Consider the following 54,311-nt stretch of genomic DNA (forward strand, 5'->3'; position numbering starts at 1 on the left):
ATGCCCTCGAAGTACGGGGGCTTCCGCACATACGTGGACTCGGGGTCCCACTCGAAGACCTCGCTGTTCGGCGTCGGCAGGGAGCGCCAGCGCTCGTCGCCCTCGAAGACGCCGCCGTACTGCTTCGTGAACATGGCGGTGTCGATCGAGCTGTCGATCGTGGCCTGCACCTCGGCGGAGTCAGGCCAGATGTCCTTGAGGAACACCTCGTTGCCGTCTGAACCGGTGCCGAGGGAATCCGTCTCGAAGTCGAAGTTCATCGAACCCGCGAGGGCGTAGGCGATGACCAGCGGCGGGCTCGCCAGGTAGTTCATCTTGACGTCGGGGCTGATCCGGCCCTCGAAGTTGCGGTTGCCCGAGAGCACCGCGGTGACGGCGAGATCGTTCTCGTTGATCGCGGCCGTGACCTCGTCAATCAGCGGACCGGTGTTGCCGATGCAGACCGTGCAGCCGTAGCCGACGGTGTAGAAGCCGAGGGCCTCCAGGTCGCCGGTGAGGCCGGCCTTCTCGTAGTAGTCGGTGACGACCTTCGACCCCGGAGCCAGAGTGGTCTTGACCCACGGCTTGCTGGTCAGGCCCTTCTTGACCGCGTTGCGGGCGAGCAGGCCCGCGGCGAGCATGACGCTCGGGTTGGACGTGTTCGTGCACGACGTGATGGCCGCGACGGCGACCGCTCCGTGGTCGAGCGTGTAGCTCGCGCCGGCCTCCGTGGTGATGGCGACGGGGCGCGACACGCTGACCGGGGCGTGGCTCACGTGGCTGTGCGAGACCACGTGGTCGAGGTTCTCGTCCTCGGCGGTGAAACCGATCGGGTCCGAGGCCGGGAACGACGCTTCGACGGCAGCGTCCACCACGGTCAGATCCTGGGTCGCGTAGCTCTGGAGGTCCAGTTCGAACTGCGACTTCGCCTCACTGAGGATGACGCGGTCCTGCGGGCGCTTCGGGCCGGCGATCGACGGGACGACGGTGCCGAGGTCGAGCTCGAGGTACTCGCTGAAGGCGGGCTCCTTGTCGGCGTCGTGCCAGAGGCCCTGCAGCTTCGAGTAGGCCTCGACCAGCGCGACCTGCTCTTCGCTGCGACCGGTGAGGCGCAGGTAGTCCAGGGTGACGTCGTCGATCGGGAACATGGCGGCCGTCGAGCCGAACTCGGGGCTCATGTTTCCGATGGTGGCGCGGTTGGCCAGGGGCACCTGGGCGACGCCCGCACCGTAGAACTCGACGAACTTGCCGACGACGCCGTGCTTGCGCAGGATCTGGGTGATGGTGAGCACGACGTCCGTCGCGGTCACGCCGGTCGGGATGGAGCCGTTGAGCTTGAAACCGACCACCTTGGGGATGAGCATGGAGATCGACTGGCCGAGCATGGCGGCCTCGGCCTCGATGCCGCCCACGCCCCAGGCGAGCACGCCCAGGCCGTTGACCATGGTCGTGTGCGAGTCGGTGCCGACGCAGGTGTCGGGGTAGGCCTGCAGCACCTCGGTGCCTGCGGCATCCGTGACCGTGCGGGTCATGGTGACCCGGGCCAGGTACTCTAGGTTGACCTGGTGCACGATGCCGGTTCCCGGGGGCACGACCTTGAAGTCGTTGAACGCGGTCTGACCCCAGCGCAGGAACTGGTAGCGCTCGCCGTTGCGCTCGTACTCGATCTCGACGTTGCGCTCGAGGGCGTCGGCGGTGCCGAACAGGTCCGCGATGACGGAGTGGTCGATGACGAGCTCGGCCGGAGCGAGCGGGTTGATCTTCTTCGGGTCGCCGCCGAGTTCGGCGACGGCCTCACGCATGGTGGCGAGGTCGACGATGCAGGGAACACCGGTGAAGTCCTGCATCACCACGCGTCCGGGCGTGAACTGGATCTCGGTGTCGGGCTCCGCCGTGGGGACCCACTCGCCCAGGGCGCGGATATGCGCCTCGGTGATGTTGGCGCCGTCCTCGGTGCGGAGAAGATTCTCCAGAAGCACCTTCAGGCTGAACGGCAACTTCTCGTAGCCCTTGACCGCGTCGAGACGAAAGACCTCATAGTCCGTCGAACCGACACGCAGGGTGTCCTTGGCTCCAAAACTGTTCACTACCGCGTTATTCAGTGCAGACACGATGCCCTCTCCTTCGTGGAAACCGACGGAAAACCGCCCGCAATCCCCAATCCTGACGACCGGACGCCTGCCGCTGCCAGTAAGGGTTACCTAACCGGCAGTCCGCGCCCGGGCGATGCTCATCACCAAACTATCTTGACGTAGAGATAACTCTAGCGTCGTATCCGTCACGTGCGTGCCGTTTACCCCCGCGTGGCGTCACTTTTTCGCGTCGTCGTCCGCCGCGCGGTAGACCGATCGCACCATCAGCCACGAGATCACCAGAAGGGGCGCATACAGAGGGATGCCCATCAGGAGCTTCGCCGCGCCGAGCCACTCCACATTCCCGGAGAAGTACAGGGGAAGCTGCACAGCCAGGCGCACGGCGAAGAGTCCGGCCCAGCACAGGGTGAGGATCGTCAGGACACGGCGTTTGGACGCGTGGGCCCGCCACGACACCCCGTCCCCCATCAGGAACCCGACCGCCAGTCCCACCAGGGGCCAGCCGACCAGCGCCGAGATCAGCAGGGCCGCCCCGTAGGCGCCGTTGGTCCAGAAACCCGGAAGGTAGAAGTCCTCCGCTTTGCCGGTGAAGAGTGCCAGTACGGCGCTGACGATCAGGCCGACCAGTCCGCCGACGGCGGGCGTCACCGTCTGCCGCACGAGTCGCCGGGCAACGATGAAGGCCGCCCCGATCGCGACCGGGGCGATCAGTGCGGGGATGAGCTGACGGATGAAGGTGTAGGTGATCAGGAAGACGAGCCCGGGAATAACCGCTTCCACCAGCCCACGGATGCCGCCCATCGCCGCGAGCAGGGCGCGACCGCTGATCGGCTCGCCCTCGGCGGCCGGAGTGAAACCGGCCCGCCGCGCGGCCGCGGCCATGCCCTCGGCGAAGACAGCGGATGCCTCGGAACCGCCGGACGTGCCGTCGTTCCGCGCGGCGGGGGCGTCGGGTGCGGGGGTGTCCGGCGCAGGGGCCTCGGGTGCAGGGGCGTCGGGTTGTTCCGGTGCGTCCGTCATACGAGCGTCCCTCAGGCGTTGCCCGGCTCGGGCGCGCCAGCCGGGGTGGCCGGCATCCGCAGCGGAATGAGGTCACGGGGCGGCATCGGCGCCGACCCGCGCACGACGACGATGCTGCGGAACAGGTCTTCGATCTGGCTCGCGGCTTCGGCATTGACGGCGCCTTCCCCGGCGATCACGCCGCGGAGGAACCAGCGTGGGCCGTCGACGCCGATGAACCGGGCCAGCCGGCTCGTCTCGCCGGTGCCCAGTCCGGCGGCAACCGGGATCTCGGCCACGAGTTCGGGGCCGAACGGTCCCTCGCGCAGCGTCGTGGTGCCGCCCTGCTTGCCGATCTGGTCGGCGATCTGGTCGCGGATCTCGTTCCACAGGCCGCTGGAGCGCGGGGCGGCGAACGGCTGCACCTGCAGGGTGGACCCGGCGTAGTCGAGCCCGATGGCCACCACGCGCTTGCTGCCCTCTTCGATTTCGAGCCGGAGGTGGAGTCCCTCCCGGGGCAGGATCTTGACGCCACCGAGGTCGACGTAGGGCCGGACCGGGTTGGCCTCCACCTCGTCGAGCGGGCCCTCGGTCGCGCGGTCCTCCGGAGCTGACTTGGCCGTGGCTCCGGGGAATTCGTCCGAGTTCGCTATGTCGCTCACTGGTTGTCTCCTGACGTATCGGTTCCAGTGATGTGCTGGGTGAGGCCGGTCGAGCCGAATCCGCCTTCGCCGCGCTGACTGCCCGGAAGGCGGTCGACCGGGATGAAAGTGGCCCGGGATACCGGCACGACGATGAGCTGGGCGATGCGGTCGCCGACCGCGATCGTGTGCGGCTCGGCCAGATCGGTGTTCAGCAGCGCGACCTTGATCTCGCCGCGATAGCCGGCATCCACCGTGCCCGGCGCGTTGACGATGGTGATGCCGTGCTTGACGGCGAGTCCGCTGCGGGGAACGACGAAGGCCGCGTAGCCGTCGGGAAGGGCGATCGAGACGCCCGTGCCGACCAGGGCACGCTGACCGGGAGCCAGGACCAGGGCCTGGGAGGAATGAAGATCCGCTCCCGCATCACCCGGATGCGCGTAACTCGGGAGGACGGACGCGGTAATCAGGACTTCGACGCTTTCTGCCACGTGTCGAGGCTAGTGCAGAAGTCTGATCGAATAGAGCCATGCCTGAATATCGCGAAAAACTGTGGGCCCCTCCCGCGCCGTACCTTGCCACCGCACTGATCATCCCCGCGAGCATCCTCGTCTTCGCGCCGATATCCATGCTCGCCGGAATCCTCATCGCCATCGGTTTGTATGCCGCCTGCGTGGCCGGGTTGCTTCTCTCGGCGCCGGTGGTCGAAGTGCGCCAGGGCGAACTGTCCGCCGGCCGCGCGCGCATCTCGACCGATCTCCTCGGCGAGGCGCAGGCCTTCGACGGAGACGACGCCGTCCTGGAGCGCGGGCGCAACCTCAATGCGCGCGCCTGGCTGCTCATCCGCGGCTGGATCCGCCCCGTCGTGCGCATCCCCATCGTGGATGCCACCGATCCGGCGCCGTACTGGCTCGTGTCGACCCGCCACCCACAGAAATTGGCCGCCGCGATCAATGGATCACGACGGCCAGCGTCCAGCATCTAAGCGCGTTTAGGAGTCGCACTCCAGGCAAACCGGGCCGAGCTTGGTCTCGTGCGACATCTGCGAACGGTGCTTCACGAGGAAGCACTCGACGCAGGTGAACTCGTCGGCCTGCGGGGGCAGGACAACGACATCGAGGTCGAGGTCGGACAGATCGGCGCCGGGAAGGTCGAACCCACCGGGGTTGTCCGAGTCGTCGACATCTACGACACCGGACATCTTGTCGGGTACGCGCTCCTTGAGGGCCTCAATCGACTCAGAGTCGTCTTCGGTCTTCCGTGGTGCGTCGTAATCGGTTGCCATACCCATCCATTTCAGTTACGCCGAGAAACGATTTCGGCGGCCATAGTTTCCAACAATCCGGGCGGAATAGCAAACTACGCGCCGAGTCTTTTCTTCGGCACAGTTGTCAACTTGCGGCACGCCCGGCGTATTCCCCGAATATTCGGGTTTTACATGGCAGTCTTGGCTGCACTAGTGATCGCGAGAGGGCTTTCAACATGCAGGAATTGAAAGTTATTGGAGTCGAGAACGGTGCGCTGCTCGCAGCGTCAGAGGAGGGCGACCGTTTTCGGATCCCCATCGATGAAGTTCTCCAGTCCAGGCTTCGCCAAACCCAGACGGAATCCACGGCCGGCACGAAGCTGAGCCCGCGGGAAGTGCAGGCCCACATCAGGGCCGGCATGTCCGCGGAGGACGTGGCCACCGTGACGGGCGCCTCCATCGACTTCGTGCGCCGTTTCGAGGGCCCGGTCGTCGCCGAACGCGAGTACATCGTGTCCTGCGCGCTCGGAGTGCCCGTGCACACGGCCATCGACCCGGACCCGATCGAGGGCGGGGCGAATTTCGGCACCGTCATCCGGGAGCGCCTCGCGTCGCTCGGCGCCACGAATGAGCGCTGGGCCAGCTGGAAAGAGCCCGGCGCCGGCTGGATCGTGAAACTCGCGTTCACCGCCGACGACATCGACCACGACGCCCGCTGGGGCTTCGAACCGAAGAAGAACTCCCTCTCCCCCGTCGGCAACGAGGCCATCGCGCTCTCCCAGCAGGGCGAACTCAAGGGTGCCTTGATTCCCCGCCTGCGCGCGGTCGGCGCCGAGACGAGCCTGGCCGATGTGTCACGGTTCGACAGCGGCGCCTTCACCTTCAAGGAATCACTGGCCGACGAACTGCTCAACGACACCGCACCGCTCCTGGACCCGATTCCGTACTCCCGATCGGCCGGCACGACGGATGCCGTCTCCCGGGCGGCCATCAAGCGCGCCGACGAACCACCCCAGAGCATGAGCGAGACCGCGGACCTGTTGGAGTCCCTGCGCCGCCGCCGCGGCGAACGCGAAGCCGCGGCTTTCGAAAGCACCAACACCGAGAGCACGCTCAGCAACGGCGTGGGACAGGCCTCCGCCGCGGGGATCCATCTCGTGGACCAGACCGTCGACCGAACCGTCACCCCCGCCGCGGACTCGCCCGCTGCCGGCAACCGGTCCGCGTCTGCGCGCAACCTCTGGTCGACCCAGGCGGCCGCCGGCCAGGCGGCCACGAACCAGACCTCCCCCGGGGCGGCCTCGTCCGGATCGGCGCCGGCCGGAGTGACCCCCGCCGGATTGACCCCTGCCGGATTGACACCTGCCGGATTGAGCCCCGCCCGTTCGACCCCTGCCACACCGCCGGCCCGCTCCACCGGGGCCGCCGGAAAACGTGGACGCGCCTCCATGCCCAGCTGGGACGAGATCGTCTTCGGCGCCCGCACGGACGACGACCTGCCCTAACCGGCAGTCGCGGGGCATCCGTCGCATACTGGGCTCATGGCGACGCGAGCCTCCCGCACCGATGTCATCCGGATGCGTTTGGGATGCCACGGGCTCTCCGGGCCCGCACTCTCGAACCCCGGGGCGGTCGCTGGACGGATGCTGGCCGTGCAGGCCCAGGACTATCGGGCCGGCCTGTGGGCGATCGGTGTTCGGGTGCCCGGATCGACGGTCTCCGACGTCGCGCGGGCGATCGACACGGCGGTGCTCGTGCGCTCCTGGCCCCTGCGCGGCACCCTTCATTTCGTCCCCGCTCCTGACCTGCACTGGATGCTGGGCCTCAGCGCGCCCCGGGTGCTCGCCGGAATGCGCACGCGGCGAGCACAGCTCGGCCTCGACGACTCCGCGATCGAAGGCGCACGCACCGTTGCCCTCGACTCGCTCTCCGGCGGTCGCGAGTTGACGCGAGCGGGCTTCCTCGCGGCACTCGAAGCGCAGGGGATCTCCACCGGAGGCCAGCGCGGCTACCACCTGGTGGCGAACCTCGCCCTCACCGGGACTCTCTGCTGGGGCAGGCACACCGGTACGGCGCAAACACTCGTGCTCCTGGACGAGTGGGTGCCCTCACCCCGTCGGCTCGAGCACGACGAAGCCCTGGGAGAACTCACGACCCGCTACTTCCGTGGGCATGGCCCGGCCACGGCGAAGGATCTGGCCTGGTGGTCCCAGCTGACCCTGGCCGACATCCGGATCGGACTCGGGGTGGCGAGGAAGGACCTGATCGAAATCGATCTGGGCGGCGTGACCCATTTTCTGGCGGCCTCGGCCGAGGCCGGCCTTCCCGGTTCCGCGCCGCAGCGGCGCTCGACCGTGTTCGCCCTGCCCGGCTTCGACGAGTATCTGCTCGGGTACCGCGGTCGCAGTGTCGTTGTCCCCGACGACCGTTTTCCGCTCCTGGTTCCCGGTCGCAATGGCATCTTCCTGCCGCTGATCCTCTCCGACGGCCGGGTGGTCGGAACCTGGCGCACCGAGACCACGCCGCGAGGAGTCTGGGTCGAGGCTGCACCCTTCGAGACCATGACGCCGCGGCAATGGGCCGGCTTCGAGCGGGCGATCGATGACTATGCTCGGTTCTCCGGGCGGCCGGTGACCATCCGGCCCGGTCGCGGCGCCCCGGACCCGGTGGTTCCGCTAACCTGAGCACGTGAGGATTACTGCCCGGTTGCGATCCGAAAGCCGGATTCCCCTTCTCCAGGCCGTGAAGACATCCGTCGCCGTTGCGCTCGGCTGGATCCTGTCGCAGGCTCTCCTGCAGACCGAGTTGCCGATCTTCGCCGCGATCGCGGCCCTGCTGGTGGTGCAACCGAACATCAACCAGACCCTCGGCCGCGCGGTCGAACGCAGTCTCGGCGTCATCGGCGGAGTGCTCATCGCCTACGCCGTCGGCATCGCCTTTGGGGAGTCCAGCTGGATCGTGCTGGCGGCGATTATCTTCTGCATCATGCTCGCCTGGGCGCTGCGCCTGGCTCCGAGCTCGGCGAGCCAGATCCCGATCAGTGCCATGCTGGTGCTCTCGCTCGGGGCTTCCACGCCCGAGTACGCGCGGGACCGGATCATCGAGACCATCATCGGGGCCGCGGCCGCACTGGTCGTCAACGCCCTGATCGTGCCGCCCGTGCTCCTGAGCCCGGCACACGATGCCGTCGTGCGGCTGGGCCGCGAAGTCGCCGACACGCTCGACCGGATCGTGGACGCCCTTCGTTTTCCGCAGCAGGCCGGCCAGATCGAAGAGATGATGATCAAGGCCCGCCTGCTCCGCCCCATGCTGGAGAAGGCGGAGAAGGCGATCAAGCAGGCCGAGGAGAGCCTCACCCTCAATCCGCGGCACGGGGTGCACCGGCGGCTGCTGGACGTCGACGAGGAGTTCTACAACCGCTTGATGGCGCTGGTCACGCGCACCATCGGGATGACGCGCGCGCTCCGTGACCACTACGACCATTCGCTGCACCTGGAACCGACCGTGCTGGCGATCACCGTCGAACTCAGCCGGGCCGCCCACGACCTCCGGCTACTGGCCGAGCACGTCGACCACCCGGGTCAGACGCCGGTGAACCCGGTCGTGGAGCCGCCGGCCCTGACGGAGCCCCTGGTCATCTTCACGCCGCATCCGCAGCACTGGATCCTGATCGGGTCACTGATGGAGGACCTGCGCCGCGTGCGCGAGGAGATCAAGGGCGAGTAGCGGGCGCAACACCAGCCGCTGCCCCGGCCCGATCACCTATCGAATCCGCCTCACTGTCGCTAGGGTGACATCGCTACGGCGACACGGTCGGACCGTCGATCCGGTCGGCTGGCGCGAAGGGGGTCCCGGGCATGGTCGCGGAGCAGCAGCGCCGGGGCAGAGGCCGCGCCTTCAGCCTGATCCTCGCGAGCAAACTGAGGCCTCCCGCGGTCGCCGCCGGCTCGCTCCAGCGACCGCGGCTCCTCGAACAGCTGAACGGCGGCACCCCACTGACCGCAACGATCCTCGCCGCCCCGGCCGGCTACGGCAAAACCGTCCTGGCCTGCCAGTGGCTGGAGCAGACCCGGATGCCCTCCGCCTGGCTGTCCCTCGAGCCCGGCGACGGTGAACTCCCCCTCTTCCTGGGCTATCTCACCGCGGCCGTGCGGGCCGTCTTCCCCCGCGCATTGCCCCAAACCGAGAGCCGGGCGCCGCAGAGACTGACGGAGCGGGAGCTGACGACGCTCCTGCTCAATGAGCTGGAGGTGCTCCCGGCCCGCCTGGCGCTGGTCCTGGACGACTACCACCTGGTCGCGTCAGCGCCGGTGAACCGCCTCTTCGAGTCGATTCTGCGGCATCCGCCCCGCGGCCTTCATCCGGTCTTCCTGACCCGCTTCGATCCCCTCCTGTCCCTCGACGAGCTGCGACCGCACGGGGAACTGTCCGAAATCAGGGAGCGCGATCTGCGATTCACCCGGGAGGAGATCGAAGAGATGGTGACTCGCGAGCTGGGCGCGCCCGTGGACGCGGAACTCGCCGCGGCGGTCGAGGAGAAGACGGAGGGCTGGCCGGTCGGCCTGCGGCTCGGTCTCGCCGCCCGGCGGAACCGGGGTGACCCGGCCGCCCTGGCCTCGAGCGCGACCGGTCACTTCGATGACGAGCACATCCACCGCTTCCTGGCCTCAGAGGTGCTCACCGCCCAGCCCGCCCAGCTACGCCGGCCCCTCCTCATGATCTCGGTCGTCGACCGTTTCTGCGCCCCTCTGTGCGACGCGCTGCTCGCGGATGGGGACCCGGACGCCGTGCACCCCACGGGACGGGAGGTGCTCGACTGGCTGTCACGGCACAATCTGTTCATCTCCCGCCTGGGCGGCGCAGGCGAGTGGTACCGCTATCACCATTTCTTCCGGGGCCTCCTCCGCGCGCAACTCGAGCAGAGCCGGGCAACGGATGTGGCCGCGCTGCGCAGGCGGGCCGGGGCCTGGCTGGCGGGCAACGGGTTTCCCGACGAGGCGCTGGACCAGCTGCTCGCCGCCGATGACCTGCGCGGCGCGGCCGAGATCGTCGTGTCCCGCGGACAGCGCCTCCTCGACGAGGGCGACTGGCCCCGGCTCGGACGGCTGCTCACCCGGTTCCCCCGCGAGCAGGCCGACCGGGACCCTCGCATCCTCAGCCTGGAAACCTGGGCGCTGATGGGAGCGGGCGGCCAGGGCCGGGTCCTGGCTAGCGCGGTCGACCGAATCGACCAACTGCTCGCGTCCGGGCCCGCTGCCACGTTCCCCGGGCAGGAGGACTCGGACCTCGGCGGAAGTCAGGACGTGCTCCGGGGCTGCCTGGCTCTCGCTGCCGGTGACGCCCGCGACGCGCTTCGGCTGGCCGAACGGGGCCTGGCCTCGCTGCCGCGGACCCGGGAACGACAAACCGCCTTCGGCCGCGCGCTCCGCATCGTGTCTCTGCAGGCCACGGGAGATTACCCCGCCGCACTCACCGCGGCCGAAGACAGCAGCCTCGATCCCGTCCTCGGCGCCAATCGGTCAAGACCGTGGGAGTTGGGTCGTGCGCACGCCGCCTGGCTCGAGGTCGATCTCCGCACCGTGCGCGCGGGGGCCGAGAACCTCCTCACCCACGGGGAGGAGGACGGGCTGCCCGACCTGGCGGCCGCCGGGCGGTACCTGCTCGGGATCGAGCGTTACGCCCGGAACGATCTGGCCGGGGCGGAGGAGATTTTGGGTCCCCTCGTGGACGACCGTGCCGGCAGCGCGTCCATCCACTTCGTGCACGGCCTGGTCGCGCTCTGTTTCACCCGGCAGGCGCTCGGGCGATCGGCTGAGGCCTGGGTCCTGGCTGAGCGGCTCGCCGGTCTGGCCGCCGAACGGGGTGAGCCGTTCCTGCTCGGCTTCGCTCAGACCGCTCAGGCGGAATTGGATCTGCACCACGGCCGTGAGCCATCTTGCGTTCGTGGGGACGTACCGGGACGTGTCGTCCGCCGAAGGCGACTTCCAGGCCGTCAGAGACTTCTACGGCGCGGGGCCGGTCGACAGGGGACCCGTCGGCGTGGGCGACCGAATCCGCTCGTTCGATGCCGCCGTGATCGCCAAGAAGGGCGACGGCACCGCGAAGCTGTACATCAGGTCCGACACCGTTCCCGCTCGGGGCAGGTCGGTCGGCACGGGATGGGGTCTGGCCACCGGACTGGCCGTTGTCCTGCTGCCCGCGATCGGCATCGGCGCCGCCGGCTGGACTGCCTATTCCGGAGCCGGACTGTCCGCCATCGCCGGCCGGGTCGCGCGGGGAATGACTCGCGCCGATCTGCAGGACCTGGGTGAGCTCCTGGATTCCGGCTTCGCCGCCCTGATCGTCGTCGCCGCAGCCGGACTACGCGGGGCCATCGAACGGGCCATCGGGCACGCCGCCACCATCGCCGTCAGACCGGTGGCGGCCGACGAGGAACGCCCGGTCCGGGCCCTGGACGAGGTCAGGGCCGCGATCACGGCCACCGGCTGATCCCGCCGTGGCTACTCCCTCGAAGAACCCTTTGGGAGGTTCACAATCCGCCGCCCCCGGCCGAAGGTGAGAGCGCAATTCTCGACGCCGAACACTTCCGTTGGGCATGAACAAGGAGGGTACTCATGAGCAGATCAGACGCATATAAGAAGAGGCAACTGGGTGGGCAATCGGAGCGGCCGCCTTCGCGGCCTTCATGATGCTCATGCTGGGCAGCTGGTGGATCATCGGCGGAATCGTCGCCCTGGTGGACGACACTTTCTACGTGGCCACGGCGAACTACATCCTCCAGTTCGACACGACGTCCTGGGGCTGGATTCACCTGATCCTGGGCATCCTGACACTGCTCGCCGGGTTCGCCATCTTCACCGGAGCCGTCTGGGCTCGCACGATCGGCGTGATCCTGGCCTTAATCGGAACGCTGGAGGCATTCGCCTGGCTGCCGCATTAGCCGTACTGGGCGATTCTGCTGATCGTCGCGAGCGTCTCCGCAATCTGGGCCCTGACCGTTCACGGTCGTGACATCGCCGTCTAGGACCCCCGCCGAACCGCACCAGTTTGCACAACTGCAGAAGGAGGAGGTCTCCCATGACTGAACAAGAGCCCAGCGGATGGACGGTCGGTGCGGCGGCCTTCGCCGCCTTCATGATGCTCATGCTGGGGTGCTGGTGGCTGATCGCCGGGATCGCCGCCCTGGCGCAGGACGGGTTCTACGTCGCAACGGAGAACTACGTGCTCCAGTTCGACACGACGACCTGGGGCTGGGTGCACCTGATTCTGGGCATCCTGACGATCATCGCCGGCGGCACGCTCTTCACCGGCAAGGTGTGGGCGCGCACGTTCGGGGTGATCCTGGCCTTCATCGGAACGCTGGTGGCATTCGCCTGGCTGCCGTACTACCCGTTCTGGGCCATGCTCTTCATCGTCGCGGGCGTCGCCGTAATCTGGGCGCTGACCGTGCACGGGCGTGAACTCGCCAGATAGTGCCCATGAAAGCACGAAAGGAGGGACCCCCCGTGGCGGGGTCCCTCCTTTGTTCCGGTCGGGAAGCGCTCCGGTCTGGACGCGCTCCCGTCAGGGAGTAAGCCCTGTGATCAGGCCTGCAGTGCCGCCTGGAGCTCGAGCGTGATGGTGACCTTGTCACCGAGCAGGAAGCCGCCGGTCTCGAGGGCCGCGTTGTAGGTGAGACCGAAGTCTTCGCGGTTGACCTCGGCCTTGGCCGTTGCGCCGGCCTTCTGGTTGCCGTACGGGTCCGTGGCGAAGCCGCCGAACTCGAAGTCGAAGGTGACGGGCTTGGTGACGCCCTTGATCGTGAGGTCGCCGTCGACGAGGAAGTCGCCCTTGGCCGCACGCACGCCGGTGGAGACGAAGCTGATGGTCGGGTACGTCTCGGCGTCGAAGAAGTCGCCGGTGCGCAGGTGGCCGTCGCGGTTCGGTTCGTTGGTGTTGATCGAGGCGACCTGGGCGGTGGCCGTGACGCTGGATTCGAGCGGGTTCTCACCGGTGACGATGGTGGCGTCGAAGATCTCGAACTTGCCCTTGACCTTGCTGATCATGATGTGACGGATGCTGAAGCCAACCTCGCTGTGGGTCGGGTCGATCGTCCAGGTTCCGGCCTTGTAGCCGGGGATGCTCACTGCGGTGGTCTCAGTCATGGGTGCTCCTTCAATCCGTGGGACGGTGGATTCTCGCCGTCGGTTATATGCAAGTGCATACGACTGCGCATTATTCCCATCCATTTCTGCTGTCGCCGCTTTACACTCGGATTTCAGCCGGGAGGAGCACCATGAAGCTGCGAGACCAGAACCTCAGCGACATTGCCGGCGAGGCCGTCCTGATCGCCGCCGGCGGACGCTCCATCCTGCTGCAGATCGCCAATCCGGCTATCGGCCACGGGGTGGCCCACCACAGCGACTTCGTCGCCCATCCGCTGAACCGCCTGAACGGCACCCTGAGCTACGTCTACGCCGTGGTGTTCGGCACACCCGAGGAGGCCGCCGGCGCGACCCGCCGCGTCAATCTCGCCCACGGGCCCGTCAACGCACCCGCAGCACCCGGCCGGCCGGCCTACAGCGCCTTCACCCCGGAGTTGCAGCTCTGGGTGGCCGCGACCCTCTACGACTCCGCGATCAGGATGCGGGAACTCGTCTTCGGCCCGCTGGACGAGGCCACGGCCGACGCGGTGTACCAGGAGTACGCCGTGCTGGGTACCTCGCTGCAGATGCCGGCCGCCCTCTGGCCCCGCGACCGGGCCGCCTTCGCCCGCTACTGGAGCGAGCAGGTCGCGGGATTGCAGACGGATGCCACCACGCGAGCCGTCGCCCGCCAGCTGCTGCACCCGCGGACCGGCCCGCTCTGGCTGCGGGTGCTGATGCCGGCAGGCCGGTTCGTGACCGTTGGACTGCTCCCCGCCTCCGTTCGCGGCCTGTTCGACCTGTCCTGGTCACCGCGGTCCCAGCGCCGCTTCGATCGCCTGCTGAGGTTCACCGCCGTGGTCTATCCGCGACTGCCGCGGCGGCTGCGGTACTGGCCGAAGAACCACTACCTGCGGGCCGTGCGCGCCTCCCTGGAGCTGGCAGTAGTCTGAAACTCCGCCGACAGAACTCCGCCGACAGAACAGCGACGACTCCCCCGCCTGAGCCGCCCGAGCCCGAGGAATACCATGACGCAGCACCCGGCGCCCGCGGCCTCCGCCGGGCTCGACCCGATCGACCGACGGATCGTGGCCGAACTCAGCCGGGACGCCCGGCTGTCGACGAGGCAGCTCGCCGCCCTGGTGCACGTCTCCCGCACGGCCGCGCACACGCGGTTGCACAACCTGGTCGAGCGGGGAGTCATCACCGGGTTCGGCGCTCAGATCGACCGCACGGCCCTGGGCCTGAAGGTCACGGCCCTCGTGATCGTGAAGATCGCCGACGTGTCCTGGGCCGACATCGCCGCCCGGCTGAGCGAACTCCCCTTCGTCGAGAAGGCGATGGCGGTGAGCGGTGACATCGACATCATCCTGACCGTCAGCGCGCCGGACCACGAACAGCTGAGCCAGGCCATCCTGCGAGACATCCACAGTATGCCGGGCGTGGTCTCGACCCGCTCGCACCTGATCCTCGAGGAAATCGCGGGTCACGCGCCGGCCCTGGCGCCGGACATCTGGCGCTGACGACCTGATTTCACCGGTCGAATGGTTCGGCGCGGATCCGCTTCGGGCCATTCGTTCACAACCGTCACGGCGATATCGTCGCCGGGCGACGGATGCCGCACCATTGCGTCATGAGCCTCAATGTCGAGCACCTTCCGGAGAGCACGCTCTCGGTGCCGCAACCCCTCCGACTGATCGATGACGCCGGCCGGGCGGTGGCCCCTGACGAGACCGGGGGGCTCACCCTGCCCGACCCGGCCACCCTGCTGAGTCTGTACCGGCGGATGGTCGTCGCCCGGCGATTCGACGTGCAGGTCACCGCGCTGACCCGGCAGGGCCGCCTGGCCACCTACCCGTCCGCGCTCGGCCAGGAAGCCTGCGAAATCGCCGCGGTCGCCGCCCTCGACAGCGGGGACTGGCTGTTCCCGACCTACCGGGATAGCATCGCGCTGCTCACCCGCGGAGTGAAGCCCGAGCAGATCCTGGCGTCGTTCCGCGGCGACTGGCACAGCGGCTACGACGCCTACGAGCACAAGATCGCCCCGCAGGCCACCCCGCTGGCCACCCAGGCCCTGCACGCCGTGGGGCTGGCCACGGCCGCCAAACTCAAGCGCGACAGCACGGTGGCGCTCACCCTGCTCGGCGACGGCGCCACCAGCGAGGGCGACACCCACGAGGCCCTCAACTTCGCCGCCGTCTGGCAGGCCCCCGTGGTGTTCCTGGTGCAGAACAACCAGTTCGCGATCAGCGTGCCGCTCGACAAGCAGATGCGCTGCCGCACCATCGCCGACAAGGCCATCGGGTACGGCATGCCCGGCTACTACGTCGACGGCAACGACGTCGCCGCGATGTACGCGGTCACCTCGGCGGCGGTGCAGAACGCCCGGGCCGGCCAGGGTCCCACCCTGATCGAGGGCCTCACCTACCGGATGGAGGCGCACACCAACTCGGACGACCCGAGCCGCTACCGCGATGCCGGCGACCTGGAGATCTGGCGACGGCGCGATCCGATCGCACGCCTGGACACCTTCCTCTCCGAGTCTGGCGCCCTGTCGGACCGGGAGCGCGCGGACATCCTGCTGGAGGCCGAAGATCTGGCCGCCTCGACGAGGGACTGCATGACGCGCACGGCTCCGGTGGATCCGCTCGAGCTGTTCGACCACCTGTATGCCACCCCCCGCACGGCGCTCCGGGAACAGCGGGACTTCCTGGCCACCGAGCTCGCCGACTACGCCGACCACGCCGCGCACGCCGCGGACGCAACCCAGTCAGGTGCAACCCGATGACGCTCCCCGCTCTCGCAGAGACACGCCCCCCGGCCAGCCTCACCATGGCGGCCGCCCTCAACGCGGCCATCCAGGACGCGATGCGCGACGACCCCACGGTGGTTCTGTTCGGTGAGGACGTCGGGCCGCTCGGCGGCGTCTTCCGAGTGACCGACGGCCTGTACGCCGAGTTCGGCGAGACCCGCGTCAGCGATTCCCCGCTGGCCGAGTCGGGGATCGTGGGAACGGCGATCGGCATGGCCATCTACGGTCTGCGGCCGGTGGTGGAGATGCAGTTCGACGCCTTCAGTTACCCGGCGTTCCAGCAGATCGTGTCGCATGTGGCGAAGATGCGCAACCGCACCCGCGGCCGCATCTCGCTGCCGATCGTGATCCGGATTCCCTACGCCGGCGACATCGGCGGGGTGGAGCACCACTCCGACTCGTCCGAGGCCTACTGGACGGCGACTCCCGGCCTGACCGTGGTCTCGCCGTCGAACCCGGCCGACGCGTACTCGATGTTGCGCGAGGCGATCCGGAGCGACGACCCGGTGATCTTCATGGAGCCCAAGAGCCGCTATTGGTCCAAGGCCGAGCTCAGCCTGCCGGTGCAGACCGCTCCGATGAACACCGCCCTCGTGCTGCGGGAGGGCACCGACGTGACGCTGATCGCGTACGGTCCGACCGTGAAGACCGCCCTGGCGACCGCGGAGCTGGCCGAAGCCGAGGGTCTCTCGATCGAGGTGATCGACCTGCGCAGCCTGTCCCCGTTCGACGACGAGACCGTGGGCGCGTCCCTGCGGAAGACCTCGCGCGCCGCCGTCGTGCACGAGGCCGCCCAGTTCGGCGGGTACGGCGCTGAAGTGGCCGCCCGGCTCACCGAACGCAACTTCTTCCATCTCGCCGCGCCGATCCTGCGGATCACCGGCTTCGACATCCCGTATCCGTCGCCCAAACTCGAGGAGTACTTCCTGCCCACCCCCGACCGCATCCTGGCCGCCCTCGGCAGTTGGGAGTGGTCCTGATGGGACAGAATTTCATCCTCCCCGACCTCGGCGAGGGACTCACCGAGGCCGAAATCGTCTCGTGGCTGGTCGCTGTGGGCGACACCATCGCGATCGACCAGCCCGTGATCGAGGTCGAATCGTCCAAATCCATCGTCGAGCTGCCCTCCCCCTACGGCGGCGTGGTCGAAGCCCTGATCGGCGACGTCGGCCAGGTCGTCCACGCCGGGCAGGTGATCCTGACGGTGACGGATACCGTCGCCCCCTCGGCCGGGACGCCCACCCCACCGCCGTCCCCGGCGCCCCCTGCTCCCGACTCGGGGGCCGATTCGGGCGCCGACTCGGGGGCCGATTCGTCCGTCGCGCCCGCGGGCTCGGCATCCGGCGCCGTGCTGGTCGGCTACGGCACGAGTGAGAACACCCGCCCGGTGCGCCGCCCCGCCCAGGGGCGCTTCGGCATCCGTTCCAGCGCCGCGCAGCCGGCCGCCGTGACTCCGGCGACTCCGGCGACTCCGCCGCGGGTGGCGCCCACCCCACGTTCCGGTCGGTCCCCGGTCGTCTCGCCCCTGGTGCGGCGACTGGCCCGCGAGAACGGTTTCGACGCGACCACCCTGCAGGGCAGCGGCCCGGACGCCCTGGTGCTGCGCCGGGACGTCGAGTCCTACATTCGCGACCGGGCCGCCGCGGCGGCAGAAACCGCTGTGGCAGCTCCCGTGGCGGCTCCCGCGTCAGCTTTCGTGGCTCCCGTGGCGGCTCCCGTGGCAGCTCCCCCGGCCGCCCCAGAGGCCGCGATGAAGCCGGAAGACATCCGCATCCCGATCAGCGGACTGCGAAAAGTGGTCTCCGAGCGCATGACGACCTCGCGCCGGGAGATCCCGGAGGCGACCGTCTGGCTCGACGTGGACGCCACCGAGCTGTTCGCGGCCCGCGACCGCCTGCTCGCGGCGACCGGTGAGCGGTTCAGCGTGACGGCCCTGATCGCCCGTTTCACGGTGGCCGGACTGCGCCGGTACCCGCTGCTGAACTCGTCGGTGGACACCGCGAGCCAGGAAATCCTGCAACACGGCGCCGTCAATCTGGGCATCGCCGCCCAGACTCCGCGGGGGCTCATGGTGCCGGTTGTGCACGGCGCCCACGCTCTGACGACCCGGCAGCTGCGGGACTCCATCGCCGGTCTGGTCGGCCAGGCCGCGGACGGAGCGTTCCCCCCGGCCGCGCTGAGTGGAGGCACGTTCACCCTGAACAACTTCGGTGCGCTCGGGGTCGACGGGTCGGCCGCGATCATCAACCACCCGGAAGCCGCGATCCTCGGCATCGGCCGCATGATCGAGCGCCCCTGGGTGGTCAACCACGAACTCGCGGTGCGCACCGTGGTCGAGCTGTCCCTGGTCTTCGATCACCGGGTCTGCGACGGGGGAACCGCCGCCGGCTTCCTCACCTTCGTGGCCGCCTGCATCGAATCCCCCGTGAGCCTGCTCGCCGATCTCTGACCGGGCAGCAGTATTCGGCCAGACACTATTCGGTCAGCACTATTCGGTCAGCACATCGCATTCCGGTACCGCGTCGCATGCCTGACCGATCGTGCTCCCGGTGTCCGCGGCGGCCGCCCCGATCGCCTCCACCGTGCCCGCCAGTGCCGCCAGTGAGTCGCCGGCGGCACTGACGACGGCAGCGATCGCCGCGACCAGGGCCGTTCCCGTCTTGCCGTCAACGGCGGCCACGCTCGCCTCGAGGGCGCCGAGAGACGTGTCCAGGTCATCAGCGGATTGCCGCACCGCCACCAGCTCGGGATCGTCCTCACGTCTGGCGGGGACGTCCTTGAGCGTCGTCGTGAGCGTTGCCGCCGCCCGTCGTGGCTGCGGTCGCCAGCCCCTGGAGATCGGACTTCAGGGTCGAGGTCGAGATGCAGACGTCACCGGCCCAGGGGGTCTGATCGGCCGACGGCGCAGCGCCCGCGCTCGGCGTCGACGCAGAGGCAGACCCTGAGGCCGACGCTGAGGTCGTGGGCGACGGTCTGCTGGGTGCCGAGTTCGCGCATCCGCTCAGCGCGAGTGCGGCGGCCAGCATGCCGACCAGCGATCTGAGGCGCCGGGCCGGATGCCGGGACGCGTGGGGGGATCTGCTCACGGTGTTCTCCCATTCGGTAATGGTCCGCGCCCGGCCCCCGCTTTCTGAGGCTCGCGGGCCGGACTCCAGGACCTGGCCGGTTCCTGTTGCCTGTCTGCTACTGCGTATCCTCCGACCCCAGCTCGATCGCGATGCCGAGGGCTTCCGCAATCTTGCCCACGGCGGCCATGGTGCGCGGAGTGCCGATGATCGGTGCGACGGCGACGAGGACATCCTCCACATCCTCCACGGTCACGCCGGCGTCCTCCGCGGGTCCGACGTGCAGCAGGTAGGACATGACCGGGGCGTCAGTCGCGGCGAGTGCCGCGATCCGGACGAGCATCAGCGAGCGGTCGTCCAGTTCGGTGCTGGCCAGTGACACGGCATTGATGTCGGTCATCGTCTCCAGGACGGGGTTCTCTCCTCGAGCCATCAGTGGTACTCCTTGTCCAGGGCTGGGCCCTTGTCGATAGCGGGTCAAAAGCTCCCGGACCTGTCCGGGCGACTCCCGCTCGGGTCATTATTGGCCCCCGAATGAGGGATGGAAACGGCTGAGCCCGGCGAAGTTGAATATTGCCCCTTGAGCGCACAAATGGCCCCCAGGGAACAGTCCAGGGGGCCATCTGTGCGCTTTCGCTGCCGGCGTGGTGCGCGTTACGGCGGGTTATTCCTTGGCGACCAGGGTGAGCACGTCGTAGGTGGCGACGACCTCATCGTTCTGGTTGTGCAGCACGGCATCCCAGCAGACCTCGCCGTACTCGTCCGTCTCACGCGGGGTGATGCGCTTGGCCGTGAGGGTGACCCGGATGCTGTCGCCCGCCGAAACCGGAGTGACGAACCGCAGGTGCTCCAGTCCGGAGTTCGCCAGCACGGGCCCGGGGGCCGCGTCGACGAACAGCCCGGCCGCCCAGGACACCAGGAGGTAGCCGTGCGCGACGATTCCGGGGAAGAACGGGTTGGCAGCGGCGGCCTCGGCGTCGGTGTGGGCGTAGAACTTGTCGCCCGTGGCCTCGGCGAAGGCCGTGATGTCCGCGAGAGTGACCACGCGCGGTCCACCCTGCGTCTGGTCGCCCACGCGAAGCTCGGCCAGCGACTTGCGGAACGGGTGGATGCCCGTGTGCACGGCTGCGCCGGTGTGCCATTCGCCGGTGACGGCGGTCAGCATGTCGGGCGAGCCCTGGATGGCGGTGCGCTGCATGTGGTGCAGCACCGAACGGATGCCGCCCAGCTCCTCGCTGCCGCCGGCGCGCCCGGGCCCGCCGTGGACCAGGTGCGGCACGGGTGAGCCGTGACCGGTGCTGCTTCGGGCATCGACCCGGTCGAGCATCAGGACCCGGCCGTGGTGTGCGGCGATCCCGAGCACGAGCGTGCGCGCGACGTCAGGGTCGTGCGTGGCGACCGTGGTCACCAGCGAGCCGCCGCCGAGGGCGGCCAGCGCGACGGCGTGCGCCAGATCGGTGTACTCGATGATGGACGCGACCGGGCCGAACGCCTCGATCTCGTGCACGGCCGGGCATTCCGGGTCGTCGAAGGCCAGCAGCACGGGCGCCACGAACGCGCCGACCGGATCGGTCCCCTCCGGGGTGTCCAGGCTGCCCATCACGATGTGCCCGCCCCCGCTGATCAGGCGCCCGACGCTGCCGAGCACCTCGTCACGCTGTTCCCGGCTCGCGAGGGGGCCCATCGTGACCCCCTCGGCGCGCGGGTCCCCGATGGTGACGCGGCGCGCCACGCGCTCGGAGACGGCCGCGACGATCTCGTCCCGGCGTCCCGCCGGCACGATCAGGCGACGGATGCTGGTGCACTTCTGGCCGGCCTTGCTGGTGATCTCGGTGACGACCGAGGCCACGTAGGCGTCGAATTCGGCGGTGCCCTTCGTCGCATCCGGTCCCAGGATCGCGGCGTTGAGCGAGTCGGTCTCGCTGGTGAAGCGCACGCCGCCCTCCACCACGTTGGGGTGCGCCTTGAGGCTGCGGGCGGTGCCGGCGGAGCCGGTGAAGGCCACCAGGTCGCGGTAGTCGAGGTGGTCGATCAGGTCGCGGGCGCTGCCGGAGATGAGCTGGAGGCTGCCGGTCGGGAGGATGCCCGACGCCAGGATGTGCCGCACGACCGCCTCGGTCAGGTACCCGGTGGGGGTGGCCGGCTTCACGATCGTGGGGACCCCGGCGATGAACGCCGGCGCGAGCTTCTCGAGCATGCCCCAGACCGGGAAGTTGAACGCGTTGATCTGGCACGCGACCCCGGGGATGCGGGTGTAGATGTGCTGGCCGCTGAACGAGCCGTCGCGGGAGAGGGCCTCGACGTCGCCGTCGACGTAGACCTGGCTGTTGGGCATCTCGCGGCGTCCCTTGGAGGACAGGGTGAAGAGCACGCCGATGCCGCCGTCGATGTCGACCATCGAGTCGTAGCGGGTGGCCCCGGAGCGCGCGGAGAGCTCGTAGAGCTCCTCCTTGACCCCGCCGAGGTACTGGGCCAATTTCTTGAGCAGGATGGCGCGCTGGTGGAAGGTGAGTTCGCCGAGCGAGGCCTGGCCGATCGTGCGGGCGTGTTCCACCACCGCGGCGAGGTCGAGGCCCTCGCTGCTGACCTGAGTGATCTCGTCGCCGGTGCTCGCGTCGAGCACGCGCTGGGTGCGGGCGCCGTCCGCCGGAGTCCACCAGGAGTCGAGAACGTAGCTGGGCACAACCGTGCCGGTGCCGGGTTCAGAGGTGCCGGGTCCAGAGCTGAGGAGTGTCATGATGCGTCCTTCCAATCGAAGAAGCCGCGGCCGCTTTTGCGTCCGAGGTCACCGCGCGCGACGAGGTCGCGCAGCAGCTGCGGCGGGGTGAAGCGGTCGCCGAGGGTCTCATGCAGGTGCTCGGCGATGCCGAGCCGAACGTCGAGCCCGACGATGTCGGTCGTGCGGAGAGGCCCGACCGGATGCTTGTAGCCGAGCACCATGGCGGCATCGATGTCCTCAGGGCTGGCGACGCCCTCCTCGACCATGCGGATCGCCTCGAGCGCGATGGCGACGCCGAGGCGCGAGCTGGCGAAGCCGGGTGAGTCACGCACCATGATGGGCGTCTTGCCGAGTGCGGACACCCAGGACTGGGCGAGTCGCGCGAGCTCCGGGTCGGTGCGCTCCCCCGTGACGACCTCGATCAGGGTCGAGACAGGCACCGGGTTGAAGAAGTGCAGGCCGATGAACCGCTCCGGGCGGTCGAGCGCCTCGGCCAGATCGGTGATCGACAGCGAGGAGGTGTTGGACGCGAGCCAGGCCGTGGGCGCGAGGTGCGCCTCCACGGTGCGGAGCGCCTGCGTCTTGAGGGCGACGATCTCCGGCACGGCCTCGACGACCAGCCCGGAGCCGGCGAAGGCGGCGGCATCCGTCGCCACGCTCAGCCTGCCGAACAGCTCGTCGCGGCCGGCGGCCACGCTGCCGCGGCTGACCGACTTGTCAACGGCCGCCATCACCCGGTCGTGCGCGGCGGCAGCGGCGGCGTCGCCCTGCTCGACCACGGTGACGGATGCGCCGGCCATCAGGAACGCGTGCGCGATCCCCGCGCCCATCCGGCCGCCGCCGAGCACACCGACGTGCTGCGGCACGCCGCCGGGCAAGTTCTCGGTGCTGAGGCTCTCGGTGCTGAGGTTCTCGGTGCTGAGCGTCATCGCTTCTTCCTCTCCAGGAATGCGGTCATCCGGGTGAATTTCTCTTCCGATTCGAACAGGCGGGCCTGGGCCTCGTTGTCGGCCTGCGGGTGTTCGTGGGCCGGAACGTGGAAGACCTCCTTGGCCAGTTGGGTGGCCAGGGGGTCCTGCCGGGCGATCCGGTCAGCCAGGGCGTGCGCGGCCGCGAGGAGCGCGTCCGGCTCGTGCACCTCCGTGACGAGGTGCACGGCGAGAGCCTCCGCGGCGGTCAGGATGCGCCCGGCCAGGATGATCTCCTTCGCGACGGGCTCCCCCACGAGCTCGGCCAGCCGCCAGAGGGCGCCGGCGGCCGGGATGATGCCGAGCGCCGTCTCCGGGTTGCCGAGTCGGGCGGTCTCGGAGGCGATCCGGAAGTCGGCGGCGTAGGCCAGCTCGGCTCCGCCGCCGAGCGCCCAGCCGTCGATGGCCGCGATCACCGGCAGCGGCAGGCGGGCGATCCGCGCGAACAGGCTGGAATTGATGCCCTTGAGGGCGTCTTCCGCGCGCCGGTCCCGCAACTGGGCGATGTCCGCCCCGGAGGCGAACACGCCGTTCGTACCGGACAGGATCAGGATGCGCGGCCCGCGCTCGAGTTCGGCGCAGACCTGGTGCAGCTCGTCGATCATGGTCTGGTCGATGGCGTTGCGCACGTCGGGCCGGTTCAGCTGCACGTGTACGCGGTCGGGTCGGTACTCGACCAGCAGGGTCGTGAATTCGTGGCTCATCTAGACACGCTCCACGAGCAGGGAGGAGCCCTGTCCGACGCCGACGCACATGGTTGCCACGCCGCGACGGGCGCCCTCGCGCTCCATCCGGCCCAGCAGGGTGATCAGGATGCGGGAACCGGACGACCCGAGCGGATGCCCGAGGGCGATGGCCCCGCCGTGCCGGTTGACGATCTCCGGGTCCAGCCCGAGCCGGCGGATGCAGGCCAGCGACTGGGTCGCGAAGGCCTCGTTGAGTTCGACGGCATCCACGTCCTTGACGGTCAGGCCGGCCCGCTGCAGCAGTTTCTGCGTGGCCGGGACCGGGCCGAGGCCCATGGTCTCCGGTGCGACACCGGCGCTGGCGCCGCCCACCACGCGGGCGCGGGGGGTGAGGCCGAGGCGCTCGATGGCCGCGGCGCTGGCCACGATGATCGCGGAGGCGCCGTCGTTGAGCGAGCTGGCGTTGCCGGCCGTGACGATGCCGCCCGGTCGCACGACCGACCGCAGCGCGGCGAGGCGTTCGAGCGTCGTGTCGGCCCGGGGCCCCTCGTCGAGTTCGACCAGGCCGGCGCGGGTGGGCACCCCGACGATCTCGGCGTCGAAGATGCCGTCACGCTGGGCGTCCAGTGCCAGCCGGTGCGAACGCAGGGCGAAGGCATCCGCGTCGGCGCGGCTGATGCCGTCGATGGTGGCGACCTCTTCCGCCGTCTCCGACATAGAGAAGGTGGCCTTGTCGCGGGCCTCGAGGCGCGGGTTCCGGAAGCGCCAGCCGATGGAGGTGTCCACGATCTCGCCGGGCTTGGCGAAGGCCTTCTCCGGCTTGGCGAGTACCCAGGGTGCACGGGTCATCGATTCGACGCCGCCGGCGATGACGAGGTCGGCTTCACCCGCCTTGATCATGTTGGCCGCCATGTGCACGGCGGAGAGGCCGGAGGCGCAGAGCCGGTTGACGGTGATCCCCGGCACGCTGTCGGGAAGACCGGCCAGCAGCACGGCCATCCGGGCGACGTTGCGGTTGTCCTCGCCGGCCTGGTTGGCTGCTCCGAGGATCACCTCGTCGATCAGAGCCGGGTCCAGACCGGCGCGGGACACGACCGAGGCGAGCACCAGGGCTGCGAGGTCATCGGGACGGATGCCGGCCAGCACTCCGCCGTATCGGCCGATGGGAGTTCGAACACCATCAACGAGGAATGCTTCGGGCATGGCTTCATCACCTTTGATCGCCGTATTTACTAACTGACCGTTCGTTTCGTAAAGAATGTCATAGAAAGCACCAGATGGGCAACCGACAGCCCGCTCCGCGGGATCAGGCGGGCGGGATTCCCGCACGGGCTCACGCTACTGGGGCAGACTGGTCCGGTGACTTCACAGCCCCACACCACCCCCGCCATCCGTTCGCCTGGTTTCGGGATCCGCCGCAACCTGCTGCGTCCCGATCATTCCGCCCAGGCGGACCGGGTCACGCACATCGAGCTGTTCTTCGACCTCATCTTCGTGCTCGCGCTGACCCAGCTCTCCCGCTATCTCTACGAGAACCAGTCCTGGGCCGGCGCGCTCGAGTCCGCCGTGCTCGTTCTCGCCCTCTGGTGGATCTGGGTGCACACCACCTGGGTGACCAATGTGCTCGATCCGGCCCGCCTGCCGGTGCGCGGCGCCGTGATCGGCCTGTCCTTGATCGGGCTCGTAATCAGCGTGTCGATCTACGAGTCCTTCGGCGACCGGGGCCTCGTCTTCGCGCTGGCCTACGTCCTGCTGCAATTGGGCCGCACCGCCTTCATGGCGATCGCTGTGGCCCGCCACGACTCTGCGCTGTTCCGGACCTTCGTGCGGATCTTCCTCTGGCTGGCGATGGCGGGCGCCTTCTGGATCGTGGGCGGCCTGCTCCCCCCGGCATATCGCCTCGCGCTCTGGACCCTGGCTCTCGGCATCGAGTTCCTCTCCGCCGGCGTCGGCTTCCCAGTGCCCGGGCTCGGACGGTCCCGCCCGGGGAACGCCGAGCTCACCGGCGCGCACATCGCTGAACGCAGCGCCCTCTTCGTGATCATCGCGCTCGGCGAATCGTTCCTGGTAACCGGATTCGCCTTTGTCGACCAGTCGGCGTCACTGGCGGGCGTGCTGGGGCTGCTGATAGCTTTCGTCAGCGGCGTTGCGATGTGGTGGCTCTACTTCGATCACGCCGAGAGCGCCGGCAGCAGGGCGCTCGCGGCCGACGAGGGTTCCGGGCGCGTCGCCCGGCTCGCCTACACCTACGTGCACGCCGTGATCATCGCCGGCGTCGTGCTGACCGGTGTCGGCGACAAGGAAATCCTCGGGCACCCGCACGACACGATGATGCTCTCCACGGCCGTCACGATCACCGGCGGGCCACTGCTGTACCTGCTCGGACTGGCGCTGTTCCGTCTGGTCGTGACCGGCGAGGTGCTCCTGTCACACCTGCTGGGCATCGTCCTGCTGCTGTGCCTGCTGCCGCTGTCCTTCCTGCTGTCCCCTCTCCTGCTCGGAGCCGCGAGCATGGGGGTGCTGGCGGTCGTCGCCTGCTGGGAGACGATCGTGCGCCTCCGCAACGGCACGGCAGACGAGGAGGCCGGCTAGGCCGGAAAAGAAGAACGGACCGACTAGAAGAAGTCGTCGGGGGTGCCGGCCGCCTTCGTGACCGCGTCGGTGCCCATCCGCGCGGCGGTGAGCTGGGCCACGGCGACCCGCAGGCCCGACTCCATCTGGGACGCCCACACCTCGGTCTCCCGGCTGGCCGCGTCGGCGGCTTCCGCTCGGGCGAGAGCCTTTTCTTTCTCGGCCCGCTCGTTACCGACCTGCTGGATGCTCAGCGTGATGCCGTAGTACGCGGCCACCATCGAGGCGATCGGGGTCGCGAACACAGCCAGGGCGTTGATGCTCTCGCTGGAGACCCCCGCCACGAGCATGACGATGAAGACCAGCGCCAGCGCCCCGATGGCGACCAGGACGACGAGCGCGGTGCGCTGGGCGGGCGACGGCACCCGTCTCACCGCGGCGGCGGAGGCAGCGCGCTCCGGCGCGGGCGGCTGCTCGGGCTCGGGCTGCAGCTCCGCCCCGCGTTCGTCGACGAAATCGGAAGTCACCAGGGTCTGGGTTGGATCGGTGTCCAGGGTCCTGGTCGGTGCGGGTGTTCCCGAATAGAAATCAGTCATGATGCGTGCTCCGTCCGGAGGAATCGGCTGGGTAGATTGGCTCATTGTCTTCTGCCGTTGGGGCGTGGTCAAGGTTGGCCCCGTCGTCGCCACCAAGGAAGACCCGTTTGTAGCTGCGACCGTCAGGCAACTCGATCGTCCGGCTGGCCAGCTTTCCCCGGCTGACCTTCAGATAGACGGCCTGAACGGTCACCCCCAGTTTCGCTGCTGCCGCCGACACGGACAAACCCGGCAGGTCGGTCGGCACGGTGCTGGGACGGACAGCTCGCTTGCGCCCCGCGGCTTGGCGGGCCGCGATCTCGTCATCCGTGCCGCTCCACCGCGACTTGGCCGCTGCGGTCTGCAGGAGCGTCGCTTCGGCGATCTCCTCCCAGGTCGATCCGCCGCGGAGTGCGTTCCGCACACCGGTCAGGGTGGCCGGGTCGGCATCGAGCTCACGGAGTAGGGTGCGGATGGCCCGCACGCGGTCGAGCGGGGCGGTCTGGGCGGATGCGTCCAGCTCGCCGAGCAGGGACAGCGCCGCGCTGGTCGTCGGTGCCAGAAAATAGCCCATGGGGTCTCCCTCGCTCGGAAGATCGGTGATCCTCGGCATCCAGCGTACGGGGTTCGGGGTTCGGGGTTCGGGGCACGGAGTTGGAGCGCCGGTCAGCGGGGCGGCAGCGGGACGGCCGAGGGGCTGGTGCGAGGTCGGCTAGTGCGCGGAATCGGTGGCCCGTGGGTGAGCGCGGGTGCGGGCGCGGTTACCGACGCCAGCACCGCTGGCCCGATGGGCCCGGTGGTCCTGGCCCGGTACCCAGGTGCGGGCCGGGTCGTGGCAGACCGGGGCCATGACCTCGGGTTTGCCCCGCACCATGCGGATCAGCCACCCCGAGGTCTCGATGCTGTGATGGTGGAACCAGCAGAGCAGCACCCCGTTGTTGATGTCGGTGGGCCCGTGGTTGACCCAGGGGATGATGTGGTGCACCTCGGCCCAGGCCGCGTTGACCTGGCAGCCCGGGATGATGCACCCGCCGTCCCGGGCGGCAATCGCCCGGCGTTGGGCCTGGCTGAAGAATCTTTCCTTGCCGCCGAGGTAGAGGACCTCCCCGTTCACGCCGAAGACGATCTTGCGGTACCCGCCGGCGCAGATGAGCTGGTTCACGGTGCGCATCGACACGGGGGCTTCGACCCCGTCGATCCAGCCGACTCCGTGCTCGTCGGCGAGGTCGACGGCGTTCACGTGCACCATCACTGTCGGCGCCGCCCCGCCCATCTTCGGGGTGCCCGGGGCCCGCGCTGCGGCCTCGAACACCCCGCGGAGGATGTCCGCGCGTTTCTCGCCGCCGTTCCGATCATCGCTCAGGGCGGCGGCCTCGGCGCCGGGGATGAGCTCCCCGGAGTCCATCAGCGCCTGCTCCTCAACGCTCGGGAACGCGGGCGCCGCGTGCGCGGAGAGGTAGGTGTCGAAGATGCCGTTCATGATGCCGCGCAGCTCGGCGGTGACGGCGCCCCGGAGCGGGTAGAGGCCGTCGCGGAGGAGCCCGAACCCGACCGTGCTGCGCGGCTCCGCGACGTCTTCGTTCGGGGCGGTGCCGTCCGGGTCGAGCCGCGCCTGCCACTGCATCGCCATGCCCCGGATCAGGTCCGCCGGAAAAGCGAACCCCTCCCCCGGCAACCCCCGGGTCTCTTCGGTGACAGCGCCGGTCGCGGCGGCGACCAGGGCGCGTTCCGCGGTGAGCAGATCGTCGGGCGCGACACTCGGGCTCACCTTGTCGAGGGCCGTGACGATGGCTTCGGCCGCGTCCACGCCCAGGTCTCCGCAGGTCAGCCCGGCCGCGACAGTCGAATAGTACGGCGGCAGCATGCTGGTGCAGGCCCGGCGCTGAGTGACGTTCCCGCCGAGCCGCACCCTCCGGTTCGCTTCCCGGGCGGACACCCGGGTGAGGCGGGTGATCAGGTCGATGCCGTTGCTCGCGCCCTGCTTCCAGGCGAGGGAATCGTGGCCGAGGATACTCCGGGAGCGGTCCGCGACATCCGTCGCAGTCGACACCCGGGCCGCATCGACGCGGCGCCCGAGCTGCTCGACCGCGCCGAGAAGCGCCAAAGCGTCGGTGTCGGACGCTAGCGATAGCGTGATGGAGTCAAGTGCCGCGGCCACAGCCAGACCGGCCTGCCGCACGAGCTGCGCAGGTGAATCTGCCGCCTCGGCCGAGGCGGCTGGTGACTGCGGTGCGGATGCTCCTGCCATGCCCCGATTTTAGCAAAAAGCGTACGTGGTGTCGAGACTATCTCAACTATTTACCAAAGTATTTCGCAGATAGTTACGAATGAGGCTGGTGTTACTCGTGGGACTCGCCGGCTCGCGAGGCCGTGATGCACGCTGCCCAAAACCTCGCCGAGCCGTGAGTATCGCCCCTCTCCGGACACGAAAGAGGGGCGGAAGTCACGGCTCGCCCAGACCCCGCCGAACCGTGAGTTGCGATCCTCCGCAGACGAAAAAGAGGGGCGGAAGTCACGGCTCGGCGAGATCGAGAACGGGGAACGGGGAACGGGGAACGGGACCGGGGAACGGCACCGGGGACCGGGACCGGGACCGGGAATGGGAAACCAGGAACCGGGACCGGCGACCGCTTAGGAGGCGGCCAGGATCGCGACGGCGTGCGGAGACAGGAGCACGGCGCTCGCGTCGCGGCCCCGGACGGCCTCGCCCTCGGCCGCGAACTCGAGCAGCACGGCGCCGGCCTCGGCCGACACACGCCGGGCGACCGCGGCCAGGTTCAGCAGGATCTGGGTGTCGCCGCGAGTGACCCGCAGCCACCGCTCGTGCTCGTCGAAGTCCACCGCGACCCGGTCGAGGCTGGGGTCGGTGAACCCCGCCTGGGAGCGGCGCAGGCCCGCCAGGGCCTGGTAGAAGGCGAGCAGACGAGCGTGCTCCGGCCGGGCGGTCTCGTCCCAGTCGAGCTTGGACCGGGTGAACGTCGCCGGGTCCTGCGGGTCGGGGACGGCGGCCGGGTCCCAGCCCATCCGGGCGAACTCGCCGATTCGGCCCTTGCGGGTGGCCTCGCCGAGTTCGGGTTCCGGATGCGAGGTGAAGAATTGCCACGGTGTGCCGGCGCCCCACTCCTCCCCCATGAAGAGCATCGGGGTGAACGGACCGAGCAGGGTCAGCGTCGCCGCGATCGCGAGCTGGCCGGCATCCAGGGTCGCGGGCAGCCGGTCGCCGGTGGCCCGGTTGCCGATCTGGTCGTGGTTCTGGCTGCCGACGACGAGGCGCCACGCGGGCGTCTTCTTCGTGTCGATCGGGCGGCCGTGCGTGCGGGCGCGGAAGCTGGAGAAGGTGCCGTCGTGGAAGAAACCGCGGGTGAGCACCTTGGCGAGGGCCCCGAGCGGCTCGAAGTCGGCGTAGTAGCCGGACGTCTCCCCGGTGAGCGAGACGTGCACCGCGTGGTGGAAGTCGTCGCTCCACTGGGCGGTGAGGCCGTAGCCGCCGGCTTCCCTCGGGGTGATCATCCGGGGGTCGTTGAGGTCGGACTCGGCGATCAGGCTGAGCGGCCGCCCGACGGATGCGCTCAGCGCGTCGACCGCGGAGCCGAGTTCCTCGAGCAGGTGGGTGGCGCGCTCGTCGTGCAGGGCGTGCACGGCGTCGAGCCGGAGGCCGTCGACGTGGTAGTCGCCCAGCCACATCAGGGCGTTGTCGATGATGTACTGCCGAACCGGGTCGGAGTCCGGCCCGTCGAGGTTGAGCGAGGACCCCCAGCTGGTGCCGCCCGCCTGGCTCAGGTAAGGGCCGTACTGGGGCAGGTAGTTGCCGCTGGGTCCGAGGTGGTTGTAGACGACATCCTGGATGACGCCGATGCCGGCCTGGTGGCAGGCGTCCACGAAGCCCTGGTAGGCCGCGGGCCCGCCGTACCCGTCGTGCACGGCGTACCAGAGCACGCCGTCGTAGCCCCAGTTGTGGGTGCCGTTGAAGGCGTTGACCGGCAGCAGTTCCACGAAGTCCACGCCGATGGAGGCCAGGTGGGGCAGCCGCTCGGCCGCGGCCGCCAGGGTGCCCTCCGGGGTGAAGGTGCCGAGGTGCAGTTCGTAGATGGTGCTGCCGGCCAGTTGGCGACCGGTCCAGCGCTGGTCGCCCCAGACGTGCTCAGCGGCGTCGAAGGTGCGGGTGGCGCCGTGGACGCCGTTCGGCTGGTGCCGGGAGCGCGGATCGGGGAACGGCCCCTCGCCATCGACCAGGAAGCCGTAGTCGACCGGCCCGTCGCCCGCCGGGCGGGGCGCGCGCCACCATCCGTCTGCCTGACGCGTCAGCACCTGGGTGTCGTCGGACAGCGCGACGGCCATGGTGGTGGCGGTCGGCGCCCAGACCTCGAAGTACTCAGCGGGCATCGACGGCCCCTTCCGTGGCGGTGGCAGTGGCGGGTGCGGTTCCGTCGTCCGCAACGAGCAGGGCGACCGGGTAGCGCTGCAGCAGCGCGGCGACGGGGGTGATGCCCCCGGGGTGGCGGGCCCCGGTGAGCAAGTCGATCACGGGATGACCGGCCAGCACCACGGTGGTGTCGTTCCATCCGCCGGCCGCCGCGAGTCCAAGCGGCAGTCGGGTGGCGATGGTGACCGCGTCGCCGCGGTCGAAGGCGATCACGTTCTCGGCGCGGGCGCCGAGGGCCTCGACCGGCAGGTGGCGGAAGAAGCGTTCCGGCGCTTCCCGCCGCAGCCGCAGGGCGCGCGTGGTGACCAGGAGTTTCGCGGCGCCGGTCTCGTCGACGGGCGGCAGCCAGCCGCCGGCGATGCGGGCCAGGTAGTCGCGCCGCACGCCGTAGTCGACCGGGCGCCGGTTGTCGGGGTCGACGAGGGAGTCCTCCCAGAGCTCGCTGCCCTGGTAGACGTCCGGCACGCCGGGCGCGGTCAGCTGCACGAGCTTGTTGGAGAGGCCGTTGCTCCAGCCGGCCTGGCGCACCCGGTCGACGAAGGCGGTCAGGGTCGTACGGACAGCCGGGTTGTCGACGGTGGCGGCCACGAGGCGGTGCATCGCGGTTTCGAACTCCGCGTTCTGCGCCGTCCAGGTGGTCGAGGTGCCGGCCTCGCGGGCGGCCTTCTCCGCGTAGGCGATGAGCCGGTCCGGGGATGCCGGCCAGGCGCCGACGATGGCCTGCCAGAGCAGGTTCTCGAACGGGGCGTCGCCGAGCGGCGCGGCGGCGCGCAGGGCGCGCAGGGCGTTTTCCCACTCGGCGGGGATCTCGGCCAGCACCGAGATGCGGGCCCGCACGTCCTCGCCGCGCTTGGTGTCGTGGGTGGAGAGGGTGGTCATCGAGGCGGGGAAGGTGGCCTGGCGCACCTGCTGCCGGCGGTGGAACTCGGCCGCGTCGACGGCGAACTCCCCCGGGTCGGCCCCGACCTCGTTGAGGGAGGTCAGCCGGCTGTAGCGGTAGTAGGAGGTGTCTTCGACCCCCTTGGCCATCACCATGCCGGACGTCTGCTGGAACCGCACGGCCGCCGGATGCCCCGGGTCGGCCAGCATGGGCAGCAACGCGTCGATCACGGGCGCGAGGTCGGGCCGTCGGTCTGCCGCGGTAGCCGCGGCCGCGTGCAGCTTCTCGGCACCGACCGGAAGGTAGGAGCGGTAGACCGGGAAGCAGGCGAACAGCTCGGCCACCGCGTCGTCGGCGTTCTTGATCGCGGGCAGGAGCCGGACGATACGCTCGACCTCGGCGCGGAGGCTGCCGTCGGCGATGGCGCGTTTCTGCGTGTGCACCAGCTCCGGCCAGTCCGCCTGGCCCCCGGTCTCGGCCTGCAGCCGGGCCTCGAGGGCGTCCAGCGCCCCCTGGCCGGCCGGGTCGACGAGGAGCCGGTCGAAGTCGGCGAGGGCGTCGTAGCCGGTGGTGCCGCTCGTGGCCCAGTTCGCGGGCAGCTGCTCGCCGCCCTCGAGGATCTTCTCGACCAGGACATAGGCCCCGCCGGTCGCATCCCGCAGCCGGTCCAGGTAGCCGCCCGGGTCGGCGAGGCCGTCCGGGTGGTCGACCCGCAGCCCCTGAACGAGACCGTCCTGCACCCAGCGGAGAATCTCCCGGTGCGATTCGTCGAAGACCCAGGGGGTCTCAACCTTGAGCCCGGCCAGGGTGCTGACCGTGAAGAACCGCCGGTAGTTCAGCTCCGCGTCCGCACGGCGCCAGCCGACGAGTTGGTAGCTCTGCCGCCCGTGCACGGTGCGGGCATCCGCTCCGTCGTCGGCCGTGCCGGGTGCCAGGGGGAACCGGTTGTCGTAGTAGTGCAGTTCGTCGCCGACCACGCTCAGCCGGTCGAGTTCGTCCGCGCCGTCGCCGAGCACGGGCAGCAGGATGCGGTCGCCGCCCGCGGCCCAGTCCACGTCGAAGGCTTCCGCATAGCGGGACGAGCCGCCGAGCCGGAGCAGGTCCCACCACCAGGCGTTGCCGGCCGGGGTCGCGACGCCCATGTGGTTGGGCACGATGTCCACGAGGATGCCGCGGCCGGCATCCGTCGCCGCGGCCGTTAGGCGGGCCAGCGCCTCCGCGCCCCCGCGCACCGGGTCGATCCCGGAATGGTCGATCACGTCGTAGCCGTGGTCAGAGCCGTCCTCGGCCGCGAGCAGCGGGGACAGGTAGATCCAGTCGGCGCCGAGCTCGGTCACGTAGTCGAGCACGGATGCCGCGGCGTCCAGGTCGAACGCCGCCGTGATCTGGAGCCGGTAGGTGGAGAGCGGGATCCTCACTGGTTGGCCAGGAACTCGGCGTCGACCACGGTGATGGCGCCGGCGTGGCCGGCGGCCAGCGAGGCGGCCACGGAGTGATCCGGCGGGGTCTCCGGCGCGTGGTAGGCGCGGAGGACCACGATCGACCGGGAGGTGACCGTGTGCTTGGCGCTGGCCGGGCGCGGGATGGAGTCGGCACCCTCGCCGCCGGTGTCGACGACGACCTCCCACTCCGGGGCGTATTCGACCGGAGGCAGGGTGAACTCGACGTCTTCGCCTTCCGCGTTGAAGCAGAGCAGGAAGTTCACGTCGGTCACGGTCTGGCCGCGGGAGTCGCGTTCCCGGATGCCGTCCCCGTTGAGGAACATCGCGACCGTGCGGGTGCGGTTCTCGTCCCAGTCGTAGGACTGCATCTCGGTGCCGTCGCTGGTCAGCCAGACGATGTCACTGAGGGCGTCGGCCGGGTTGCGCTTGCCGGGGTGCCCGTCGAAGAAGCGGCTGCGGCGGAAGGTGGGGTGCTCGCGGCGCAGCCGGGACACTGCGGCCGTGAACTCGATCAGCGGGTGGTCCGCCTCGTCCCAGTGCAGCCAGCTCAGCTCGTTGTCCTGCGCGTAGGTGTTGTTGTTGCCGTTCTGGGTGCGGCCGAGCTCGTCGCCGTGCAGGATCATCGGCACGCCCTGCGAGAGCAGCATGGTGGCGAGGAAGTTGCGCTGCTGGCGGGCGCGCAGGACGAGGATCTCCGGGTCGGAGGTGGGCCCTTCCTCGCCGAGGTTCCAGGACCGGTTGTGGGACTCGCCGTCCTGGTTGTTCTCCCCGTTGGCGTCGTTGCGCTTCTCGTTGTAGGAGACCAGGTCGGAGAGGGTGAACCCGTCGTGCGCGGTGACGAAGTTGATCGACGCCACCGGGCGGCGTCCGGAGTGTTCGTACAGGTCGGCGGATCCGGTGATGCGCGAGGCGAACTCGCCCAGCGTCGACGGTTCGCCGCGCCAGAAGTCGCGCACGGTGTCGCGGTATTTGCCGTTCCATTCCGTCCACTGGGCCGGGAAGTTGCCGACCTGGTAGCCGCCGGGGCCGACGTCCCACGGCTCGGCGATGAGCTTGACCTGGGACACGATCGGGTCCTGCTGCACGAGTTCGAAGAAGGTGGAGAGCTTGTCCACGTCGTAGAGGTCGCGGGCCAGCGCCGACGCCAGGTCGAACCGGAAACCGTCGACGTGCATCTCGATCACCCAGTAGCGCAGCGAGTCCATGATGAGCTGCAGCGAGTGCGGGTGGCGCACGTTCAGGGTGTTGCCCGTGCCCGTGTAGTCCATGTAGTAGCGCTTGTCATCGTCCATCAGGCGGTAGTACGCCTCGTTGTCGATGCCCTTGAAGGAGATCGTCGGGCCGAGGTGGTTGCCCTCCGCGGTGTGGTTGTAGACGACGTCGAGGATGACCTCGATGCCCGCGTCGTGCAGGCTCCGCACCATCCCCTTGAATTCCTGCACCTGGTTTCCGAGGTCCCCGGTCGACGAGTACGCGTTGTGGGGTGCGAAGAAGCCGATGGTGTTGTAGCCCCAGTAGTTGTTCAGGCCCTTTTCCTCGAGGGTGCCGTCGTTGACGAACTGGTGCACGGGCATCAGTTCGATCGCGGTCACGCCGAGCTTCTGCAGGTGGTCGATGACCGACGGATGCGCGACGCCCGCGTACGTTCCCCGCTGCGACTCCGGCACGAGCTCCTGCAGCTTCGTCAGCCCCTTGACGTGGGCTTCGTAGATGAGGGAGTCACGGTAGGGCGTGCGCAACGGTCGGTCGCCGACCCAGTCGAAGAACGGGTTGACGACCACGCCGAGCATCATGTGCGGGGCGGAGTCCTCGTCGTTGCGGGAATCGGGGTCGCCGAAGTTGTAGGAGAACAGCGACTGGTCCCAGTCGATGCTGCCGCAGGTGGCCTTGGCGTACGGGTCGAGCAGCAGCTTGTTCGCGTTGGAGCGCTTGCCCTCGGCCGGGTTGTACTCACCGTGCACGCGGTAGCCGTAGCGCTGCCCCGGCTGGATCAGCGGCAGGTAGCAGTGCCAGATGAAGGCATCCGATTCGATCACCTCGACCCGGGTCTCGATTCCGTCGTCGTCGAACAGGCAGAGGTCCACCCGGTGGGCGGCCTCACTGTACAGGGCGAAGTTCGTGCCGCTTCCGTCGTAGGTTGCGCCAAGCGGGTAAGCGGTACCGGGCCAGGTTTCCAAAGGGGCTCCTCAAGTTTCGAGTGGACCTGCGGTTCAAAGCGTGCCTCGGGCCCATCAGTACGCTACAGCAGTGTTCCTGTGGCCCCGTCTGGGTAGTATGCCCGTGTGAACGAGGTCGTCATCTTCGCGCCGTCCCCGGTCCTGACCGTCACCGTCGAGGGCCGGGCCGACCACGCCGACATCCATCTGCACGCCGGTGGGCAGGGCGTCTGGCAGGCACGGATGCTGCAGGCCCTCGGCGCGTCGGTCACGATGTGCTGCGTGCTGACGGGTGAGACCGGCCAGGTGCTCGGTCACCTCGTCGCCGATGAGGGCATCCGGGTGCTCGCCGTGCGCCGGGCCGGCCGGGGTGCCGCCTATGTGCACGACCGGCGTGGCGGCGAGCGCAGCCAGGTCGCTGCGACCCAGGGTGAGCCGCTCTCCCGCCATGACCTCGACGAGCTCTACGACCTCACCCTGCGGGCCGGGCTGGGCGCGGACGCCATCGTTCTCAGCGGGCCGGCCGGAGAAGACGTCGTGCCGGCGGATGTCTACCGGCGCCTGGCCGCCGACCTGCGCTCCACCGGCCGGTTCGTGATCGCCGACCTCGCCGGGGAGCGCCTCACCGCGGCCCTCGGCGGCAAGGTCAGTGTCGTCAAGGTCAGCGACGACGAGCTGCTGGCCGACGGCCGCATCAGCGCGCCCGACGAGGAGCAGCTCTTCGCCGCCGCGTACAGCCTGCGGGACGAGGGAGCGGACACGGTCATCATCAGCCGGGCGGAGAAGCCCCTGCTTCTGCTGGCCGACGACACGCTCAGCGAGGTCTGCGTGCCCACGATGCAGATCGCCGATCCGCACGGCGCGGGTGACTCCCTCACGGCCGGTGTGGCGGCCACCCTGGCGGCGGGCGGCACCATCGAGGAGGCCGTATCGGTCGGTGCGGCCGCCGGCGCCCTGAACGTGACCCGGCACGGCCTGGGCACCGGCAAGGCTGAGACCGTGCGGCTGCTGCGGGACCATGTGCGCGTCTACCCGGTGGAGTGGGTCCCCGCGTTCGCGAAGAGGCTCACCCCGGACGAACTCGCACAGACGGTGCAGAACGAATGAGCCCGGCATTCACGACCCTCATCACCAACGACGACGGCATCAACTCCCCCGGCCTGCTCCGGCTCGCCCTGGCGGCCCTCGACGCCGGCCTGGACGTGGTGGTCGCCGCTCCGGCGGCGGAATCCAGCGGCAGCGGGGCCTCCATCACTTCCACGGGAACCGATGGCCGCATCGTCGTCGACCGTCGGCACCTGGAGGGTCTCGACGGGGTGCCCTGCTACGCCGTACACGCCGCCCCCGCCCTGATCAGCCTGATCGCCAGCCACGGCGCATTCGGCCAGGCGCCCGAGCTGGTTCTCTCGGGGGTGAATCCGGGCGCCAACGTGGGCCGGGCCATCCTGCACTCCGGCACGGTGGGGGCCGCGCTCACCGCGGGCGTCAACGGCGGTCGCGGCCTGGCCGTGTCCCTGGACGTTGCCCCGGACACGACGACCCCGCGCTGGGGCGTCGCGTCACGCCTGGCCGCCCGGCTGATCCCGTTCCTGCTCGACCAGCCCACCGGCACCGTATTGAACCTGAACGTGCCCATAATCGTGGGCGACGAGCCGCCGGAGGTCCGTACGGCCAAACTGGCCCGCTTCGGCATCGTGCAAACCACGATGACGCAGCAGGACCGGCATCAGATCCGCCTGGCCGTGGCCGATAACGCGGCCCACGCGGAGTCCGGGAGCGACGCCGACCTGCTCCGCCTGGGCTACGCCACCGTCACGAGCCTCCGCTCGGTCGAGGAACGCCCGCTCGCGGACCTCGTGCTGGAGCCGGTCCCGGTGGCGACGAGCGCGGCCCCGCCGGGGCCGGGACGTCAGTCGGCCAGCAGCTCACGCACGAGCGGCGCAACCTCGGTGCCGTAGAGCTCGATGCTGGTCATCAGTTTCTCGTGCGCCAGGGTGCCGAGGCTGTACTTCAGGTCGAAGCGGGAGAGCCCCAGTCCCTGCGCGGCGGCGGCGATCTTGCGGGCCACGGTCTCCGGCGATCCGACGAAAAGGGCGCCGTCCGGGCCGGCGTCGTGCTCGAAACGTTCCCGGGTCACGGGACCCCAGCCGCGTTCACGCCCGATCCGGTCCTGCATGGCGGCGTAGTGCGGCCACATCTCCTCCCGGGCCTGGGCATCCGTGCCGGCGATGTACCCCGGGGAGTGTTCGCCGATCGGCTTCGTCGGCTTCCCGAACTGGGCCAGCGCCCGGTGGTAGAGCTCGACCAGCGGGGCGAAGGCCAGCGGGGAACCGCCGATGATGGCGAGCATCAGCGGCAGGCCGTAGTGGGCGGCGCGCACGACGGACTGCGGGCTTCCACCCACCCCGATCCAGGTGGTGAGGGCCCCTGACTCGGTGGGCGGGAACACGCGCTGATCGGTCAGGCCGCCGCGGGTCTCCCCGGCCCAGGTGACGGGCGCCTCCTTGAGCAGCTCGGTGAACAGGTTGAGCTTCTCCTCGAACAGTTTCTCGTAGTCGGAGAGCTCCAACCCGAAGAGGGGGAACGATTCGGTGAAGGATCCCCGGCCGAGGATCACCTCAGCACGGCCGCCGGAGACGGCGTCGAGGGTCGAGAACCGCTGGAAGACGCGCACCGGGTCGTCTGAGCTGAGCACCGTGACGGCCGAGCCGAGACGGATGCCGGTGGTCTGCCCGGCGATCGCGGCCAGGACCACCTCGGGGGCGGACACCGCGAAGTCTTCCCGGTGGTGTTCACCGATTCCGAAGAAGTCCAGGCCCACCTGGTCGGCCAGCACCGCTTCGGCGACCACGTTGCGCAGCACCTGAGCCTGGGAGAGGCGCGTTCCCGAGGCGTCGAACGTGACGTCTCCGAAGGTGTCCAGGCCGAGTTCGAACTTCTGCGTCATGTGGTTGCGCTCCTTGATCATGGTACAAAGTCTATGCAAATGTATAGATAGGGAGAACCGTGGCTGCCGTCAGGATATTCCGGTGCAGACGTGAGGCCGGGCGGACGGTCGGGCAGAATGAAACCGGCGGCCGCGAATCGGTCGCCACCAAGGCAGGAGCCTCCGACATGACCGAACTCGACCTCATCACCCTGTGGACCAAGGCCCGCTGGCACATCATCGTGTCCCAGTTCGCACCGACCTTCCTGCTGACCTCCCTCGTGGCGCTCCTCTCCCTCGGCCTCGACACCGCGGCGGTTAGCGTGCGCATCGCCGCCGCCGGCATCCTGCTGGCCTCCGGTGTGCTCGGCGCCCTCGCCCAGATCGCCGCCGCGAACGAGGGGCTGGCGATCATCGAGGATCTGCGCGCCGTGCCGGTGCTCAGCACACTCGGCAAGCGGATCGTGGCGTCCGAGGCCTGGATCGACATTGTGCGCTTCGGCACCCCCGGGGTGTTCGTCATCGTCTACATCGCCCTGCTCGCGGCCCTGTTCCTGCCGTTCGCCTAGACGAGGCCGGCTCAGACCGCGTCCAGGTAGACCCAGCGGCGATCGATCTTCACGAACCGGCTCACCTCGTGCTGCGTCGACGGCGTGCCCCGGTCCCGGCAGTACGCCGTGAACTCCACCACCCCCTCGGTGTCGAACGGGCCGCCCGCCACGGTCCGTTCGATCTCGAGGCGGGTCCACCGCAGCTCGTCGTCCAGTGCGAACGTCTCCGGCTGGGTGCGCGGATGCCACGTCGCCAACAGGTACGCCGCGTCGCCGACCGCGAACGCCGCATAGCGGGAACGCATCAGCGCCTCGGCGGTGGGTGCGGCGGCCTCCCTGCGGTGGAACCGTCCACAGCACTCGGCATAAGGGTTGCCGCTCAGGCAGGGACACCGCAGGGGGCGGGACTCGGGGGTCGGAGGAATCTGCACCGTTCCAGTATCCGTCAGGTCCTGGCGGCATCCGCGGACGGGCCGACACACACAGGGAAAGACGGCGGCAGGTTGACGGTCCTGGACCCGCGAGATCACCCCGAAGGGAAGAATGAGGGCATTCAACGGTGGTCTTTGCCCTCTCACGCGTCACTGCGAAGCTCCACCGAGACCCGTGCGGCCACTAGCCTGCTGGTATGGGTGAGGCAGAGCAAGAACTGACCGGGGGCAACGCGTCCGGCCGTGTTGTGCGAGTGGGCGGCACGGTGCGAAAGCCCTGGATCGACAACAGCTTGGTCGTGCAGAGTTACCTTGCGGCGCTCCGTTCGCACGGAGTGGACGCTCCGCACCCGCTCGGCCGCGATGAGACCGGTCGTCAGACGGTCGAGTATGTGGAAGGCGCGATCGCGCTGAGTCAGATGCCGCTTCATGCCGAGGACCTGCGCCGGGTCGGTCGGATGATCCGCCGCATCCACGATGTGAGCGAATCTATTCCGGTCCCCGACCCTGAGGGTTGGAAGATGCTGCTGCCAGCGGACAAGCCGAACCTGATGTGCCACAACGATCTTGCGCCGTGGAACCTCGTCATTGGCGAGCGCTGGGTATTCATCGATTGGGATGGTGCGGGGCCGAGCACCCGGCTGTGGGACCTGGCCTACGCCGCCCAGGCGTTCGCCCTGCTGGTTAACGGTGAACCCGTCGAGTCCGCCGCGTCGAGGCTCCGGGCGTTCATCGATGGGTATGAGGCCGACGCTTTGCTCCGCGAGGCGCTTCCGGCGGCAATGGCGAAACGGACCGCGGCAATGTTCGAACTCCTGTGCACCTCCTATGAGACCGGTCTTCAGCCCTGGGCCGATATGTACGTGAACGGGCACGGTGAATTCTGGCGTGGAGCGGCCGAGTACGTCAATCGAAACCAAACGGCTTGGGAGCGAGCGCTCTCGCTATCGGAAAGCGCAATCCCGCCGACCAGTCCTGCGGGCCCTCCCGCCGGCAGCTGAGCGTCCGCAGGAATATCGGCGCGGCCGCTGGAGGATGATCGGCCCGGTGATGACGATGGCGATGGTGTTGTCTGAGTGCGCCGTGCGGCTTCCGTCTGCGCTCCGCAGGGTCCAACCGTCGTGCGGGCGCCCCTACTTTCCGTCGCGGACGCTCCGAGCGAAATTCTGAACGCGGGCCCTGAGCGCTTCGATGCGTCGCTGGCGCGCTGCCTGCACGTCGAAGCCGATGTAGGCGACCGGGGGGAGCTTGCGGACGTTTCCCGAGCATTCGAAGCCGGCGCATGCCAGGGTGCCGACCGTGTCGCCGTTGCGACCCGCCTGGCCGGCACGCTTGATACTGAAGAACACCACGTCGTTCGGAAGATGCACGTCTTCGCACCATGAGCACTGGGGCCGCGTTCTGGTCTTCCCGTCGGCCTGACGCAATAGAATCCCGACCGGGCCCTCCACGAGGTCGACGATGACGTAACCGATCCCAGGGACCTTTGGATCCCGCCAGCCGAGGTAGTCGAGGTTGTCCCAGGACAGGGTTTCGAAGTCACGGGGAAGGGTGAGAGCCTTTCGCTCCCGGAGCGAAGCGTTGATGAAGGATGACCGGATGTCTGGGGCGGTGAGCGGGAGCATGAGGTGGCGATGCCTTCTGTCTCTGTAGCAGAACTGTTGAATGCGGGGAATGGGCAGTGATGGGCAGTGTGGTGCCGTCAGGCCGGCGGCCAATTGTTCAAGACAACGTCGAGGGCATCCAAGGCCCGGGACCACGAAGCATCCGCTGCTCGTTGCGTGTTCTGAAAGCCTCCGGAACGTTCCAGGCTCACGTAGCCGTGAAACACACTGTGGAGCAGCCGCACCGCATCGGTCTGGTCCGGTTCCTCGAGTGCATAGCCCCGAAGGATGGCCCGGGTCATCGCCGCGTGCCGACCCGCCGCACTGGCGGCAGCCACCTCAGGATCGAGCTCCAGCCGAGTCGCGGCGTAACGCCCGGGATATTCTTTGGCGTAAGCCCTGTAGGCGTCGGCAAATGCGACCAGCGCGTCCTTGCCCGCACGGCCGGCCAAAGCGGCGGCTACGTGGTCGGCGAGTTCGGCCAGAGCCAACACGGCCACCCGTGTCCGGAGATCCTGCACGTTCTTGATGTGGGAGTAGAGGCTCGCATCCCTGACTCCGAAAAGGCGCGCCACAGCCGAGACCGTCACGCCTTCGAAACCGATCTCGTCGGCCAGATCAGCCGCTGCGACGGTCACGCGTTGCGTGGTCAGTCCTCTTCGTGCCATGGTGGCCCCTTTCCGGTTAATCCTACGATACCAATATAATTGCCTAATATCTCTAGGCGCACGACCGGCCAGCCGAATCAGCCTCGAACCGGAAGCTGCCTGGTCGGATCCGGCAGACTGCGAAACCCCGAACGGGTTAGTGTGTGGGGCACACGGGCGCGGCGGCGGTCGCGCTCAGGCGGGAGCATCCATGCGCACCTTGTTCTACGGATCCGGGCGAACCCCGATTCGAATCGATGATCACGTGCTGGCTCATCTGAAGGCCGTCATCACGACGAAGCTGCGTCGCGGTGAGAGTTTCCTACTCTCCTGGCGAGAGTCGGCACAGGTCGGAAATGGCCGCAGTTCGGTGTGGATTCACCCGAGCTGTGACCTGCACTACAAGTTTGACGGCGGCACCCCGCCGGCGCTCGATCCCGGCATCATCGTTGAGATGACCGATGAATCCATGCAACCCCGCGGGATCGAACTGGTGAATGTGAGTCTCGCACGCAGTCCTCACCAGCGCGCCGGTGATGAGTCGGACTGAAAGACTGGGCGTATGCCCGATCTCACTTTGCACAGCGGCGTCGGCAGCCGCGTTGACACCGAGATCGAAGTGAAGCGATCCAAATTTCTCTGCCGCCTCGTTCGCACCGAGACAGAGGATTCCACGCGTGGCGCCATCGACGACGCGCGTAAGGAGCATTGGAGTGCTCGCCACCACTGCTCGGCATTCGTGCTCGGGCCGAGCGGCGCACCAGACCAGGTGCGGCGTTCGAATGACGATGGCGAACCGTCAGGAACGGCGGGTCGGCCCATGCTCGAGGCACTGTCCGGGCGCGGATTCGTCGATTGCGTGGCCGTCGTCACCCGCTACTTCGGTGGCGTACTTCTCGGTCCCGGCGGCCTCGTGCGCGCCTACTCGGAGGCCGTTCTGACCACGATCGACGAGGCCCAGTCCGGCGGGCTGGTGGTGGGGCGCGAGCGCCGCGAACTGTTCAGGCTTGCACTTTCCCACGCGGATGCCGGTCGCATCGAGGCCGAGTTGCGCCAGCGCGGAGTGCTCATCCTGGGGACGGACTATGGGCGTGACGCGGTACTGCACATCGCCGGTGACGACGCCGCGCGGCTCGCCGCGATCGTGGCCGGTGCAACGGCCGGCAGCGCGGAGCTGGAGGCCCTCGGCCACGAATGGGTAGACGTCGAACGGTAGTCCGGTTGTGGCGTGGCGCCCCGCGAGGTGCACTGCGGTGGCGGTGGGTGAACGACATGTGAACATCATCTCTATAAATTGACATCCATCGATGTATTGTCGAGACTTCACCTCGACACGCATCGATTTTGTCGTCGCAGAGGTGGCCCCCTGATCCGCGCCGCCCTCAAGAAATCAAGAAGGAATGACCACTCATGAGTGACAAGCCCACCGTTCTCTTCGTCTGCGTGCACAACGCGGGCCGCTCCCAGATGGCCGCCGGCTACATGACGGCTCTCTCCGCGGGCCGCGTCGAGGTGCTCTCCGCCGGCTCGGCGCCCAAGGACCAGATCAACCCAGTCGCGATCGAGGCCATGGCCGAGGAGGGCATCGACATCGCCCACAACGTGCCGAAGATCCTCACCACCGAGGCCGTCAAGGAATCGGATGTCGTGATCACCATGGGCTGCGGCGACACCTGCCCGATCTTCCCCGGCAAGCGCTACGAGGACTGGGAACTCGCCGACCCGGCCGGCCAGGGCATCGAATCCGTGCGCCCGATCCGCGACGAGATCAAGGCCCGCATCCAGGCCCTGCTCGCCGAGATCCTCCCCGCCACGGCCTAAGGCCAGCGCACGATGAGCGACACCGGCGCTCGCCGGTCACTGCCGGGCCTGACCTACCCCGAGGAGTATCTGAAGCGCCTTGCCCGCGACCTGACCGTGAGGTTCGCGGGCGTCTTCAGTGCCGAGACGGTCGAACGCTATGTGCTCGAGTCCTTCACGGCCCTGCTGCGCACGTCGACGGTGAAGGCGCACCTGGCCACCAACACGATCCGGTTCGCCACGGACCGGGTGACCGCACTGGCTCAGGCCAAGGGTGCGATCGCGCGCTCTGTGCCCGAGGTGTTGTTCGTCTGCGAGCAGAACGCCGGCCGGTCGCAGATGGCGGCCGTGTTCACGAACGCCCTCTCCGGCGGGGCCGTGCACGTTCGCTCAGCCGGTTCTGCCCCGTCGCGTGAGGTGAATCCCACGGTCGCCGCGGCGATGGCCGAGATCGGGCTCGACTTCACCGAGGCCTTCCCGAAGCCCCTCACCGACGATGTCGTGCAGGCCGCGGATGTCGTCGTCACCATGGGGTGCGGTGACGCCTGCCCGGTCTATCCAGGGAAGACCTACCAGGACTGGGCATTGACGGACCCGGCCGGCCGCTCGCTCGAGAAAGTCCGTGTGATTCGGGACGAGATCAAGGACCGGGTCGAACGATTGCTGGACACCCTCACACCCCGGGACCGGTAACCATGAGCATCGAGAACGTCACTGTCATCGGCTCCGGCCTGGCCGGTTACAGCGCCGCAACGTAACTGCCCCTGGCCGGGTGAGGGTGCCGGACCTGCCGAGGAGGCCCAAGCGGCCGGTACCGTCGGAGAGCAGGCGTGAACGGCGGTCGTCACCGCGAGGCCTGAGCGTCCAATAGTTTCCGGAGCTCAGCGGGTGTCGGAACTCGGCCCACCGAGACGACCCTCTCGTCAATGACGAGGCCGGGGCTGCTCATCACGCCGTAGCCGAGGATGACGGCATAGTCGTCGATCTTCTCGACGGTGGCGTCCAGGCCGAGTTCCTGCACAATCTGGGTGGTGACACGGTAAAGACTCACGCATTTGGTGCACCCCGCGCCGAGGATCTTGATGTTCATGGTCTGACGATTCCCTTTTTTTGGAGCGGCGGCATCGAGGCGGGGCGCGCTGAGCATCCCGCCTCGGTGGGGTTATTGGCTCGCGGCGGTGAGGAGGGTGCGCACCTCGGCGAGGTTCGGCACCCGGCCGGACACGACGACCTTCTCGTCAATGACGAGCGCGGGGGTGCTCATCACGCCGTAGCCGACGATCGCGGCATAGTCTTCGACCTTTTCGATGGTGGCGTCCAGGCCGAGCTCCGCGACGGCGACGGTGGCGGCCTTGGTGAGGTTGACGCAATTGGCACAGCCGGGACCGAGGATCTTGATGATCATGGGATGGTTCCTTTCAGAGGTGATGGTTAGGCCAGGATGGCGTTGAAGAGGTAGCCGACGGCGATGATGCCGAGGCCGGTGGTCGTGATGAAGATGGCGAGCAGCTGCGGCTTCAGCACCCGGCGGAGCAGGATCATCTCCGGCAGTGAGAGGGCGACGACGGCCATCATGAACGCGAGCAGGGTTCCCATCGGGAGGCCCTTGTCGTAGAGGGCGGCGACCAGCGGCATGATGCCGGCGGCGTTGGAATAGAGCGGGATGCCGATGAAGACCGCGATCAGCACGCCGAAGGGGTTGTCGGCGCCGGCGTAGGTGGTGAAGAAATCGGCCGGGGCCCAGCCGTGGATGAGGGCGCCGAGGCCGATGCCGACGAGCAGGTAGATCCAGATCTTCTGGATGATGGTTTTGACCTCTTCGACGCCCATCTGCATCCGCTGCCCGAAGGTGAGGCCGAGCGAGGGGTCGATGACCTGGCCTCCGAGTTTGACGTCGAAGACGAAGGGTTCCACCCACTTCTCGACGTGCAGGCGGCCCAGGATCCAGCCGGACACGATCGCGATCAGGAGGCCCGATACCATGTAGAGGGCGGTGATCTCCCAGCCGAACAGTGTCAACAGCAGGCCGATGGCGATCTCGTTGACCAGGGGGCTGGCGATCAGGAAGCTCATCGTGACGCCGATCGGCACGCCGGCGGCGACGAAGCCGATGAATGCGGGCACGGCGCTGCAGGAGCAGAACGGGGTGATCACGCCGAGGCCGGCGGCGAGGATGTTGCCGACTCCCTCGCGTTTGCCGCCGAGGAAGGCCCGGGTGCGCTCGACGCTCATGAAGGAGCGGAGCACGGTCGAGGCGAAGATGATGATGGCCAGGAGCAGCAGGATCTTGAGCGAGTCGTAGATGAAGAAGTGGATGGTCTCGGTGACCCGACTCTTCGGGTCGAGGCCGAATGCGTCGTAGAGAACGACGTCCCAGAACCATTCGTTGACCCAGTAGGCCAGAGCCCAGAGGCCCACCCCTGCAATCAGGATGGCGACCCGCCCACGGGTGGTGGTCGGTATCCGTTCCGCGATGCTCACAACTGCTCCTTGACCGGGAACGCCGAATTCTTCGACGTTCATCTAATTACAAGTATGTCCACCTCTTTGATATGTGTCAAGAAGGTGACAGACTGTTCCCATGCCCAAAACGCTTCCGCTCCTCGATGACGTCTCGCCGATCTGCTGCGGTCCGCTGGGGAACAGCGCCACCCTCGAAATTGACGATGCGATCGCCCTCGCCGTGCGCCTGAAGGCCCTGGCCGACCCAGTGCGCCTCCAGTTGCTGGCATACCTCCTGGCCCAGCCGAATCAAGAGGCCTGCACCTGCGACCTGGCCCCGGTCGTGAAACTGTCGGAGCCCACGGTCAGTCATCACCTCAAGAAGCTGCAGACCAGCGGGATCCTGACCAAGGAGCGTCACGGGATGAGCGTGCACTACCGCGTCATCCCCGAGGCCATTCACGCCATCGCCCGAACCCTCGACACCGGCGCCTGGGCGCGGTGAGCGTCGGAACGCCGTCTCACTGCTGGCGCAGGAGCTCAAGGAATTCGTCGGCCATCGCGAGCTGATCCTGCAGCTTTTGGCGCCGCTCTTCGGCTTGCCTGATGAAGGAATCCAGGTCTGATCGCACGGCGACAGTGTCGGCACCCTCGCTGGCGCCTTCCAGGGTGTCGATGGTCTTGCCACAGTGGCGGTCGTCGTGCTCACCCACAACCTCGCCATCGGCGTGGTCGTGGGTGTGCTCATGGCCATGGTCGCCTTCGCCCGCCGGGTCGCCCACCTCGTGGATGTGGAACGGACCGTCTCGACCGATGAGCCCGTGCCGACCGCGTACTACACCGTAACCGGGGCACTCTTCTTCGCCTCAAGCAACGACCTCACCACCCAGTTCGAGTACGCGGACGACCCGGACCGCGTGGTCCTCGACATGTCCGCCTCCCACATCTGGGACGCCTCCACCGTCGCCGCGCTCGACGCCATCACGAACAAGTACGAGCGCCACGGCAAACGCGCCGTCATCGTGGGCATGAACGAAGCCAGCACCGATATCCGCGCCCGCCTGGCCGGAAACCTCGGCGGCGGACACTAGCCGGCCCAACGCGGCGTCCCGGTTTTCCGGCTCATTCCGTCGACCCCGTGGCGCGGGCTTCCGGGGACTGCTCCGTTTCGGAACCGGCCGGGGCCAAGTACTCCAGGAACCAGTCTCGGGCCAGGGCGGCGGCCTCGCCGAGGGTGCCCCGCTCCTCGAAGAGGTGCGTGGCCCCGGGGACGACGGCCAGCTCGCTGGGGCAGCGCAGCAGGGCCCGGGCCTGGCGGTTGAGTTCCAGAACAAGCGTGTCCGCCCCGCCGACGATCAGCAGGGTGGGGGCCCGGACTCCGGCCAGCCGCGGCCCCGCGAGGTCCGGGCGTCCTCCCCGCGACACCACGGCGCTGACCTGGGTGCCCGTGCTCGTGCCTGTGCCTGTGCCTGTGCCGAGCGCGGCATCGGCCGCGGCCCACAGAGCGGCTCCGGCCCCGGTGCTGGCGCCGAAGTAGCCGACCCGGAGGGTGCGGGTGTCCGGCTGGGTGCCCAGCCACCGGGTGGCCGCGGCCAGCCGGTTCGCGAGCAGCCCGATGTCGAAGACCTTGGCCCGGTCGGGCTCCTCCTCCGGGGTGAGCAGGTCGAGCAGGAGCGTGCCCAGGCCGGCCCGGTTCAGCAGCTCGGCGACGAACCGGTTGCGGGGGCTGTAGCGGCTGCTGCCGCTGCCGTGGGCGAACAGCACCACCCCGGTGGCTCCGGCCGGAAGGCGCAGGTGACCGCCCAGATGCACACCGTCGGCGGGGATCTCGACTTCCCGGTCGGGGTCGCCGGTGTCGGTGGTGATCCGGCGCATCCGTTCTGCGGCTGCGTCCAGCAGCACGGTCACTTCGGAATCGCTGGTCGGACTGAAATCGTAGTAGTGGTTGCCGACCGCGATCAGCTGCGCCGGCACGTAGAGACAGACGACCTCGTCGGCTCCCGGAAAGTGATGAATCGTGTCGGCGGGACCGACCGGTACGGCGAGGATGACCTTTTTCGCTCCGAGCTGCCGGGCGACCAGGCAGGCGACCCGGGCCGTGGACCCGGTGGCGATGCCGTCGTCGACGATGAGGGCGATCCGGCCGGTCAGGTCGACGCGCTGCCGGCCCTTGCGGAACCGGGCCACGCGATCGTGCAGCTGGGCGCGCTCCACGGCCTCGACGTCGGCCAGTTCCTCGTCCGTGACCCGGGTCAGATTGAGCACCGGCGTGTTGAGCACCCGCACGTCGTGCTCGCCGATCGCGCCCATGGCCAGTTCCGGCTGGTAGGGCACACCGAGTTTCCGCACGACGATCACGTCCAGCGGAGCGTCCAAGGTTTCGGCCACCTCGGCGGCCACGGGCACCCCGCCACGGGGAAGCCCCAGCACCACCACGTCCTGCCCGCGCAGGTACTCGAGTTGCTCGGCCAGCTGGCGCCCGGCATCCGCTCGATCTGTGAAAACGACCATCGTCGCACCTCCTCGATACGGCCATGGTCGCCCCGGGCGCGGACGGGCGCTAGGGCTGCACGGATTCCGGAGGGTAGAAGAATAACCCGAAGGCGCAACCCGAAAGAATCTGCGGCAGAGCACCGGGCAACAAAGAAAGGCCCCGACCGAAGTCGGGGCCTTTTCTGTCGTAACTGTGCTACTTGGTGGATCCGAGGGGATTCGAACCCCTGACCCCCTGCATGCCATGCAGGTGCGCTACCAGCTGCGCCACGGACCCAGATAGTGTTTCGGATCTCTCCGAAACAACTTGTCTAGTCTACGACACGTTTTGAGTGCCGTTGACCACTGTTACTCGGCGACCCGGGGGGCGGGGAGTTCGATGGGGATGACCGGGCAGTCTTTCCAGAGGCGTTCGAGGGAGTAGTAGACGCGTTCTTCCTCGTGGAAGATGTGCACGACGAGGTCGCCGAAGTCGACCAGGACCCAGCGGCCCTCGGCGCGTCCTTCGCGGCGCAGGGGCTTGAACCCGGCCTCGGTCATCTTGTCTTCGATCTCACCGGCGATAGCCACGACGTTGCGCTCGGAGCGCCCCGTGACGATCAGGAAGATGTCGGTGAGAGGAAGGGGGTTGGACACATCGATCGCGACGAGGTCCTCCCCCGCTTTCGAGTCTGCGGCGGCGGCGGCCACCTTGAGGAGCTCGAGAGCATGGGCAGAAGCGGTCATCGAATGAATCCCTGAGTTAGTGAATGTGAAATGGGTGGCATTAGAAAATTCGGAAGACGTAGCCGGCGACGAGCAGGGCCAGCACGCCGAAGGCGAGCACTCCAGCCGTGATGGTCAGCACGATAGGCAGCGTCAGTCCGGGTTTGCTCGGTGGGGCCATGACGCCGCGCGTGGACGCGTGCGTGCTGACGGCACGGCTGGCGCTCACCGGTGCGACGTCGTTGTGGTGTCCCACGTCGTCGAGCTGGTCGAGCAGCTGGTCCATGTCGGACGAGTCGTAGACGTTCGGGTGCTGTCCGGTGGAGCCAAGGCTGCGCGGCAGGTCGATCGAGCCGGTGACCATGATCTCGCCCGTGCTCGTGAACGGCCCGGACGCGTTGCCCTGGTGCGGGATGGACGGCAGGATCAGGGCGTTCGTGGTGGTCGGGATGCCGCCCGCACTGATACCGCGGGCCACTATCTGGTCGAACGGCTCGAGCTGGGTGACTCCGGGAAGCGAGTCGACGTCTTCGTCCCGGGCGAGCGACCAGTGGCCGACGGGCGGGTGAAGAACGCCGGGACGGGACTTGCCGGCCTTGCCGACCTTGCTCCCCGCTGCTTCGACCATGAATTCGACGCGCGGAGCCACCGGGGCCGGGGCCGCCGGGATGTTGACGATGTCGATGTCGAAAGCGCGCGGGTCGGACAGGCCGAGGGAGGCCGGGGCCGGGGCCACCGGCGGGAACTGCGCGGCGGGTGCGGTCTCGGCCGGCACGATATCGGTTTGCGCAGTCTCCGCGGCTGCGGACAGGGCGGCCTGCTGGGCGCGCAGCTCTCGCCGCGTCATCGTGTGTTCGGAGGTCGTGTCGACGGCAACAGCCTGTTCCCGCACGGGGGCGTCAGGCGTACGAGGCGCGAAGACGGAGGGTGCCGGCGCCAGAGGGGCGGGAGCGGCGACGGGAGACGGCTGTGGGGCCGCGGGCGCAGGCGCGGCGGGCGCGCCGACATCCGTGACGGCAGGTTGATTCCCGTGTGCCAACTCCCGCGCTTGCCGGCGCGTCAGTGGCTGTGGGTTGTTACCCGACGTCATGCCACACTCCGATACAGATGATGCTTTGAGATGTACTGGACGACCCCATCGGGGACCAGATACCAGACCGGGAATCCCCGATTCACACGCGCCCGGCAGTCCGTTGACGAAATCGCCAGAGCCGGAACCTCCAACAAGCTTACGTCCTGGTTGGGCAATCCCGAAATGTTGAGCTCATGTCCCGGACGACTCACAGCCACGAAGTGCGCGAGATCCCACAGCTCCTGCACGTCTTTCCAGCTGAGGATCTGCAGGATCGCGTCCGCGCCGGTGATGAAGAACAGCTCGGCGGTGGGCCGTTCGGCATGCAGGTCGCGCAGGGTGTCGATCGTGTAGGTGGGGCCGGTGCGGTCGATGTCGACCCGGCTTGTCGTGAAGCGGGGATTGGACGCCGTGGCGATGACCGTCATCAGGTAACGGTGTTCGCTCGCCGTCACATCCGCTTTCTGCCACGGCTGCCCGGTCGGAACGAAGATGACCTCGTCGAGGTCGAAGCTCTGCGCCACCTCACTGGCGGCAACGAGGTGCCCGTGGTGGATCGGGTCGAAAGTTCCGCCCATCACGCCGATGCGGGGGCGGCGGGGAGTCTCGATGGGAGCTGTATCGTCTAGTGGCCGCTGCGCGCGCCGCCGTGAGCGTCGGCGTAGGCCTTCGCCTTGGACTGGTGACGGTTCGCGACGTCACGGTACGACCAGACGACCGCGGCGAGGGCGGCGAACAGGACCAGGCCGATCAGGCCGTAGACGAAGGTCGGCATGGGCAGGGCGGCGTGTTCGACTTCGGCCAGCACGGCAGTTTCGGCCAGCACAGTGGTCAGGAACGACATGGGGATCTCCATTCAGGGGCACAGACGGCAAAACCTTGGGCCACGGCCACTATCTTAGCGGGGCCTAGCCGCGCACCTGCCCGGAGCCGCGCACGATCCACTTGGTGCTGGTCAGCTCGGGCAGTCCCATCGGGCCGCGGGCGTGCAGTTTCTGGGTGGAGATGCCGACCTCGGCACCGAACCCGAATTCTCCCCCGTCGGTGAACCGGGTGGACGCGTTCACCATGACTGCGGCGGAGTCCACCTCGGCGAGGAACCGTTCGGCGTTGACTAAGTCGTTTGTGATGATGGACTCGGTGTGCCCGGTCGAGTACCGGCGGATGTGACGGATCGCGTCGTCGAGGGAATCGACGACGGCCACGGCGACCTCCAGGGACATATACTCGGTGCCCCAGTCCTCGTCCGTGGCCGGCACCGCGGCCGGGAAGAGCGCGCGCACCCGGTCGTCGCCGTGGATCGTGACCCCGGACGCGGCCAGCTTCGCCAGCACCGCCGGCAGGAGCCGGTCGGCCGCGGCCTCGTGCACCAGCAGCGTCTCGAGGGCGTTGCAGACGCTGGGCCGCTGCACCTTGGAGTTGTGCACGATGTCCACGGCCATCTGCTCGATGGCGCTCTCGTCGAGGAAGATGTGCACGACGCCGGCGCCGGTTTCGATCACGGGGACCTTCGACTGGGTGACGACGGCCTGGATCAGCCCGGCACTCCCCCGCGGGATGAGCACGTCCACGTAGCCTCTCGCCTGCATCAGCTCGGTGGCGCCGCTGCGACCGAACGGGTCGATGGTCTGCACCGACGCGGCGGGGAGCCCGACGCCGTCGACCGCGGCCTGCAGCAGGCGAACGAGCACGCGGTTGGTGTTCTCCGCGGCCGAGCCGCCGCGGAGCACGACGGCGTTGCCGCTCTTCAGGGCGATCGCGGCGATGTCCACGGTGACGTTCGGCCGGGCCTCGTAGATGACGCCGACCACGCCGAAGGGCACGCGGACCTGGCTGATCTTCACCCCGTTGGGCAGGCTGCTGCCGCGCACCACGACGCCGACCGGGTCGGTGAGCAGGGCGATCTGCAGCACGGCGTCGGCGAGGGCATCGATCCGGGCAAGATCCAGGCTGAGCCGGTCCAGCATGCCCGTGCTGAGCCCGTTCGCCTCACCGGCGGCCAGGTCCAGCGCGTTGGCTTCGAGGATCTCGGCGACGCTGGTCCGGAGGGAGGCGGCGACGGCCTCGAGCGCCTGGTTTTTCCACCGCGTTGGCGTGGCCGCGAGCACGAGGGCTGCGTCCCGGGCGGCTTCGAGGGTGGGCGTGATCAGGACGGAGTCGGTCGCGGGCTGCATCATCCCGGTAGTTTACGCGACCGGGCGGGGCTGCACCCGAAGCGACGACTGACGGATGCTGCCGGTCAGCGCACCGGGCGCACGCCCGGCATCGGTTCGAACCAGGTTCCCACCCGATCGCCGCGGAGGGCCTCGGCGACCAGCCCGGTGGAGGTCACCAGGACCGCGGTTCCGGCGTCGGCCGCGATCCGGGCCGCGGACACCTTGGTGCTCGCACCACCGGTTCCCACCCCGGATCGGCTCTCGCTGAACTCCACGCCTACGAGCGGGTCGCCGGATGCGACGTGGTCGATGAGTTCAGCCCCCGGCAGGTGCGGGGCCCGGGTGTACAGGGCGTCGACGTCGCTGAGCAGCACGAGCAGGTCGGCGTTGATCAGCGTGGCCACGAGCGCCGCCAACCGGTCATTGTCGCCGAACCGGATCTCATGGGTGGCGACCGTGTCGTTCTCGTTCACGATCGGCAGGATGCGCAGGCCGAGCAGGCGGTCCATGGCCCGGTGAGCGTTGCCGCGGTGCGCCGGGTTGTCGAGGTCTCCGGCGGTCAGCAACACCTGTCCGGCGATGATGTCGTACCGGTCGAGGCTGTCCTGATAGCGGAAGACGAGCAGGTTCTGGCCGACGGATGCGGCCGCCTGCTGGGTGGCCAGGTCGGTGGGCCGCTCGTCCAGCTGCAGGTAGGGCATGCCGGTGGCGATGGCACCGGACGAGACCAGCACAATCTCCGCACCGCGGCCGTGGGCGCCGGCGAGGGCGTCGACGAGGGGGGTGATCTGGCCGATGTTCTCGCCGCTGATCGAGGAGGACCCGACCTTCACGACGATCCGGGCCGCTGACCCGATCTGGTCGCGGGTGATCACGCCCATGATGCGGTTCCCTCTCGCGCACTCACAGGAGCGCGCGCCCTGGCGCCTGGGGCATCGGTTCGAACCAGGTGCCGACCTCGGCCCCGTTGAGCGCGTCGCCGGCCAGGCCGGTCGCGGTCACGAGCACCGCGGTGCCGGCCGCGGCCGCCAGCCGGGCGGCCTTGACCTTCGTGCTGGCACCGCCGGTGCCGACGCCGGCGGCGCCGGAGGTCCCGAACTCCATTCCGGCCAGTTCCTGGTCGAATCCGATCAGGTCGATCCGTTCCGCGCCGGGCAGGTGCGGGGGCCTGGTGTAGAGCGAGTCGACGTCGCTGAGCAGCAGCAGCAGGTCGGCGCGGATCAGCACGGACAGCATGGCAGCGAGCCGGTCGTTGTCCCCGAACCGGAGTCCGTAGGTGGCGACGGTGTCGTTCTCGTTGACGATCGGCATGATCCGCAGGTCGAGCAGGCGATTCACCGCGCGGCGCGTGTTGCTGCGGTGCGGTTCGTTCAGCAGGTCGCCCTCGGTCAGCAGGACCTGGCCGGCGGCGATGCCGTGACGATCCAGGGTCTCCTGGTAGCGGGCCGTGAGCACGTTCTGCCCGACGGAGGCGGCCGCCTGCTGGGTGGCCAGGTCGGCCGGCCGCTCGTCGAGGTTGAGGTAGCTCAGACCGCTCGCGACAGCGCCGGACGAGACCAGGACCACCTCGACGCCACGGTCGTGCGTCTCGGCCAGTGCTTCAATCAGGGGTGCGATCTGGTCGGCGTTGTCGCCGCTGATCGACGAGGAGCCGACCTTCACCACGATGCGCCGTGCGGACGAGACCTGGGCACGTGCGCGCGAACTCATTCGGCGTCGCTCTCCTTTGCCTTGTTCCGCGGCACGGAACCGTCTCCGGTCAGGACGTCCCCGTTGAATTCCTCTTCCCCGGTCGACCACATGCCGGCTTCGCGTTCGCGGATGAGTTCGGCACGCGCGGCCGCCTTGGCGTCCATCCGGCCGAAGTATTCCTCGCGGCGCTCGTTGCTGGTGCGGCGCTTGGAGTCGTCCAGGCGGGTGTCGGTGCCGCGCGGGGCGGTGATCAGTTCGGCGGTCGAGGTGAGAGTGGGCTCCCAGTCGAAGACCACGCCGTTGCCCGGACCGATGATGACCGTCGAGCCCGCGATCGCGCCTGCCTTGAACAGTTCGTTCTCGATGCCCAGCTTCGCCAGCCGGTCGGCGAGGAAGCCGACGGCCTCGTCGTTC

Annotated in this window: 59 protein-coding genes, 1 tRNA gene and 2 pseudogenes (2 of these 62 running past the window's edge); 24 read left to right on the forward strand and 38 right to left on the reverse strand. The window is 68.7% G+C overall.

The window, feature by feature from the left end:
* The 4 genes from acnA to dut all read right to left on the reverse strand — a co-directional run.
* Positions 1-2,066 carry the 5' portion of an aconitate hydratase AcnA gene (gene acnA, locus E3T42_RS13485; protein ID WP_370262476.1) on the reverse strand. It extends 760 nt beyond the left edge of the window, so the window shows 2,066 of its 2,826 coding nt (coding positions 1-2,066); it begins with the start codon at positions 2,064-2,066; its stop codon lies beyond the left edge, outside the window.
* Positions 2,067-2,288: 222 nt separating this feature from the next.
* Positions 2,289-3,092 (reverse strand): DUF3159 domain-containing protein, encoded by an 804-nt coding sequence (locus tag E3T42_RS13490; RefSeq protein ID WP_134366743.1) that lies wholly within the window; start codon positions 3,090-3,092, stop codon positions 2,289-2,291.
* Positions 3,093-3,103: 11 nt separating this feature from the next.
* Positions 3,104-3,733, reverse strand: coding sequence for a DUF3710 domain-containing protein (locus E3T42_RS13495; protein ID WP_370262478.1), 630 nt, complete (start codon positions 3,731-3,733; stop codon positions 3,104-3,106).
* Entirely contained in the window at positions 3,730-4,203 is a 474-nt protein-coding gene (gene dut, locus E3T42_RS13500) for a dUTP diphosphatase (protein WP_134366744.1), read from the reverse strand. Before dut ends, E3T42_RS13495 begins: the two co-directional genes overlap by 4 nt.
* Positions 4,204-4,241: 38 nt before the next feature.
* On the opposite strand from dut, the gene E3T42_RS13505 reads away from it, so the two are divergent.
* Positions 4,242-4,697 (forward strand): DUF3093 domain-containing protein, encoded by a 456-nt coding sequence (locus E3T42_RS13505; protein ID WP_134366745.1) that lies wholly within the window; start codon positions 4,242-4,244, stop codon positions 4,695-4,697.
* A gap of 6 nt (positions 4,698-4,703) precedes the next feature.
* On the opposite strand, the gene E3T42_RS13510 is transcribed toward E3T42_RS13505, so the two are convergent.
* Positions 4,704-4,997: a DUF4193 domain-containing protein gene (locus tag E3T42_RS13510; RefSeq protein ID WP_134363594.1), complete on the reverse strand. Its 294-nt coding sequence runs from the start codon at positions 4,995-4,997 to the stop codon at positions 4,704-4,706.
* Between the two features lie 197 nt (positions 4,998-5,194).
* Here E3T42_RS13510 and sepH point away from each other — a divergent pair, with 197 nt between their 5' ends.
* From sepH to E3T42_RS13545, 7 genes are all read left to right on the forward strand, one after another.
* A complete protein-coding gene (gene sepH, locus E3T42_RS13515) occupies positions 5,195-6,463 on the forward strand; it encodes a septation protein SepH (RefSeq protein ID WP_134366746.1) in 1,269 nt (422 codons plus the stop codon).
* Positions 6,464-6,499: 36 nt separating this feature from the next.
* Positions 6,500-7,642: a winged helix DNA-binding domain-containing protein gene (locus tag E3T42_RS13520; RefSeq protein WP_134366747.1), complete on the forward strand. Its 1,143-nt coding sequence runs from the start codon at positions 6,500-6,502 to the stop codon at positions 7,640-7,642.
* 58 nt (positions 7,643-7,700) lie between these two features.
* On the forward strand, positions 7,701-8,684 hold the full coding sequence (locus E3T42_RS13525; RefSeq protein ID WP_241976149.1) for an aromatic acid exporter family protein: 984 nt from the start codon (positions 7,701-7,703) through the stop codon (positions 8,682-8,684).
* Between the two features lie 131 nt (positions 8,685-8,815).
* Positions 8,816-11,269, forward strand: a complete 2,454-nt coding sequence (locus tag E3T42_RS13530) for a hypothetical protein (protein ID WP_134403146.1) — start codon at positions 8,816-8,818, stop codon at positions 11,267-11,269.
* Complete coding sequence (locus tag E3T42_RS13535; protein ID WP_134366750.1) at positions 11,238-11,447, forward strand: hypothetical protein; 210 nt, start codon at positions 11,238-11,240, stop codon at positions 11,445-11,447. Before E3T42_RS13530 ends, E3T42_RS13535 begins: the two co-directional genes overlap by 32 nt.
* A 196-nt stretch (positions 11,448-11,643) precedes the next feature.
* Positions 11,644-11,898: a hypothetical protein gene (locus E3T42_RS13540; RefSeq protein WP_134366751.1), complete on the forward strand. Its 255-nt coding sequence runs from the start codon at positions 11,644-11,646 to the stop codon at positions 11,896-11,898.
* A gap of 137 nt (positions 11,899-12,035) precedes the next feature.
* Complete coding sequence (locus E3T42_RS13545) at positions 12,036-12,431, forward strand: hypothetical protein (RefSeq protein ID WP_134364975.1); 396 nt, start codon at positions 12,036-12,038, stop codon at positions 12,429-12,431.
* A 110-nt stretch (positions 12,432-12,541) separates the two neighbouring features.
* On the opposite strand, the gene E3T42_RS13550 is transcribed toward E3T42_RS13545, so the two are convergent.
* Positions 12,542-13,102 (reverse strand): YceI family protein, encoded by a 561-nt coding sequence (locus E3T42_RS13550; RefSeq protein WP_134364976.1) that lies wholly within the window; start codon positions 13,100-13,102, stop codon positions 12,542-12,544.
* A gap of 131 nt (positions 13,103-13,233) precedes the next feature.
* Here E3T42_RS13550 and E3T42_RS13555 point away from each other — a divergent pair, with 131 nt between their 5' ends.
* The 5 genes from E3T42_RS13555 to E3T42_RS13575 all read left to right on the forward strand — a co-directional run bounded on the left by E3T42_RS13555 (position 13,234) and on the right by E3T42_RS13575 (position 18,342).
* Positions 13,234-14,034 carry an oxygenase MpaB family protein gene (locus E3T42_RS13555; RefSeq protein WP_134364977.1) on the forward strand — a complete coding sequence of 267 codons (801 nt, stop codon included), beginning with the start codon at positions 13,234-13,236 and terminating at the stop codon, positions 14,032-14,034.
* A 75-nt stretch (positions 14,035-14,109) separates the two neighbouring features.
* Positions 14,110-14,604, forward strand: coding sequence for an Lrp/AsnC family transcriptional regulator (locus tag E3T42_RS13560; protein WP_134364978.1), 495 nt, complete (start codon positions 14,110-14,112; stop codon positions 14,602-14,604).
* A gap of 110 nt (positions 14,605-14,714) precedes the next feature.
* On the forward strand, positions 14,715-15,869 hold the full coding sequence (gene pdhA, locus E3T42_RS13565) for a pyruvate dehydrogenase (acetyl-transferring) E1 component subunit alpha (RefSeq protein ID WP_134364979.1): 1,155 nt from the start codon (positions 14,715-14,717) through the stop codon (positions 15,867-15,869).
* Positions 15,866-16,873: an alpha-ketoacid dehydrogenase subunit beta gene (locus E3T42_RS13570; RefSeq protein ID WP_134364980.1), complete on the forward strand. Its 1,008-nt coding sequence runs from the start codon at positions 15,866-15,868 to the stop codon at positions 16,871-16,873. The genes pdhA and E3T42_RS13570 overlap by 4 nt, the downstream gene beginning before the upstream one ends.
* On the forward strand, positions 16,873-18,342 hold the full coding sequence (locus E3T42_RS13575) for a dihydrolipoamide acetyltransferase family protein (RefSeq protein ID WP_134364981.1): 1,470 nt from the start codon (positions 16,873-16,875) through the stop codon (positions 18,340-18,342). The genes E3T42_RS13570 and E3T42_RS13575 overlap by 1 nt, the downstream gene beginning before the upstream one ends.
* 39 nt (positions 18,343-18,381) lie before the next feature.
* On the opposite strand, the gene E3T42_RS13580 is transcribed toward E3T42_RS13575, so the two are convergent.
* The 7 genes from E3T42_RS13580 to E3T42_RS16910 all read right to left on the reverse strand — a co-directional run bounded on the left by E3T42_RS13580 (position 18,382) and on the right by E3T42_RS16910 (position 24,534).
* Positions 18,382-18,633: a hypothetical protein gene (locus E3T42_RS13580; protein ID WP_166787156.1), complete on the reverse strand. Its 252-nt coding sequence runs from the start codon at positions 18,631-18,633 to the stop codon at positions 18,382-18,384.
* Positions 18,634-18,649: 16 nt separating this feature from the next.
* A complete protein-coding gene (locus E3T42_RS13585; RefSeq protein WP_134403147.1) occupies positions 18,650-18,979 on the reverse strand; it encodes a hypothetical protein in 330 nt (109 codons plus the stop codon).
* Between the two features lie 97 nt (positions 18,980-19,076).
* Entirely contained in the window at positions 19,077-19,391 is a 315-nt protein-coding gene (locus tag E3T42_RS13590) for a carboxymuconolactone decarboxylase family protein (RefSeq protein ID WP_134364984.1), read from the reverse strand.
* Between the two features lie 231 nt (positions 19,392-19,622).
* Complete coding sequence (paaZ, locus tag E3T42_RS13595) at positions 19,623-21,695, reverse strand: phenylacetic acid degradation bifunctional protein PaaZ (protein WP_134403148.1); 2,073 nt, start codon at positions 21,693-21,695, stop codon at positions 19,623-19,625.
* The gene (locus E3T42_RS13600) at positions 21,692-22,606 is read right to left on the reverse strand and encodes a 3-hydroxyacyl-CoA dehydrogenase family protein (RefSeq protein WP_134364986.1); all 915 of its coding nucleotides are present in this window, start codon (positions 22,604-22,606) and stop codon (positions 21,692-21,694) included. Before E3T42_RS13600 ends, paaZ begins: the two co-directional genes overlap by 4 nt.
* Positions 22,603-23,349 (reverse strand): enoyl-CoA hydratase/isomerase family protein, encoded by a 747-nt coding sequence (locus tag E3T42_RS16905; protein WP_134405315.1) that lies wholly within the window; start codon positions 23,347-23,349, stop codon positions 22,603-22,605. Before E3T42_RS16905 ends, E3T42_RS13600 begins: the two co-directional genes overlap by 4 nt.
* Positions 23,350-24,534 (reverse strand): acetyl-CoA C-acyltransferase, encoded by a 1,185-nt coding sequence (locus E3T42_RS16910; protein WP_134410223.1) that lies wholly within the window; start codon positions 24,532-24,534, stop codon positions 23,350-23,352.
* A gap of 156 nt (positions 24,535-24,690) precedes the next feature.
* On the opposite strand from E3T42_RS16910, the gene E3T42_RS13610 reads away from it, so the two are divergent.
* The gene (locus E3T42_RS13610) at positions 24,691-25,923 is read left to right on the forward strand and encodes a low temperature requirement protein A (RefSeq protein ID WP_166787155.1); all 1,233 of its coding nucleotides are present in this window, start codon (positions 24,691-24,693) and stop codon (positions 25,921-25,923) included.
* A gap of 23 nt (positions 25,924-25,946) precedes the next feature.
* On the opposite strand, the gene E3T42_RS13615 is transcribed toward E3T42_RS13610, so the two are convergent.
* The 6 genes from E3T42_RS13615 to glgX form a co-directional block, all read right to left on the reverse strand.
* Positions 25,947-26,498, reverse strand: coding sequence for a hypothetical protein (locus E3T42_RS13615; protein WP_134403150.1), 552 nt, complete (start codon positions 26,496-26,498; stop codon positions 25,947-25,949).
* Positions 26,491-27,051 (reverse strand): hypothetical protein, encoded by a 561-nt coding sequence (locus E3T42_RS13620; protein ID WP_134364989.1) that lies wholly within the window; start codon positions 27,049-27,051, stop codon positions 26,491-26,493. Before E3T42_RS13620 ends, E3T42_RS13615 begins: the two co-directional genes overlap by 8 nt.
* 138 nt (positions 27,052-27,189) lie before the next feature.
* The gene (locus E3T42_RS13625; RefSeq protein WP_134403151.1) at positions 27,190-28,725 is read right to left on the reverse strand and encodes an HNH endonuclease signature motif containing protein; all 1,536 of its coding nucleotides are present in this window, start codon (positions 28,723-28,725) and stop codon (positions 27,190-27,192) included.
* 383 nt (positions 28,726-29,108) lie between these two features.
* Positions 29,109-30,860 carry a malto-oligosyltrehalose trehalohydrolase gene (gene treZ / locus E3T42_RS13630; protein ID WP_134403152.1) on the reverse strand — a complete coding sequence of 584 codons (1,752 nt, stop codon included), beginning with the start codon at positions 30,858-30,860 and terminating at the stop codon, positions 29,109-29,111.
* Positions 30,850-33,198 (reverse strand): malto-oligosyltrehalose synthase, encoded by a 2,349-nt coding sequence (treY, locus tag E3T42_RS13635; protein WP_134366149.1) that lies wholly within the window; start codon positions 33,196-33,198, stop codon positions 30,850-30,852. The genes treZ and treY overlap by 11 nt, the downstream gene beginning before the upstream one ends.
* Positions 33,195-35,399: a glycogen debranching protein GlgX gene (glgX, locus tag E3T42_RS13640; protein WP_134403153.1), complete on the reverse strand. Its 2,205-nt coding sequence runs from the start codon at positions 35,397-35,399 to the stop codon at positions 33,195-33,197. Before glgX ends, treY begins: the two co-directional genes overlap by 4 nt.
* A 105-nt stretch (positions 35,400-35,504) precedes the next feature.
* On the opposite strand from glgX, the gene E3T42_RS13645 reads away from it, so the two are divergent.
* Both E3T42_RS13645 and surE read left to right on the forward strand, forming a co-directional pair.
* Positions 35,505-36,485 carry a PfkB family carbohydrate kinase gene (locus E3T42_RS13645; protein WP_134403154.1) on the forward strand — a complete coding sequence of 327 codons (981 nt, stop codon included), beginning with the start codon at positions 35,505-35,507 and terminating at the stop codon, positions 36,483-36,485.
* Entirely contained in the window at positions 36,482-37,336 is an 855-nt protein-coding gene (gene surE, locus E3T42_RS13650) for a 5'/3'-nucleotidase SurE (protein WP_134403155.1), read from the forward strand. The genes E3T42_RS13645 and surE overlap by 4 nt, the downstream gene beginning before the upstream one ends.
* Here surE and E3T42_RS13655 read toward each other — a convergent pair.
* On the reverse strand, positions 37,288-38,325 hold the full coding sequence (locus E3T42_RS13655) for an LLM class flavin-dependent oxidoreductase (protein WP_134403174.1): 1,038 nt from the start codon (positions 38,323-38,325) through the stop codon (positions 37,288-37,290). The two genes, surE and E3T42_RS13655, sit on opposite strands and share 49 nt — an antisense overlap.
* Before the next feature lie 167 nt (positions 38,326-38,492).
* On the opposite strand from E3T42_RS13655, the gene E3T42_RS13660 reads away from it, so the two are divergent.
* A complete protein-coding gene (locus tag E3T42_RS13660; RefSeq protein ID WP_134366145.1) occupies positions 38,493-38,873 on the forward strand; it encodes a hypothetical protein in 381 nt (126 codons plus the stop codon).
* An 11-nt stretch (positions 38,874-38,884) separates the two neighbouring features.
* Here the strand turns inward: E3T42_RS13660 and E3T42_RS13665 are convergent, their stop codons facing one another.
* Positions 38,885-39,286: a YchJ family protein gene (locus E3T42_RS13665; protein ID WP_241976151.1), complete on the reverse strand. Its 402-nt coding sequence runs from the start codon at positions 39,284-39,286 to the stop codon at positions 38,885-38,887.
* A 197-nt stretch (positions 39,287-39,483) separates the two neighbouring features.
* Between E3T42_RS13665 and E3T42_RS13670 the strand changes: the two genes are divergently transcribed.
* Positions 39,484-40,287, forward strand: coding sequence for a phosphotransferase (locus E3T42_RS13670; protein WP_134366144.1), 804 nt, complete (start codon positions 39,484-39,486; stop codon positions 40,285-40,287).
* A 30-nt stretch (positions 40,288-40,317) separates the two neighbouring features.
* Here E3T42_RS13670 and E3T42_RS17675 read toward each other — a convergent pair.
* The 3 genes and pseudogenes from E3T42_RS17675 to E3T42_RS13680 form a co-directional block, all read right to left on the reverse strand.
* Positions 40,318-40,407 (reverse strand): annotated as a pseudogene (locus E3T42_RS17675) (type I methionyl aminopeptidase); the annotation flags it as partial.
* A gap of 12 nt (positions 40,408-40,419) precedes the next feature.
* On the reverse strand, positions 40,420-40,911 hold the full coding sequence (locus E3T42_RS13675) for an FBP domain-containing protein (RefSeq protein ID WP_134366143.1): 492 nt from the start codon (positions 40,909-40,911) through the stop codon (positions 40,420-40,422).
* A 77-nt stretch (positions 40,912-40,988) separates the two neighbouring features.
* On the reverse strand, positions 40,989-41,528 hold the full coding sequence (locus E3T42_RS13680; RefSeq protein WP_241976153.1) for a TetR/AcrR family transcriptional regulator: 540 nt from the start codon (positions 41,526-41,528) through the stop codon (positions 40,989-40,991).
* A gap of 220 nt (positions 41,529-41,748) precedes the next feature.
* Here E3T42_RS13680 and E3T42_RS13685 point away from each other — a divergent pair, with 220 nt between their 5' ends.
* The 4 genes from E3T42_RS13685 (at position 41,749) to E3T42_RS13700 (ending at position 44,030) form a co-directional block, all read left to right on the forward strand.
* On the forward strand, positions 41,749-42,087 hold the full coding sequence (locus tag E3T42_RS13685) for a hypothetical protein (RefSeq protein ID WP_134366141.1): 339 nt from the start codon (positions 41,749-41,751) through the stop codon (positions 42,085-42,087).
* A gap of 12 nt (positions 42,088-42,099) precedes the next feature.
* Positions 42,100-42,753 carry a YigZ family protein gene (locus tag E3T42_RS13690; protein ID WP_134403156.1) on the forward strand — a complete coding sequence of 218 codons (654 nt, stop codon included), beginning with the start codon at positions 42,100-42,102 and terminating at the stop codon, positions 42,751-42,753.
* Positions 42,754-42,947: 194 nt separating this feature from the next.
* A complete protein-coding gene (locus tag E3T42_RS13695; protein WP_134366139.1) occupies positions 42,948-43,358 on the forward strand; it encodes an arsenate reductase ArsC in 411 nt (136 codons plus the stop codon).
* Between the two features lie 12 nt (positions 43,359-43,370).
* Positions 43,371-44,030 carry an arsenate reductase ArsC gene (locus E3T42_RS13700; protein WP_134403157.1) on the forward strand — a complete coding sequence of 220 codons (660 nt, stop codon included), beginning with the start codon at positions 43,371-43,373 and terminating at the stop codon, positions 44,028-44,030.
* 151 nt (positions 44,031-44,181) lie between these two features.
* Here E3T42_RS13700 and E3T42_RS13705 read toward each other — a convergent pair whose 3' ends face one another.
* The 3 genes from E3T42_RS13705 to E3T42_RS13715 all read right to left on the reverse strand — a co-directional run bounded on the left by E3T42_RS13705 (position 44,182) and on the right by E3T42_RS13715 (position 45,818).
* A complete protein-coding gene (locus E3T42_RS13705) occupies positions 44,182-44,427 on the reverse strand; it encodes a thioredoxin family protein (RefSeq protein ID WP_134366137.1) in 246 nt (81 codons plus the stop codon).
* 72 nt (positions 44,428-44,499) lie between these two features.
* The gene (locus tag E3T42_RS13710; protein ID WP_134366136.1) at positions 44,500-44,742 is read right to left on the reverse strand and encodes a thioredoxin family protein; all 243 of its coding nucleotides are present in this window, start codon (positions 44,740-44,742) and stop codon (positions 44,500-44,502) included.
* 26 nt (positions 44,743-44,768) lie between these two features.
* The gene (locus E3T42_RS13715) at positions 44,769-45,818 is read right to left on the reverse strand and encodes a permease (protein ID WP_241976155.1); all 1,050 of its coding nucleotides are present in this window, start codon (positions 45,816-45,818) and stop codon (positions 44,769-44,771) included.
* A 100-nt stretch (positions 45,819-45,918) separates the two neighbouring features.
* On the opposite strand from E3T42_RS13715, the gene E3T42_RS13720 reads away from it, so the two are divergent.
* On the forward strand, positions 45,919-46,284 hold the full coding sequence (locus E3T42_RS13720; RefSeq protein WP_134366134.1) for a metalloregulator ArsR/SmtB family transcription factor: 366 nt from the start codon (positions 45,919-45,921) through the stop codon (positions 46,282-46,284).
* Positions 46,285-46,300: 16 nt separating this feature from the next.
* On the opposite strand, the gene E3T42_RS13725 is transcribed toward E3T42_RS13720, so the two are convergent.
* The gene (locus tag E3T42_RS13725) at positions 46,301-46,492 is read right to left on the reverse strand and encodes a hypothetical protein (RefSeq protein ID WP_134366133.1); all 192 of its coding nucleotides are present in this window, start codon (positions 46,490-46,492) and stop codon (positions 46,301-46,303) included.
* On the opposite strand from E3T42_RS13725, the pseudogene E3T42_RS13730 reads away from it, so the two are divergent.
* A pseudogene (locus E3T42_RS13730) lies at positions 46,466-46,870 on the forward strand (STAS domain-containing protein); the annotation flags it as partial. The gene E3T42_RS13725 and the pseudogene E3T42_RS13730 overlap by 27 nt on opposite strands.
* Before the next feature lie 31 nt (positions 46,871-46,901).
* Here the strand turns inward: E3T42_RS13730 and E3T42_RS13735 are convergent.
* The 10 genes from E3T42_RS13735 to obgE all read right to left on the reverse strand — a co-directional run.
* The gene (locus E3T42_RS13735; protein ID WP_134403158.1) at positions 46,902-48,290 is read right to left on the reverse strand and encodes a phosphoribosyltransferase family protein; all 1,389 of its coding nucleotides are present in this window, start codon (positions 48,288-48,290) and stop codon (positions 46,902-46,904) included.
* Positions 48,291-48,473: 183 nt separating this feature from the next.
* Positions 48,474-48,549 (reverse strand) — tRNA-Ala (locus tag E3T42_RS13740).
* A gap of 71 nt (positions 48,550-48,620) precedes the next feature.
* Positions 48,621-48,998: a ribosome silencing factor gene (rsfS, locus tag E3T42_RS13745; RefSeq protein WP_134366131.1), complete on the reverse strand. Its 378-nt coding sequence runs from the start codon at positions 48,996-48,998 to the stop codon at positions 48,621-48,623.
* Between the two features lie 40 nt (positions 48,999-49,038).
* Complete coding sequence (locus E3T42_RS13750; RefSeq protein WP_134366130.1) at positions 49,039-49,824, reverse strand: hypothetical protein; 786 nt, start codon at positions 49,822-49,824, stop codon at positions 49,039-49,041.
* Positions 49,825-50,063: 239 nt separating this feature from the next.
* The gene (gene nadD / locus E3T42_RS13755) at positions 50,064-50,660 is read right to left on the reverse strand and encodes a nicotinate-nucleotide adenylyltransferase (RefSeq protein ID WP_134366129.1); all 597 of its coding nucleotides are present in this window, start codon (positions 50,658-50,660) and stop codon (positions 50,064-50,066) included.
* A 14-nt stretch (positions 50,661-50,674) separates the two neighbouring features.
* The gene (locus E3T42_RS13760) at positions 50,675-50,893 is read right to left on the reverse strand and encodes a hypothetical protein (RefSeq protein WP_134366128.1); all 219 of its coding nucleotides are present in this window, start codon (positions 50,891-50,893) and stop codon (positions 50,675-50,677) included.
* Positions 50,894-50,957: 64 nt separating this feature from the next.
* The gene (locus E3T42_RS13765; RefSeq protein ID WP_370262498.1) at positions 50,958-52,226 is read right to left on the reverse strand and encodes a glutamate-5-semialdehyde dehydrogenase; all 1,269 of its coding nucleotides are present in this window, start codon (positions 52,224-52,226) and stop codon (positions 50,958-50,960) included.
* A 62-nt stretch (positions 52,227-52,288) separates the two neighbouring features.
* Entirely contained in the window at positions 52,289-53,086 is a 798-nt protein-coding gene (gene proB / locus E3T42_RS13770) for a glutamate 5-kinase (protein ID WP_134366127.1), read from the reverse strand.
* Positions 53,087-53,108: 22 nt separating this feature from the next.
* Complete coding sequence (gene proB / locus E3T42_RS13775; protein WP_134366126.1) at positions 53,109-53,915, reverse strand: glutamate 5-kinase; 807 nt, start codon at positions 53,913-53,915, stop codon at positions 53,109-53,111.
* On the reverse strand, positions 53,912-54,311 hold the 3' end of the coding sequence (gene obgE / locus E3T42_RS13780; protein ID WP_134366125.1) for a GTPase ObgE. 1,181 nt of this gene lie beyond the right edge of the window; the window shows 400 of its 1,581 coding nt (coding positions 1,182-1,581); its start codon lies off the right edge, out of view; it ends in the stop codon at positions 53,912-53,914. The genes proB (E3T42_RS13775) and obgE overlap by 4 nt, the downstream gene beginning before the upstream one ends.

This window comes from Cryobacterium sp. TMT4-10 (assembly GCF_004403275.1).
GTDB lineage: Bacteria > Actinomycetota > Actinomycetes > Actinomycetales > Microbacteriaceae > Cryobacterium > Cryobacterium shii.

Excerpts from the sequence above, each read along its gene's own strand:
- E3T42_RS13490 (WP_134366743.1), bottom strand. The coding sequence starts at position 3,092 with ATGACGGACGCACCGGAACAACCCGACGCCCCTGCACCCGAGGCCCCT.
- E3T42_RS13505 (WP_134366745.1), top strand. The coding sequence starts at position 4,242 with ATGCCTGAATATCGCGAAAAACTGTGGGCCCCTCCCGCGCCGTACCTT.
- E3T42_RS13510 (WP_134363594.1), bottom strand. The coding sequence starts at position 4,997 with ATGGCAACCGATTACGACGCACCACGGAAGACCGAAGACGACTCTGAG.
- sepH (WP_134366746.1), top strand. The coding sequence starts at position 5,195 with ATGCAGGAATTGAAAGTTATTGGAGTCGAGAACGGTGCGCTGCTCGCA.
- E3T42_RS13520 (WP_134366747.1), top strand. The coding sequence starts at position 6,500 with ATGGCGACGCGAGCCTCCCGCACCGATGTCATCCGGATGCGTTTGGGA.
- E3T42_RS13530 (WP_134403146.1), top strand. The coding sequence starts at position 8,816 with ATGGTCGCGGAGCAGCAGCGCCGGGGCAGAGGCCGCGCCTTCAGCCTG.
- E3T42_RS13535 (WP_134366750.1), top strand. The coding sequence starts at position 11,238 with ATGACTCGCGCCGATCTGCAGGACCTGGGTGAGCTCCTGGATTCCGGC.
- E3T42_RS13540 (WP_134366751.1), top strand. The coding sequence starts at position 11,644 with ATGATGCTCATGCTGGGCAGCTGGTGGATCATCGGCGGAATCGTCGCC.
- E3T42_RS13545 (WP_134364975.1), top strand. The coding sequence starts at position 12,036 with ATGACTGAACAAGAGCCCAGCGGATGGACGGTCGGTGCGGCGGCCTTC.
- E3T42_RS13550 (WP_134364976.1), bottom strand. The coding sequence starts at position 13,102 with ATGACTGAGACCACCGCAGTGAGCATCCCCGGCTACAAGGCCGGAACC.
- E3T42_RS13555 (WP_134364977.1), top strand. The coding sequence starts at position 13,234 with ATGAAGCTGCGAGACCAGAACCTCAGCGACATTGCCGGCGAGGCCGTC.
- E3T42_RS13560 (WP_134364978.1), top strand. The coding sequence starts at position 14,110 with ATGACGCAGCACCCGGCGCCCGCGGCCTCCGCCGGGCTCGACCCGATC.
- pdhA (WP_134364979.1), top strand. The coding sequence starts at position 14,715 with ATGAGCCTCAATGTCGAGCACCTTCCGGAGAGCACGCTCTCGGTGCCG.
- E3T42_RS13570 (WP_134364980.1), top strand. The coding sequence starts at position 15,866 with ATGACGCTCCCCGCTCTCGCAGAGACACGCCCCCCGGCCAGCCTCACC.
- E3T42_RS13575 (WP_134364981.1), top strand. The coding sequence starts at position 16,873 with ATGGGACAGAATTTCATCCTCCCCGACCTCGGCGAGGGACTCACCGAG.
- E3T42_RS13590 (WP_134364984.1), bottom strand. The coding sequence starts at position 19,391 with ATGGCTCGAGGAGAGAACCCCGTCCTGGAGACGATGACCGACATCAAT.
- paaZ (WP_134403148.1), bottom strand. The coding sequence starts at position 21,695 with ATGACACTCCTCAGCTCTGGACCCGGCACCTCTGAACCCGGCACCGGC.
- E3T42_RS13600 (WP_134364986.1), bottom strand. The coding sequence starts at position 22,606 with ATGACGCTCAGCACCGAGAACCTCAGCACCGAGAGCCTCAGCACCGAG.
- E3T42_RS16905 (WP_134405315.1), bottom strand. The coding sequence starts at position 23,349 with ATGAGCCACGAATTCACGACCCTGCTGGTCGAGTACCGACCCGACCGC.
- E3T42_RS16910 (WP_134410223.1), bottom strand. The coding sequence starts at position 24,534 with ATGCCCGAAGCATTCCTCGTTGATGGTGTTCGAACTCCCATCGGCCGA.
- E3T42_RS13615 (WP_134403150.1), bottom strand. The coding sequence starts at position 26,498 with ATGACTGATTTCTATTCGGGAACACCCGCACCGACCAGGACCCTGGAC.
- E3T42_RS13620 (WP_134364989.1), bottom strand. The coding sequence starts at position 27,051 with ATGGGCTATTTTCTGGCACCGACGACCAGCGCGGCGCTGTCCCTGCTC.
- E3T42_RS13625 (WP_134403151.1), bottom strand. The coding sequence starts at position 28,725 with ATGGCAGGAGCATCCGCACCGCAGTCACCAGCCGCCTCGGCCGAGGCG.
- treZ (WP_134403152.1), bottom strand. The coding sequence starts at position 30,860 with ATGCCCGCTGAGTACTTCGAGGTCTGGGCGCCGACCGCCACCACCATG.
- surE (WP_134403155.1), top strand. The coding sequence starts at position 36,482 with ATGAGCCCGGCATTCACGACCCTCATCACCAACGACGACGGCATCAAC.
- E3T42_RS13655 (WP_134403174.1), bottom strand. The coding sequence starts at position 38,325 with ATGACGCAGAAGTTCGAACTCGGCCTGGACACCTTCGGAGACGTCACG.
- E3T42_RS13660 (WP_134366145.1), top strand. The coding sequence starts at position 38,493 with ATGACCGAACTCGACCTCATCACCCTGTGGACCAAGGCCCGCTGGCAC.
- E3T42_RS13670 (WP_134366144.1), top strand. The coding sequence starts at position 39,484 with ATGGGTGAGGCAGAGCAAGAACTGACCGGGGGCAACGCGTCCGGCCGT.
- E3T42_RS13675 (WP_134366143.1), bottom strand. The coding sequence starts at position 40,911 with ATGCTCCCGCTCACCGCCCCAGACATCCGGTCATCCTTCATCAACGCT.
- E3T42_RS13685 (WP_134366141.1), top strand. The coding sequence starts at position 41,749 with ATGCGCACCTTGTTCTACGGATCCGGGCGAACCCCGATTCGAATCGAT.
- E3T42_RS13690 (WP_134403156.1), top strand. The coding sequence starts at position 42,100 with ATGCCCGATCTCACTTTGCACAGCGGCGTCGGCAGCCGCGTTGACACC.
- E3T42_RS13695 (WP_134366139.1), top strand. The coding sequence starts at position 42,948 with ATGAGTGACAAGCCCACCGTTCTCTTCGTCTGCGTGCACAACGCGGGC.
- E3T42_RS13700 (WP_134403157.1), top strand. The coding sequence starts at position 43,371 with ATGAGCGACACCGGCGCTCGCCGGTCACTGCCGGGCCTGACCTACCCC.
- E3T42_RS13705 (WP_134366137.1), bottom strand. The coding sequence starts at position 44,427 with ATGAACATCAAGATCCTCGGCGCGGGGTGCACCAAATGCGTGAGTCTT.
- E3T42_RS13710 (WP_134366136.1), bottom strand. The coding sequence starts at position 44,742 with ATGATCATCAAGATCCTCGGTCCCGGCTGTGCCAATTGCGTCAACCTC.
- E3T42_RS13720 (WP_134366134.1), top strand. The coding sequence starts at position 45,919 with ATGCCCAAAACGCTTCCGCTCCTCGATGACGTCTCGCCGATCTGCTGC.
- E3T42_RS13735 (WP_134403158.1), bottom strand. The coding sequence starts at position 48,290 with ATGGTCGTTTTCACAGATCGAGCGGATGCCGGGCGCCAGCTGGCCGAG.
- rsfS (WP_134366131.1), bottom strand. The coding sequence starts at position 48,998 with ATGACCGCTTCTGCCCATGCTCTCGAGCTCCTCAAGGTGGCCGCCGCC.
- E3T42_RS13750 (WP_134366130.1), bottom strand. The coding sequence starts at position 49,824 with ATGACGCGGCGAGAGCTGCGCGCCCAGCAGGCCGCCCTGTCCGCAGCC.
- E3T42_RS13760 (WP_134366128.1), bottom strand. The coding sequence starts at position 50,893 with ATGTCGTTCCTGACCACTGTGCTGGCCGAAACTGCCGTGCTGGCCGAA.
- E3T42_RS13765 (WP_370262498.1), bottom strand. The coding sequence starts at position 52,226 with ATGATGCAGCCCGCGACCGACTCCGTCCTGATCACGCCCACCCTCGAA.
- proB (WP_134366127.1), bottom strand. The coding sequence starts at position 53,086 with ATGGGCGTGATCACCCGCGACCAGATCGGGTCAGCGGCCCGGATCGTC.
- proB (WP_134366126.1), bottom strand. The coding sequence starts at position 53,915 with ATGAGTTCGCGCGCACGTGCCCAGGTCTCGTCCGCACGGCGCATCGTG.